The 53,376-nt window shown below is 60.3% G+C and carries 55 protein-coding genes, 2 tRNA genes and 1 pseudogene; 27 read left to right on the forward strand and 31 right to left on the reverse strand.

Going from position 1 to position 53,376, the window contains the following annotated elements; genetic code table 11:
• Positions 1 to 29: 29 nt before the first annotated feature.
• Genes NW806_RS02615 through NW806_RS02630 form a run of 4 tightly spaced genes read right to left on the reverse strand, consistent with a single transcriptional unit; the run spans position 30 to position 4,632 of the window.
• Positions 30 to 827 (reverse strand): MBL fold metallo-hydrolase, encoded by a 798-nt coding sequence (locus tag NW806_RS02615; RefSeq protein ID WP_414409902.1) that lies wholly within the window; start codon positions 825 to 827, stop codon positions 30 to 32.
• Positions 828 to 831: 4 nt separating this feature from the next.
• A complete protein-coding gene (locus tag NW806_RS02620) occupies positions 832 to 2,172 on the reverse strand; it encodes a TldD/PmbA family protein (protein WP_414409972.1) in 1,341 nt (446 codons plus the stop codon).
• Between the two features lie 27 nt (positions 2,173 to 2,199).
• Complete coding sequence (locus tag NW806_RS02625; RefSeq protein WP_414409903.1) at positions 2,200 to 3,156, reverse strand: DUF4351 domain-containing protein; 957 nt, start codon at positions 3,154 to 3,156, stop codon at positions 2,200 to 2,202.
• Positions 3,157 to 3,171: 15 nt separating this feature from the next.
• Positions 3,172 to 4,632, reverse strand: a complete 1,461-nt coding sequence (locus NW806_RS02630) for a TldD/PmbA family protein (protein WP_414394609.1) — start codon at positions 4,630 to 4,632, stop codon at positions 3,172 to 3,174.
• A gap of 262 nt (positions 4,633 to 4,894) precedes the next feature.
• Here NW806_RS02630 and NW806_RS02635 point away from each other — a divergent pair, with 262 nt between their 5' ends.
• Positions 4,895 to 5,500: a uracil-DNA glycosylase gene (locus tag NW806_RS02635; protein ID WP_414394814.1), complete on the forward strand. Its 606-nt coding sequence runs from the start codon at positions 4,895 to 4,897 to the stop codon at positions 5,498 to 5,500.
• Positions 5,501 to 5,550: 50 nt separating this feature from the next.
• The gene (locus tag NW806_RS02640) at positions 5,551 to 7,158 is read left to right on the forward strand and encodes a B12-binding domain-containing radical SAM protein (RefSeq protein ID WP_414409904.1); all 1,608 of its coding nucleotides are present in this window, start codon (positions 5,551 to 5,553) and stop codon (positions 7,156 to 7,158) included.
• Positions 7,159 to 7,173: 15 nt separating this feature from the next.
• Here the strand turns inward: NW806_RS02640 and rbsK are convergent, their stop codons facing one another.
• Positions 7,174 to 8,091 (reverse strand): ribokinase, encoded by a 918-nt coding sequence (gene rbsK, locus NW806_RS02645; RefSeq protein ID WP_414409905.1) that lies wholly within the window; start codon positions 8,089 to 8,091, stop codon positions 7,174 to 7,176.
• 120 nt (positions 8,092 to 8,211) lie between these two features.
• Here rbsK and NW806_RS02650 point away from each other — a divergent pair, with 120 nt between their 5' ends.
• A complete protein-coding gene (locus NW806_RS02650; protein ID WP_414409973.1) occupies positions 8,212 to 8,523 on the forward strand; it encodes a YbjQ family protein in 312 nt (103 codons plus the stop codon).
• A 5-nt stretch (positions 8,524 to 8,528) separates the two neighbouring features.
• On the opposite strand, the gene NW806_RS02655 is transcribed toward NW806_RS02650, so the two are convergent.
• Positions 8,529 to 9,278 (reverse strand): YebC/PmpR family DNA-binding transcriptional regulator, encoded by a 750-nt coding sequence (locus NW806_RS02655; protein WP_414409906.1) that lies wholly within the window; start codon positions 9,276 to 9,278, stop codon positions 8,529 to 8,531.
• A 95-nt stretch (positions 9,279 to 9,373) separates the two neighbouring features.
• Positions 9,374 to 10,021 carry a hypothetical protein gene (locus NW806_RS02660; protein ID WP_414409907.1) on the reverse strand — a complete coding sequence of 216 codons (648 nt, stop codon included), beginning with the start codon at positions 10,019 to 10,021 and terminating at the stop codon, positions 9,374 to 9,376.
• Between the two features lie 470 nt (positions 10,022 to 10,491).
• On the opposite strand from NW806_RS02660, the gene NW806_RS02665 reads away from it, so the two are divergent.
• Positions 10,492 to 11,085 carry a hypothetical protein gene (locus tag NW806_RS02665; RefSeq protein WP_414409908.1) on the forward strand — a complete coding sequence of 198 codons (594 nt, stop codon included), beginning with the start codon at positions 10,492 to 10,494 and terminating at the stop codon, positions 11,083 to 11,085.
• Here the strand turns inward: NW806_RS02665 and NW806_RS02670 are convergent.
• Entirely contained in the window at positions 11,082 to 13,217 is a 2,136-nt protein-coding gene (locus NW806_RS02670) for a serine/threonine protein kinase (RefSeq protein ID WP_414409909.1), read from the reverse strand. The two genes, NW806_RS02665 and NW806_RS02670, sit on opposite strands and share 4 nt — an antisense overlap.
• A gap of 345 nt (positions 13,218 to 13,562) precedes the next feature.
• Between NW806_RS02670 and NW806_RS02675 the strand changes: the two genes are divergently transcribed.
• The gene (locus tag NW806_RS02675; protein WP_414409910.1) at positions 13,563 to 14,522 is read left to right on the forward strand and encodes an NAD(+) kinase; all 960 of its coding nucleotides are present in this window, start codon (positions 13,563 to 13,565) and stop codon (positions 14,520 to 14,522) included.
• Positions 14,523 to 14,529: 7 nt separating this feature from the next.
• Here the strand turns inward: NW806_RS02675 and NW806_RS02680 are convergent, their stop codons facing one another.
• Positions 14,530 to 15,564 (reverse strand): DUF58 domain-containing protein, encoded by a 1,035-nt coding sequence (locus tag NW806_RS02680; protein WP_414409911.1) that lies wholly within the window; start codon positions 15,562 to 15,564, stop codon positions 14,530 to 14,532.
• A gap of 191 nt (positions 15,565 to 15,755) precedes the next feature.
• Complete coding sequence (locus NW806_RS02685) at positions 15,756 to 16,907, reverse strand: DegT/DnrJ/EryC1/StrS family aminotransferase (protein ID WP_414409912.1); 1,152 nt, start codon at positions 16,905 to 16,907, stop codon at positions 15,756 to 15,758.
• Positions 16,908 to 17,108: 201 nt separating this feature from the next.
• Between NW806_RS02685 and NW806_RS02690 the strand changes: the two genes are divergently transcribed.
• A complete protein-coding gene (locus NW806_RS02690; RefSeq protein ID WP_414406220.1) occupies positions 17,109 to 18,122 on the forward strand; it encodes a glycosyltransferase family 9 protein in 1,014 nt (337 codons plus the stop codon).
• Positions 18,123 to 18,137: 15 nt separating this feature from the next.
• Here NW806_RS02690 and NW806_RS02695 read toward each other — a convergent pair.
• The 5 genes from NW806_RS02695 to NW806_RS02715 all read right to left on the reverse strand — a co-directional run bounded on the left by NW806_RS02695 (position 18,138) and on the right by NW806_RS02715 (position 21,326).
• Positions 18,138 to 18,218 (reverse strand) — tRNA-Leu (locus tag NW806_RS02695).
• A 46-nt stretch (positions 18,219 to 18,264) separates the two neighbouring features.
• Positions 18,265 to 18,819: a M23 family metallopeptidase gene (locus NW806_RS02700; RefSeq protein WP_414409913.1), complete on the reverse strand. Its 555-nt coding sequence runs from the start codon at positions 18,817 to 18,819 to the stop codon at positions 18,265 to 18,267.
• A 318-nt stretch (positions 18,820 to 19,137) separates the two neighbouring features.
• Positions 19,138 to 19,947 (reverse strand): biotin--[acetyl-CoA-carboxylase] ligase, encoded by an 810-nt coding sequence (locus NW806_RS02705; RefSeq protein ID WP_414409914.1) that lies wholly within the window; start codon positions 19,945 to 19,947, stop codon positions 19,138 to 19,140.
• A 9-nt stretch (positions 19,948 to 19,956) separates the two neighbouring features.
• Entirely contained in the window at positions 19,957 to 20,598 is a 642-nt protein-coding gene (locus tag NW806_RS02710; protein WP_414409915.1) for a DUF3318 domain-containing protein, read from the reverse strand.
• The gene (locus tag NW806_RS02715; protein ID WP_414394588.1) at positions 20,595 to 21,326 is read right to left on the reverse strand and encodes a pyridoxine 5'-phosphate synthase; all 732 of its coding nucleotides are present in this window, start codon (positions 21,324 to 21,326) and stop codon (positions 20,595 to 20,597) included. The genes NW806_RS02710 and NW806_RS02715 overlap by 4 nt, the downstream gene beginning before the upstream one ends.
• 159 nt (positions 21,327 to 21,485) lie before the next feature.
• Here NW806_RS02715 and NW806_RS02720 point away from each other — a divergent pair, with 159 nt between their 5' ends.
• Positions 21,486 to 22,553, forward strand: a complete 1,068-nt coding sequence (locus tag NW806_RS02720; protein ID WP_414409916.1) for a hypothetical protein — start codon at positions 21,486 to 21,488, stop codon at positions 22,551 to 22,553.
• A 379-nt stretch (positions 22,554 to 22,932) separates the two neighbouring features.
• Positions 22,933 to 23,619, forward strand: coding sequence for a signal peptidase I (gene lepB / locus NW806_RS02725; RefSeq protein WP_414409917.1), 687 nt, complete (start codon positions 22,933 to 22,935; stop codon positions 23,617 to 23,619).
• A gap of 7 nt (positions 23,620 to 23,626) precedes the next feature.
• Here lepB and sds read toward each other — a convergent pair whose 3' ends face one another.
• Positions 23,627 to 24,598 carry a solanesyl diphosphate synthase gene (gene sds / locus NW806_RS02730; RefSeq protein ID WP_414394583.1) on the reverse strand — a complete coding sequence of 324 codons (972 nt, stop codon included), beginning with the start codon at positions 24,596 to 24,598 and terminating at the stop codon, positions 23,627 to 23,629.
• 114 nt (positions 24,599 to 24,712) lie between these two features.
• On the opposite strand from sds, the gene NW806_RS02735 reads away from it, so the two are divergent.
• On the forward strand, positions 24,713 to 25,108 hold the full coding sequence (locus NW806_RS02735) for a metal-sensing transcriptional repressor (RefSeq protein WP_414394582.1): 396 nt from the start codon (positions 24,713 to 24,715) through the stop codon (positions 25,106 to 25,108).
• A 28-nt stretch (positions 25,109 to 25,136) separates the two neighbouring features.
• Here NW806_RS02735 and NW806_RS02740 read toward each other — a convergent pair whose 3' ends face one another.
• A complete protein-coding gene (locus NW806_RS02740) occupies positions 25,137 to 25,580 on the reverse strand; it encodes a TerB family tellurite resistance protein (RefSeq protein ID WP_414409918.1) in 444 nt (147 codons plus the stop codon).
• Positions 25,581 to 25,797: 217 nt separating this feature from the next.
• Here NW806_RS02740 and rpsP point away from each other — a divergent pair.
• The 5 genes and pseudogenes from rpsP to cysQ form a co-directional block, all read left to right on the forward strand.
• A pseudogene (gene rpsP / locus NW806_RS02745) lies at positions 25,798 to 26,043 on the forward strand (30S ribosomal protein S16); the annotation flags it as partial.
• Between the two features lie 174 nt (positions 26,044 to 26,217).
• Complete coding sequence (locus NW806_RS02750) at positions 26,218 to 26,478, forward strand: KH domain-containing protein (RefSeq protein ID WP_414394578.1); 261 nt, start codon at positions 26,218 to 26,220, stop codon at positions 26,476 to 26,478.
• Positions 26,475 to 27,578, forward strand: coding sequence for an ArsA family ATPase (locus NW806_RS02755; RefSeq protein WP_414409919.1), 1,104 nt, complete (start codon positions 26,475 to 26,477; stop codon positions 27,576 to 27,578). The genes NW806_RS02750 and NW806_RS02755 overlap by 4 nt, the downstream gene beginning before the upstream one ends.
• Before the next feature lie 17 nt (positions 27,579 to 27,595).
• The gene (gene hisF, locus NW806_RS02760; protein WP_414409920.1) at positions 27,596 to 28,357 is read left to right on the forward strand and encodes an imidazole glycerol phosphate synthase subunit HisF; all 762 of its coding nucleotides are present in this window, start codon (positions 27,596 to 27,598) and stop codon (positions 28,355 to 28,357) included.
• A 15-nt stretch (positions 28,358 to 28,372) separates the two neighbouring features.
• Positions 28,373 to 29,176 (forward strand): 3'(2'),5'-bisphosphate nucleotidase CysQ, encoded by an 804-nt coding sequence (cysQ, locus tag NW806_RS02765; RefSeq protein WP_414409921.1) that lies wholly within the window; start codon positions 28,373 to 28,375, stop codon positions 29,174 to 29,176.
• A gap of 6 nt (positions 29,177 to 29,182) precedes the next feature.
• On the opposite strand, the gene NW806_RS02770 is transcribed toward cysQ, so the two are convergent.
• From NW806_RS02770 to NW806_RS02795, 6 genes are all read right to left on the reverse strand, one after another.
• Positions 29,183 to 29,647, reverse strand: a complete 465-nt coding sequence (locus tag NW806_RS02770) for a pentapeptide repeat-containing protein (protein ID WP_414409922.1) — start codon at positions 29,645 to 29,647, stop codon at positions 29,183 to 29,185.
• A 155-nt stretch (positions 29,648 to 29,802) separates the two neighbouring features.
• Complete coding sequence (locus tag NW806_RS02775) at positions 29,803 to 30,582, reverse strand: PspA/IM30 family protein (protein ID WP_414409923.1); 780 nt, start codon at positions 30,580 to 30,582, stop codon at positions 29,803 to 29,805.
• Between the two features lie 172 nt (positions 30,583 to 30,754).
• Positions 30,755 to 30,826 (reverse strand) — tRNA-Val (locus NW806_RS02780).
• A gap of 584 nt (positions 30,827 to 31,410) precedes the next feature.
• Positions 31,411 to 32,187, reverse strand: coding sequence for a hypothetical protein (locus NW806_RS02785; RefSeq protein ID WP_414409924.1), 777 nt, complete (start codon positions 32,185 to 32,187; stop codon positions 31,411 to 31,413).
• 169 nt (positions 32,188 to 32,356) lie between these two features.
• On the reverse strand, positions 32,357 to 33,556 hold the full coding sequence (locus NW806_RS02790; RefSeq protein WP_414409925.1) for an LL-diaminopimelate aminotransferase: 1,200 nt from the start codon (positions 33,554 to 33,556) through the stop codon (positions 32,357 to 32,359).
• Between the two features lie 18 nt (positions 33,557 to 33,574).
• Positions 33,575 to 34,156, reverse strand: a complete 582-nt coding sequence (locus NW806_RS02795; protein ID WP_414394562.1) for a TolB family protein — start codon at positions 34,154 to 34,156, stop codon at positions 33,575 to 33,577.
• A 137-nt stretch (positions 34,157 to 34,293) separates the two neighbouring features.
• On the opposite strand from NW806_RS02795, the gene NW806_RS02800 reads away from it, so the two are divergent.
• The 3 genes from NW806_RS02800 (at position 34,294) to NW806_RS02810 (ending at position 37,414) form a co-directional block, all read left to right on the forward strand.
• Positions 34,294 to 35,697, forward strand: a complete 1,404-nt coding sequence (locus NW806_RS02800; RefSeq protein WP_414394561.1) for a DUF697 domain-containing protein — start codon at positions 34,294 to 34,296, stop codon at positions 35,695 to 35,697.
• 88 nt (positions 35,698 to 35,785) lie between these two features.
• Positions 35,786 to 36,727 carry a glycine--tRNA ligase subunit alpha gene (gene glyQ, locus NW806_RS02805; RefSeq protein WP_414409974.1) on the forward strand — a complete coding sequence of 314 codons (942 nt, stop codon included), beginning with the start codon at positions 35,786 to 35,788 and terminating at the stop codon, positions 36,725 to 36,727.
• A gap of 162 nt (positions 36,728 to 36,889) precedes the next feature.
• Positions 36,890 to 37,414 (forward strand): NYN domain-containing protein, encoded by a 525-nt coding sequence (locus tag NW806_RS02810; protein WP_414394559.1) that lies wholly within the window; start codon positions 36,890 to 36,892, stop codon positions 37,412 to 37,414.
• 39 nt (positions 37,415 to 37,453) lie between these two features.
• Here the strand turns inward: NW806_RS02810 and NW806_RS02815 are convergent, their stop codons facing one another.
• Entirely contained in the window at positions 37,454 to 37,684 is a 231-nt protein-coding gene (locus tag NW806_RS02815) for a hypothetical protein (RefSeq protein ID WP_414394557.1), read from the reverse strand.
• Positions 37,685 to 38,159: 475 nt separating this feature from the next.
• A complete protein-coding gene (locus tag NW806_RS02820; protein WP_414409926.1) occupies positions 38,160 to 40,079 on the reverse strand; it encodes an FAD-dependent oxidoreductase in 1,920 nt (639 codons plus the stop codon).
• Here NW806_RS02820 and metG point away from each other — a divergent pair.
• Positions 40,078 to 41,634, forward strand: coding sequence for a methionine--tRNA ligase (gene metG / locus NW806_RS02825; protein WP_414409927.1), 1,557 nt, complete (start codon positions 40,078 to 40,080; stop codon positions 41,632 to 41,634). The genes NW806_RS02820 and metG overlap by 2 nt on opposite strands.
• Here metG and NW806_RS02830 read toward each other — a convergent pair.
• Positions 41,631 to 42,146: a hypothetical protein gene (locus NW806_RS02830; RefSeq protein ID WP_414406299.1), complete on the reverse strand. Its 516-nt coding sequence runs from the start codon at positions 42,144 to 42,146 to the stop codon at positions 41,631 to 41,633. The genes metG and NW806_RS02830 overlap by 4 nt on opposite strands.
• A complete protein-coding gene (locus NW806_RS02835) occupies positions 42,143 to 42,514 on the reverse strand; it encodes a YtxH domain-containing protein (RefSeq protein WP_414406298.1) in 372 nt (123 codons plus the stop codon). The genes NW806_RS02830 and NW806_RS02835 overlap by 4 nt, the downstream gene beginning before the upstream one ends.
• Before the next feature lie 148 nt (positions 42,515 to 42,662).
• On the opposite strand from NW806_RS02835, the gene deoC reads away from it, so the two are divergent.
• The 3 genes from deoC (at position 42,663) to rpaB (ending at position 45,779) form a co-directional block, all read left to right on the forward strand.
• Positions 42,663 to 43,364 (forward strand): deoxyribose-phosphate aldolase, encoded by a 702-nt coding sequence (deoC, locus tag NW806_RS02840; RefSeq protein ID WP_414409928.1) that lies wholly within the window; start codon positions 42,663 to 42,665, stop codon positions 43,362 to 43,364.
• Entirely contained in the window at positions 43,361 to 44,230 is an 870-nt protein-coding gene (gene recO / locus NW806_RS02845; protein ID WP_414409929.1) for a DNA repair protein RecO, read from the forward strand. Before deoC ends, recO begins: the two co-directional genes overlap by 4 nt.
• Positions 44,231 to 45,038: 808 nt before the next feature.
• Positions 45,039 to 45,779: a response regulator transcription factor RpaB gene (gene rpaB, locus NW806_RS02850; protein ID WP_414394542.1), complete on the forward strand. Its 741-nt coding sequence runs from the start codon at positions 45,039 to 45,041 to the stop codon at positions 45,777 to 45,779.
• Here rpaB and NW806_RS02855 read toward each other — a convergent pair.
• The 3 genes from NW806_RS02855 to NW806_RS02865 form a co-directional block, all read right to left on the reverse strand.
• Complete coding sequence (locus tag NW806_RS02855; protein WP_414409930.1) at positions 45,776 to 47,512, reverse strand: tetratricopeptide repeat protein; 1,737 nt, start codon at positions 47,510 to 47,512, stop codon at positions 45,776 to 45,778. The genes rpaB and NW806_RS02855 overlap by 4 nt on opposite strands.
• A 106-nt stretch (positions 47,513 to 47,618) precedes the next feature.
• Positions 47,619 to 47,819, reverse strand: coding sequence for a DUF2811 domain-containing protein (locus tag NW806_RS02860; RefSeq protein ID WP_414394537.1), 201 nt, complete (start codon positions 47,817 to 47,819; stop codon positions 47,619 to 47,621).
• 574 nt (positions 47,820 to 48,393) lie between these two features.
• Entirely contained in the window at positions 48,394 to 49,068 is a 675-nt protein-coding gene (locus NW806_RS02865) for a RibD family protein (protein WP_414409931.1), read from the reverse strand.
• Between the two features lie 73 nt (positions 49,069 to 49,141).
• Between NW806_RS02865 and NW806_RS02870 the strand changes: the two genes are divergently transcribed.
• A complete protein-coding gene (locus NW806_RS02870; protein ID WP_414409932.1) occupies positions 49,142 to 49,537 on the forward strand; it encodes a hypothetical protein in 396 nt (131 codons plus the stop codon).
• A 246-nt stretch (positions 49,538 to 49,783) separates the two neighbouring features.
• Positions 49,784 to 50,095, forward strand: a complete 312-nt coding sequence (gene clpS / locus NW806_RS02875) for an ATP-dependent Clp protease adapter ClpS (RefSeq protein WP_414409933.1) — start codon at positions 49,784 to 49,786, stop codon at positions 50,093 to 50,095.
• On the opposite strand, the gene cobT is transcribed toward clpS, so the two are convergent.
• A complete protein-coding gene (gene cobT, locus NW806_RS02880; RefSeq protein ID WP_414409934.1) occupies positions 50,044 to 51,171 on the reverse strand; it encodes a nicotinate mononucleotide-dependent phosphoribosyltransferase CobT in 1,128 nt (375 codons plus the stop codon). The genes clpS and cobT overlap by 52 nt on opposite strands.
• A 124-nt stretch (positions 51,172 to 51,295) precedes the next feature.
• Between cobT and NW806_RS02885 the strand changes: the two genes are divergently transcribed.
• The 4 genes from NW806_RS02885 to NW806_RS02900 all read left to right on the forward strand — a co-directional run bounded on the left by NW806_RS02885 (position 51,296) and on the right by NW806_RS02900 (position 53,365).
• Positions 51,296 to 51,619: a DUF1825 family protein gene (locus NW806_RS02885; RefSeq protein ID WP_414394812.1), complete on the forward strand. Its 324-nt coding sequence runs from the start codon at positions 51,296 to 51,298 to the stop codon at positions 51,617 to 51,619.
• A gap of 31 nt (positions 51,620 to 51,650) precedes the next feature.
• Positions 51,651 to 52,067: a Fur family transcriptional regulator gene (locus tag NW806_RS02890; protein ID WP_414409935.1), complete on the forward strand. Its 417-nt coding sequence runs from the start codon at positions 51,651 to 51,653 to the stop codon at positions 52,065 to 52,067.
• Between the two features lie 32 nt (positions 52,068 to 52,099).
• Entirely contained in the window at positions 52,100 to 52,600 is a 501-nt protein-coding gene (locus NW806_RS02895) for an AbrB family transcriptional regulator (protein ID WP_414394523.1), read from the forward strand.
• 171 nt (positions 52,601 to 52,771) lie between these two features.
• On the forward strand, positions 52,772 to 53,365 hold the full coding sequence (locus NW806_RS02900; protein WP_414409936.1) for a chorismate pyruvate-lyase family protein: 594 nt from the start codon (positions 52,772 to 52,774) through the stop codon (positions 53,363 to 53,365).
• Positions 53,366 to 53,376: the final 11 nt, after the last annotated feature.

Raw genomic sequence — 53,376 nt, forward strand, 5'->3', positions numbered from 1 at the left:
AGGGCCAGGCGGGGCTTGGGAAGGAATGCTTATGCCTTGGCCGCAACAGAAAGAGACACCGTTTCCCCAGGATCAGGGCAGCATAGTCGGATCGATTGGCCGGTGGCAGCGTTCAGGGATCCCAGCTTTTCCCGAAACTCCTCTAGGCTCCCCAGAGGGCGGATCTGGGCGGCAAACCAGCCCTGGTAGTTCACCTCTCCCATCGCCGTCGGGATCACCTGCTGCGGGCGCAGGGCTGCCACCACCTGCAGGGCTCGCTCCGGCCCCATGATGACCTCGCCCAAGAGGGGAAAGATTTGCCCCACCACCGGAATCAACAGAGTGTGGATGGGAGAAAACTCCTGCTGCAGCCGCGGGCGGACATCGGGTTGGGAAAGATGAGGCTCATAGTAAAGCCGCGTCTGGGTGGATAGCTCTTCCAGCAAAAAGCCCAGCTCCCGCACCGGCCCCAAAGGCGCGCCGGGAACTGCTGTGATGCGCAAATCCCCCCACTGTACCCCCTGCCAGGGATCTAGCGCCTGCACGGTGGTAAAGCCAAGGCCCCGCGCCACTCTGGCAGCCGTTGGCGAAGCCAAAACCGGGATCTGCTTGTCCAACCTTCGCAAGGTAGGCGGGTGGCAGTGATCCGGCTGGCCCTGGCTGAGGAGGATCCCGTCGATTCTGGGCAGAGTCTCCGGGGTAAAAGAGGGCGGCTGGCGGTGCTCCAGGCGGAGGAACCAGGGCAGGCCAAAGAAGACCAAAGGATCCACCAGCCACGGATCCAGGAGGAAGGTCTGCCTCTGGGTCTGGACGAGCCAACTGTTGAGGTCGAGGCGGGTGAGTTTCATGGAGCTATTGGCCGGTGATGGAGAGGTCAGCTACCCAAATGCGGGGACACAGGCCAGCGGGAGTGACCTGTGGCTCCGGCTCGACGTAGAAAATCGACTTCAACAGCTCCAGAAAGTCCCCGGCTACTGTGGCCGCCTCGATGCTGATGCGCTCTCCCTGGCGCACCCACCAGCCCTGAAAGGGCAGGGAGAAGGATCCCTGTAGAGGCTTAACTCCAGCATGGAGAGCCTGCAACTCGTCAATCCAGACCACGTTCTCAGCCGTGGCCAAGTCATAGGTGCTCTCCGGCGGTGCGCCAGCAAACACGTGATAGTAGTGGGCGGCAACCGTCACTTTGGCGCCGATGTTGGCATGGCCGGTGGGCTGGGCCCCCAGACGTTTGGCAGTGCCGGCGCTGTGCAAGAAGTGGGTTAGGACACCGTTGGTGATGAGGGGAACGCGGCGGGTGGGGGTGCCTTCGCCGTCAAAGCTAATTGCGCCTACGTTGGTGGGGTGTAGCGCGTCATCACACACGGAGAGCAGCGGCGAGGCAATCTGCTTGCCCAGCGAGTCGGGGGTGGAAAGGCTTTGGTTGTCGAGGATGTTCTGGGCGTTGAAGAGATTGGAGAAAGCTCCCAAGAGGCTTAGAAAAGCTTCCCCAGAAAAAACCACCGTGTATTTCCCCGAAGGGATCCGCTCGTACTCCAGGTGGCTGATGAGTTTCTCGGCAGCTTCTTTGGTGCAACCTTGAATATCCAGCTCCTCCAGGCTGCGAGCCACCCGCATGGCGCCGGCGCTGCGGGGTTTGCGGCCCTCTTGTTCTGCTTTGCCGTAGAGAAAAATTGAGGCCAGGGTGTGGCCCTCTTGGCGCAGGGCTTGGTCGCTGTTGAGGTAAAAGCGGTCGATCTGTCGCTGGGCCAAGCCGTTGTAGGGTACCCCTTGGATGGCGGGATGGGATCCCAGCAAAGCCTTCTCAGCAGCCACCAGTTGCTCTAGGAGCTCGCTAGCCAGCGCCAGGGGCCTTTTGTCGTTGCAGGGCTGGAGAATGGGCAGCTTGGCCTCTGGGCTAAATTGGGGCGCGTGTTCCCGCACACCGAAGTGGCTGGCCTCAAAGGCCGTCTGCAGGGCCAGTTCCAACCCCGACTCATCGACATCGGTGGTGGAGGTCACTCCCACCTGCCCTTGGTCGTTCCAGGCCCGCACCGTTACGCTGCAGCGGTGGGAAGCCTTGACCTGGCGAGGTTCCCCGTGATCCACCTGCACGCTGGTTTCGTCCACTTGAGCCCCGTAGAGATCAAACTGGGGGATCCCCAAACGTTTGGCACAGCTTTGCACCCGTTCGGCCAAGGCCTCAACTTGCAGTATCGCCACTCCTTCTCTCCCTTCTCTCCCCTACCGACGGGCCAGCCAGGCGGTCAAGTCCTCCACGCTGTTGAAATCCAGCAGCGCTTCCCCCAGCGCCTCCAGTTGCGACGTTGGCAAAGTCCAAATCCTGTTTTCCAGAGCCGGGTCAAGGGATCCCAGCTTCCGCCGCAAAAGCCGCAAAACCAGCGTTGCTTCTCCATGCTGCAATCCCTGTTGCAGTCCTTGTTGCAATCCTTGTTGCAGTCCTTGTTGCAGGCCCAGTTGCAGACCTTCTTTGCGCCCTGCTTCCAGGCCCTCGCGCAGAGCTTCTGCCCGCCACTCTTGGTAGATCACCGACTCCCTCATATCCAAAGACCTCATGATTTGTCGAATTAAGCACCGATCCAATGCTAGTCCTGCCAAAACGGCTGTTGCCGCTGCCAGTTCCCGTCGCTCGTTGAGGTCTGGCAAGCGCTCTAGCTCACTGACCACTCCCCGCAAGGTTTCTGTCGGATCCTCCACCTGACTCAGGACGCGAAAAGGGAGCAGGGCTTGCCAAACGTGCTCCGCACCGCTCACGCGAATGTGCTCCGCACTGCTCACGCGAACGGCTCCGGCCGGCAAGTTGCATTCCCACAAGCGAATGACCTCGAACTCATGGCTGAGCCTTTCCAGGCGGAAAAAGGTTTGGAAAACCCTCTCCGAGCGCGTTTTGCGAAGATAAATGACCACCTGCCGCACCGGTAGCTGGGGATATTTCCAATAGAGGCAAAGCCGGTAGTCAGCCATGCGAAAGGGGATTTCAGGATCTGGATCTGTTTGAAATTCCAGATGCAAAATGCTCTGCCGAAGCCCCAACAAAATCACGGAGTCTGCCCGAATGGGCTCCTCTGACAATTCCGTAGGCAGCATCTGCACCGGCGCAGCCACTTCTCCTACCAGCCAGCCGGCAAACTGCTCCGGGAAGCGCTCTGCCAGGTATTTGCAGACGTTGTCGTAGGCCATGGAGGATCCCTGGATCTAGCGCCCGCCCACGGTGATGGCGTCCACCTTGATGTGGGGCTGACCCACGGTGACGTAGATGTTGCCGCTGACAGAACCACAGAAGCCAGGGGCTAGGCGAAGATCCTTGGAGCACATGGAGATCTTGGTCAGGATGTCCTTGGCTTCCCCAATTAGGGTAGCCCCCTTGAGGGGCTTGGTAATTTTGCCGTTTTCGATGAGGTAGGCTTCTTCAACGGCAAAGTTGAATTGTCCTGTGGGGCCGACGCTACCTCCCCCCATGCGCTTGCAGTAGATGCCCTTGTCAATAGAAGCAAAAAGATCGTCCAATTCGGCATCGCCGGGAGCGATATAGGTGTTGCGCATGCGGCTGGCGGGGGCAAAGGTGTAGTTCTGGCGGCGACCGCTGCCGGTGCGAGGGTGGCCAGTGCGCATGGAGCCAGCGCGGTCGGCCAGGAAGTTCTTCAGAATGCCTTTTTCAATGAGCAGGGTGCGCTGAACCGGCATGCCCTCGTCGTCCACATCCAGGCTGCCAAAAGCCCCCTCAGAGAGCCCCTCATCCCAGGCGGTGAGGTTTTTGTGGGCAATTTTCTGGCCTTTTTTGTCAGCAAAGGGGGTGGTTTTGCGCTCAATCTGAGTGGTTTCCAAGAGATGCCCACAGGCTTCGTGGAAGATCACGCCGCCAAAGGCGTTGGACATGACGATGGGGTAAGTGCCCGACTCCACGTAGTCGGCGTAGAGCATCTGGCCGGCAGCCTCTGCCAGCTCCTGGCTGTGGGCTACAAGATCCCAGCGGCGCAAAAAGTCGGGATCCCCAGTGCCCCCCGCCCGTTGACTAACCGAAGCCCGGTGGTCGCCGTCGGCGCAGAGCAGGGTAGAACTGACCGACTGGGTGAGGCGAATGTCACGCACAAAGGTGCCATCGCTGCAGGCCACCAGGATCTCCTGCCAGTCGCGGAAGTAGTTGGTGCGGCGGGACTGGACGTGGCGAGCTTGCCGCTTCAGCTCTGCGTTGGCCCGCAGCAGGATCTCCCCCATTTCGCCGATAGGGCTGCATTCCTTGAGCCAGCCGTCTTTGCTGCGGCGCTCGGCGTAGTCTTGGAGCAGCCCTAGGTTGGCAGGAGAGACCAAAGCGGCAGGGCCAGGGGGGGTGAGGCCCATGAGCAGCAGGCCTTTTTCCAGAGCAGCTTTGAGGCCGGCAAAGGAGAGATCGTTGGTGCTGACGTAGCAGTCAGCCAGGCCGCGAAACACCCGCACCCCCGCGCCGGTGGAAAGCCGAGGGGTGATGCTGGTGATGGCGTCGTCTTCCGCGAGGCAGCTGATGGAGTTGACCCGCTCCAGGAAGATCTCCACCAAGTCGGCGCCGGCAGCCCGCCCCCAGCCCAAGAGAGTTGAAAGGGGATCCCGCCAGTCCTCGCCGAAGCGCTGCAGGGTGGGGCGGTAGTCGAGGTTGGGCAGGTCTTTGGATAGAAGCAGCATACAGGCTTAGGGGGCTGAGGCCGGTTTTTGTTTCCTCAGTTTAACAAGACGTAAAGGCTGCCTTTTGGGGGAAAGAGCCTCCCAGCTTGACAAGGGCAAAGGAGCAGCCGAAGATCGCTGCACAAGGAACCCCCAGCTTGCAATGGCTGCCAAGAAAAGAGGCTCGGAGCTTCAGCCCAGCCTGTTTGACGATCCCCTAGAGCCGCCTGCCCCCACTGCGGAGACTCTTCCCCAATGGGATCAGATCCCGCTCTCGGCCCAGGTGCCCATTCCCCCCGGTACCTATCGGGATCTGGAACAACTGGAGCAGCACTGCCGAGTCTGCCAGCGCTGCGAGTTGGCGGCCAACCGTACCCATGTGGTGGTGCACCGAGGCAACCCCAAGGCAAGGATTCTCATCATCGGCGAGGGGCCGGGGGAACAGGAAGATCTGCAAGGGCTGCCCTTCGTGGGCAAGTCGGGGCAGTTGCTCGATAAGATCTTGGCCTCCGTGGGGCTAGATTCCGAACGGGACACCTACATTTGCAATGTCGTCAAGTGCCGTCCCCCCAACAACCGCGTGCCCACCCAGGAGGAGATGGACGCCTGCCGGCCCTACTTGTTGGAGCAGATCCGCCTGGTGGATCCCTGGATCATTTTGTTGACCGGCGCCACCTCGGTGCGCTCCCTTCTGGGGGATAAGCGGGGCATTACCAAGATTCGCGGCGAGTGGATCCAGTGGCAGGGGCGCTGGTGCATGCCGATTTTTCACCCAGCCTATCTGCTGCGTAACCCCGACCGCACCCCCGGCAGTCCCAAGTGGCTGATGTGGCAAGATATTCAGGCGGTAAAGCAAAAGTACCTGGAGCTTGCCGGCGCAGCACGGTGAATCCTGCAAAACCCGACTAAGCTGGGAAAGGAGCTCCTTGCCGTCTTGCCTTGACCCCTTCGGAGTTTGCCCTCGAGCAGCTTCTTTTCACCCCGGCCACACCCGACCCGGACGCCGTGCGGGTCATCTACGCCTTTCCCAACACTTACTCAGTAGGAATCACCAGCCTTGGCTACCAGGTCATCTGGAGCCTGCTGGCCAGCCGTCAAGATGTGGTCGTCTCCCGCCTCTTTACAGATTTGGCCGAACCTCTGCCGCGGGATCCAGAGCTGATGGGCTTTTCCCTGTCTTGGGAGCTGGACTACGTCCATATCCTGGATCTGCTGGAGCGACAGGGGATCCCCCTCCAGGCCGAGGCGCGGGGGGAAGCGGATCCCTTGGTTTTCGGTGGTGGCCCGGTGTTGACGGCCAACCCTGAGCCCTTTGCTGCGTTCTTCGACTTCGTCCTGCTGGGAGACGGGGAAGGGCTGGTGGAACAGATGATCCAAGCCTACCGCCAGGTGCGGCAGGGCTCCCGAGCGGAAAAGCTGCAGGCGCTGGCCCAGGTGCCAGGGATCTACGTGCCCAGCCTCTACGAGGTGCATTACCGCGAGCCCGAGGGCCCGGTGGAGAAAGTCATTCCCAAGCTGGACGGGATCCCCAGCTCCATCCGCAAGCATACCTTCCGCGGCAACACCCTCTCGGTTTCCACCGTGGTTACCCCCAAGGCAGCCTGGGAGAACATCTACATGGTGGAGGTGGTGCGCAGTTGTCCGGAGATGTGCCGCTTTTGCCTGGCCAGCTACCTGACCCTGCCCTTCCGCGCTGCTGAGGTGGAGGGGCATCTGATCCCAGCAGTGGAGCGGGGGCTGCAGGTGACCCAGCGGATTGGCCTTTTGGGGGCCTCGGTAACCCAGCACCCCCAATTTGAGCAGCTGCTGGAGTACCTGGCCCAGGATCGCTTTGAGCGGGTGCGCCTCAGTCTGGCTTCGGTGCGCACGGGCACGGTCACGCCTCGCCTGGCGCAAGTTCTCTCCCGTCGCGGCAGCCAGTCCATCACCGTGGCCATTGAGAGTGGCTCGGAGCGGCTGCGCCGGGTCATTAACAAAAAGCTAGCCAACGAAGAGATCTTGGCGGCGGCAGCCCACGCCCAGGCCGGCGGCCTGAAGGGGATCAAGTTCTATGGCATGGTGGGGATCCCAGCAGAGACCCAGGCTGATCTGGAGGCCACAGTTGCCCTCTTCAAGGAGCTCAAGAAGGTGGCTCCCCGCCTGCGCTTGACCTTGGGCTGTAGCACCTTTGTGCCCAAAGCCCATACTCCCTTTCAGTGGCAGGGGGTAGATCCCCAGGCGGAGAAAAAGCTGCAGTGGTACCAAAAACACCTGCGTCCCTTGGGGATTGAGTTCCGCCCAGAAAGCTATAGTTGGTCGGTCATTCAGGCTCTGATTTCCAGAGGGGATCGACGAGTAGCGCAGGTTTTGCAGTTGGCGCGGGAGTTTGGCGACTCCCTGGGCAGCTACCGGCGCGCCTTCAAAGAGCTCAAAGGAAAGCTTCCGCCCTTGGACTACTACGTCCACAGCAACTGGGATCCGGCGGATCCCCTTCCCTGGCAACACCTTGAGGGCCCTCTCAGCCTGGAGCGGCTGCGGCAGCACCGCCAAGAGGCCTTTTCCGTGTAGCGCAGGAAGCTGTGCTTAAGGATGAGGGCCTGCAGCGGCCAGAAACGCCTCGATCTCAGCGCGGCGCGGCAAACTAGGCTGAGCCCCAGGGCGGGTTACGCACAAAGCCGCAGCGGCATTGGCAAACCGTAGAGCTTCCCTCAGGGGTTTGCCAGTAGCTAGGCAGGCGGCCAAAGCGCCGCAGAAGCTGTCGCCGGCAGCGGTGGTATCCACTACCGCCACAGGGTGGGCCGGCAGGTAGCCGCTTTCTCCGCCATCGGCCCAGACCAAGCCTGCTCCCCCCAACGTGACGATCACTGTCGGGATCCCCTGCCGTTGCAAGGCTTGGGCCACGTTTTCGGCTTGCGCGGGTGTCTCCACCGGCAACTGGGCAAGAGCAGCGGCTTCGCTTTCGTTGAGCACCAAGTAGCGCACCTGGCGCAACAGGGATCCCGGCAGAGGCACCACAGGGGCTGGATTGAGCAGGACGGGGATCCCTTGGGCAAAGGCTTGCTCTGCCACCGCCTGCACCGTGGCCAGGGGGATTTCCAGTTGCAGCAGAACCATCGCTGCCGGCGTCCAAGGAGGCAGCTGGGCGGGGGTGTAGCGACCGTTAGCGCCGGGGCTGACCACAATCCGGTTTTGCCCTGCTGGATCCACAGTGATCAGAGCGATGCCGCTGGGCCCTTCCAGCTCCCGCAGGTGGTGGGTATCGACGCCATTCTGCTCCAGGTTCTCCTTCAGCAGGCGGCCAAAGCCGTCGGATCCCACTGCCCCCCACATCTCCACCTGGGCTCCCGCCCGCGCCGCTGCCACCGCTTGGTTGGCCCCCTTGCCGCCAGGGTAGGTGGCGTAGTCGGATCCCAGCACCGTTTCCCCAGGCCCAGGATGGCGTGGTACCTGCACCACCAAGTCCAGATTCAAGCTCCCCACTACGCGAACTAGGGCTGTCATTGGCTAGCTGAAAAACGGTGCCCTAGAGGTAGCTCATTCTAGCTCCCACCACTTGGTTGGAGAGCTTTACACCTTGGAGAGGATTGGCTAGCTTGTGAGGGGGTGACGCGGAAACAAGCCATGCTGCTGACCACTACAGACGTGCCCCAAGGCAGAGAGGTTGAGCGTTACTTGGGCATTGTTACCGCCGAGGTAGTTTATGGCACCAATGTTCTACGGGACTTCCTTGCTGTCCTCCGCGACATCATTGGGGGACGCACAAGAGCCTATGAAGAAGTTCTCGAGAATGCCCAGAAAAAGGTTTTGGAAGAGTTGGAGCAGCGAGCCAAACGTTTGGGAGCAAATGGCATCCTAGGCGTTAGCATTCATACCAACATGAGCACGACCATGATCCTCGTTACCGCCGCCGGCACCGCCGTCAAGCTGCGCTAGAACCTTTAGGCCAGGCTCTCCATCAATGCCTCGTCGATCTCAAAGTTGGCGTAGACATTTTGCACATCATCCAAGTTGTCCAGCCGCTCCATGAGGGTCAGTACCAGCTTGGCTGTCTCGGGGTCCTCCACATGCACCTCCGTAGAGGGGATCCAGCGGATGGCCGCCTCTTGCACCTGGTAGCCTTCTTTTTTGAGGTAGGTGGCCACCTGCTCCAGCAGGGTGTAATCGCAGTAGACTTCTGCGTCGGTTCCCTCTACCTTGAGATCTTCCCCGCCTGCTTCGGCTACCGCTAGCAGCAGAGCTTCGGGATCTGTCACCCCCTCTAGGCTAATCACCCCTTTTTGCCGGAACAGCCAGCTCACGCAGCCGCTTTCCCCTAGGCTGCCGCCGACTTTGCTGAAGGCCTCCCGCACCCCGGCAGCCGTGCGGTTGCGGTTGTCGGTCATCGCCTCGATCAAGACAGCTACCCCCCCAGGGCCGTAGCCTTCATAGCGAATTTCCTCCAGGGGGCTGTCGTCGGTCCAGTTGCCGGATCCCTTGGCGATGGCCCGCTCGATGGTCTCAGCAGGCATGCCTGCCGCTTTGGCTTTCTCCACGGCCGAGCGCAGCCGAAAGTTGGCGTCAGGATCGGGCAGGCCGTTGCGCGCTGCCACGATGATGGCCCGGGAAAGTTTGGTAAATAGGCTGCCCTTTTTGGCATCTACACGGGCTTTTTGCCGCTTAATGTTGGCCCATTTGCTGTGTCCTGCCATGCTGTGCACACCAGTCAAGCAACCTAAGGGAAGGGATCCCCTAACTTTGAAGCCTAAATCACCACCTGCTTAGGTCTCAACCCCAGAGGTGCAGGTCAAGGCTGGATGGGTTGCCGCTCGATTACACCCCCTGGTGGCGGTGGAGCTTCTGGCGTTGCTTGAGGTGTAGGCGTTGGGGTCTCCATAGGAGGCGCAGGCGTTGGTGTCTCTGGCGTAGGCGTTGGTGTCTCTATAGGAGCTGGCGTGGGAGGCAGAGGAGGTACAGGCTCTTCAAGCACAGCCTCAGGCGGAGGGGTCGGGGTTGGCGGCTGAGTTAAAAAGGGCGTTACCTGTTCCAGCAGCTCGGCATAGAAGATTCCGTCCTGCTCCGGCCCAAAGCGGCCCACCGCCCAGCGGTGACGGGGCACAAACAGGGTTTGCAGCAGCACTTCCCGACTGGCGAAAGAGGGAGTGCCCACAAAGACATAGCCATCGACAATGACACGGTTCAAGTCAGGCCGAGTTTGAAACACCCGGTCCACCTCCCGCAGCATCTCCGCATCCAGCCGCTCCAGCAGAGTTTCCAGAGTATCTTCAGGCCTGACCAAAACCCGCACTGGAAAGCGATAGCTTTCGCATCGATTTTCTCCGCAGAGCTTAACCAGCTCGTTCCGAACTCGGATCTGCACTGCCGGATCGATATCTCTCACCGGTGGTGAGACTTCTGGCTCTGGCTTTTGTTCCGCTTCCTGGGCCCAAGTCAAGAGGTGGCCACCCCAAGCTCCCAATAGCAGCGATCCGCACAACAAGGCGAGTTCCCAACCTCCAAGGGGAAGGCTCCAGCCTGGGCTGCCTCGCTCAGGGCGTTGTGAAGGCAGGAGATTGGGATCCCGATTCTTACTCAGCGGGCTGTTCATAGGTTAACCACTACGGCGTCGATAGCTACCGCCAACTCTACCCGACATGGGCCTAGGAGGCACTAGGCTAAAACGGAGCCGCTCCTGCTGGATGTCGATGCTCAAAGGATCAGGGGGGGAGGGATTGCTGGATTACCAAATCCGTTCGCTGCAGCTTGCCGAAATGGCTGTAGTCTAATCTGGAGAAGCTAATGATCCTGCAAGAGGTATCTATGGCAGCGCCAACATCAAAGGTTTGGGGATCCCCTCTGAAGCTTTTTTGGGGCTTCCTAGCCTCGGCTGTCCTCCTGGCAGGCTGTGGGGGAGCTGGAGGGACGGTGCCACCTCCAGTCAATGTTTGCGCGCAAGCCTTTCCAGCGATTTTCGAGGCCAAGAGCTTGCGCCCAGGAGCAAGGCGCAGTGGAACCTTGGGGCCAAATAGCGACTTGGAGATCTACTTCGATGAGAGGGACAATGTCATAAATGCCCGGGAAGTCCCACCTCCCCCTGGCACGTTTACCTTTTATGTCGATGGATTCCTTTACTTTCCTTCTGCAGCCAATGTTACAGGAGTTACTATCCGCCTAACTAGTCCAGTCTTCGACCCTCTGCTGGCCATCTTTGGTCTTGATGTCAACAGGGAGACTGATCCGGAATTCTTCTTCATCAACGATGACGCAAAGCCTGGTGATTTCACCACCTCCGAGCTGACGATCCCAGTACGGCTAGACCGCTGTTACTTAGTGCTGGTGCAAAGCTACTGGGCCCAGAATGCCCGCACCGTTGCTCCGGGTAGCCCAGGCCGAGGTCCCTATACCCTCGAGGTGGTGGGGGAAACCTCTGCCGCGCCTCCTCCTCCCCCTCCCATCCAGCAGAAGCCTGACGACAGGGAAAACGGCGGTGGCGGTGACCGAGGCGGTGTGGGTATTTAGCTCTGGCGGGTAAGCCTAATGGCAAAGCTTGCGCTGCCACAGGTGGCTGTGCCGCGAATCAAGCGCCCGTCAGAGCTGACGGTACCGCTCCACGTGACAGTTGGAGTACCGCTACCCCCTATCCTGCCGCTAACAGAAAGTTGGTTGCCGATGAGCTGGCCACTGCGCTCAGAAAAGCTGGGTGAGGAAATGGTAATCTGATCGCCGTTTTGCTGAATGGAAACGGTTTCCTGGATGCCAGTTGCAACATTGATCTTACACAGCGATCCCTTCCAGATAAAGGATCCTCCCTCGTAGAGCCACTGGCCGCTCAAAGCAAGCTCTGGGGCAGGTGTTGGCGTTGCTGGGGTCGGTGTCGAGGTGGGCGTCGGGGCCAGAGTTGGAGTGGGGGCAGGGGTACGAGGGACAAGCGGCGTGAATCGGGGGATAGGGGTAAGCGTTGGTGTTGGCACTGGCGTGGGAGTGGGTGTTGGTGCTGGAGTTCGAGTAGGCGTTGGCACCGGAGCAGGAGTGGGTGTCCGTGCAGGGGTTCGTGTAGGCGTCGGCAGTGGAGCGGGAGTGGGCGTCGGTGCTGGAGTTCGAGTAGGTGTCGGCACGGGAGTGGGAGGGGGTGTCGGTGTTGGCGTCGGGGTGGGGGCCGGTGCTGGCGTTGGGGTGGGGGCGGGCTTGAGTGTAGGGGTTGGGGTGACTTCAGCAGTAGGGATCGGCTCCGGCTCTTTCTGGGTATCGCGGATAGTTGGGCGCGGCCAGAGCAAAAAGGCGGCTAGCAGAGCCACAGCGCCTCCCCCAACCCAGAGCCACTTCAGGCTGCTGGTGGAAAGCTGGCGAAGCGTTCGGGGAGCAGCTGGTGGCAGAGGAGTATCCGTTGGTGGGGGTGTGGCAAGGCGATCCTGGGGAGGGACAGCCGGGAGCGTGTCGCTAGCTTGGATGACTGTGGAGGGCGCTTTGGCCGTTTCGCCTTCGGTTTTGGTGGGGGAGAGCTCCGGTGCAGCTTCTGCTGAGGTAGCTTTCCGCTCAGCGATGTAGTAGGGGATCCCCGCACCTGGAGGAGGGATTGGCTCCTCTTCAATGAGCTCTAGATCCTCATCGCGGATATCCTCAAAGGTTCCTGAACCTGAGCTGGGGGGGGTGCGCAGTGGCGGGGAAGCAGTGTTGGGGAGGAGGACGGTGCTGGCTTGGCTGGGGGGAAGTTGGTTGGCCACCGTCAGCTCATAGGCTTGCAACAGCCGCTCTGCCAGCTCCTGCATGGTCTGCGGCCGCTCGTCCGGGTTTTTCTTCAGACAATCCATCACCACCGCTACTATGGCGGGTGGGATCGGCTGGGGGGCTGTCTCCGGGTTGATCTCAAGGGGGTTTTCATAGCAATGGGCGTGGATCCAACTGTGCAATGAGTCGGTTTCCAAGCGAAAGGGCATGGATCCCGTCAGCATCTCGTAGAGCACCACCCCTAGGGAGTAGATGTCTGAGCGGGCATCCAGAGATTTGCCGCGTACCTGTTCAGGAGAGGCGTAACGAGCCGTGCCGATAAATCCGCCCCCTTTTTGGGTGCCTAGACTAAGGGTGTGATCCGCCAGCGTTTTGGCCACGCCGAAGTCGAGGATCTTGAGCTGAGACGTAAGCTGGCCATCTTGAAAAACGCGCTCGACAAACAGGTTGCTGGGCTTGATGTCGCGGTGAATCACGCCCCGAATCTCGCGGCCTTCCACGTTAGCTCGGAAGGTGTGGGCAAAGTGCAGCCCTTCACAAGCCTGCAGGGCCAGCCGAATGGCCTGCCGAACTGGCAAGGCTCCTTTTTCTCGGATTAGCTTCCCCAGATCCTGTCCCTTGAGGTACTCCATCACCAAATAGGCGTGCTCCCCCTCTTGGCCGTGATCCAGGACTTTGACGATGCGAGGATGTTGGCCTAGAAGGGTGCTGACGCGGATCTCTTCGGCAAAGCGGCGGCGCAAATCATCGAGCTGGGCGTTCCCTCGGCTCAGCAGGGTAGGGGCATACAGGATCTTGACGGCCACCTCTTGGCCGTTGTTGTGTAAGTCCAAGGCCCGAAAGACGGATCCCATGCCGCCACCACCGATTTCCTGAATCAGCTGGTAGCGGCCGCCAAAAATGCGATTGGTGAGATCGGGGACCATAGGTTTGCAGGCACAAAGCAGCTTGGGCAGGGATGTCCATACGATAAACCAATTGCTGGAGTTTATACCCGCTCACTCAGGGATCCCGTTTGCTCCCTAAGGGGATAGTCATCCTCAGACCCTCTCTCTGGGAGCAAGAGGTAGGGGTAGTGCTCCGGGCCACTCGCGCGTTCGCAACAGCGCAGCAATAACGACGTAACAAGCTGGTTTCACTGCCATTCGTTAGATCAAAAAATTCCCAGTAAATTGTGAAAAAAAGCGGAAGAGAACGCTTGAGGAAATTTGTCTGGGCAACCCCCAGCTTGAAGAGGGATGATGGGAAAGGATCCCTGCGCGAGGTCAGCCATGGATCTGGGCTTGGTGGTGATTGCCTACAAGGAGGGGGATCGCCAGAGCAAGGCTACCTGCCAGCTGTGTGCGGAGCAGCTGCGTCGGCGCGGCGTTACGGTACTGACGGCTCCCACTGGCTTGCACCACAACCCCTACCCGGTCTTTTTGGAGGCCACCTCGGATCCCATCGATTTGGCGGTGGTGTTGGGAGGAGATGGCTCAGTGTTGGCGGCGGCCCGCCACCTTGCTCCCCATGGGATCCCCATTTTGCCCATCCAGTCGGGAGGCAGGCTGGGGTTCTTGGCCCAGTCAGAGCAGGTGCTGCACCAGGATCCCTGGGATCGCATCCAGGCGGGAGACTTTGTCCTCCAAGCCCGCATGATGTTGCAGGCCCAGATTTGGGAGCAGCCCCAACTGGGACAAGGGGCTGTCCCTGGAGAGGAAAAGCAGGAGGGCCGCCCGGTTAGCGAAGTGTACTACGCCCTCAACGAAATGTGCCTAAAGCCCATCAACCGGGAACGCCTGCCCGCCGCCATCATGGAAATCGAAGTCAATGGCGAGGTCTTGGATCAGTACCACGGAGATGGCGTGCTGGTGGCTACTCCAACGGGATCCACCTCCTACACCTTGGCAGCCAACGGCCCCATCCTCGAGCCTACCTTCGAGGCCATCATCATCACCCCCATCTGTCCCCTCAGCTTGTCCAGCCGGCCCATTGTTATCAGCGGCACGGCCACGGTGGAGATCTGGCCCCTTGCCGATCCAGAAGGGCTGACCCGCCTCTGGACGGATGGTGTCTTGGCTCAATCGGTCAACCCTGGCCAGTGGGTGCAAATTCGACGCGCTCCCCTGCCAGCCAAGCTGCTGATCTTAGAAAAAGACCTTTCCTACTTCCGCACCCTGCGAGAGAAACTGCAGTGGGCCGGCAGCCGCATCTACATTCCCACTACCAACCACTGCCCGCCAGGGAGATAGGGAGGCCTTACTCAATCGGAATAAATTGCAGCAGGGATCCTGGCTCAACGAGATGACCTGGCACCGCTTCCCCCTCCTGAGGAGGGTGAGCTAGGAGCAGGCAGCGATCTTGGGGAGTGAGGCTGAAGCCAGTAGGGGAGTTGGAGGGCCCTTGGGAGCCCAGCTGCGGATCCCCGACGAACGTCAGTTGGGCTAGGAGGGCCAACAGCCAGTCGAGATGGGCCAGATCGGCCCCGAAAGCAGTTCGCGTCTGCAAGGTGGCCAGAGCCACGGGGTAGCCTTCTCGAATCAAATCAGTGAGGATCCCAGCGCAGCGTTCTACAGCCCGCTCCAGCTTGTTGCGATGCGCTTCAGGGCTTTCTCCCCGCGGCTGCCAGCGATTTTCAAAGCAGAGGACAATGGCCTGGGAACGGGGGCGCTCCAGCTCCCGCACGACCAGTTGATCTCGCTTGGCCGAGATCTTCCAATGCACAGAGCGCACATCATCTTGGGGACGGTATGGCCGCAGGCCGAGGTAGTCCCCCTCCTGGCCGGGCTGAGGGCGCAACTGGCTGCTGCCGCCAAAGTGCTCCCACAGCAGCAGTCCCTGGACGGGGGCAGGCTGGGGAAATACAATCACCGCCTGCGGCTCCTCGATCGCCACTGCCTTGCGAAAGAGTTCAAAAGGAAAGCTGGTGGCAATCTCAAAACCCTGCAGCTGCCACACCCCTCGCCTTGGGAAGGTGTGCTGATAGAAGGTGTCCAGCTTGGCACCGGGATCCAACCGCAGCACATAGCTGGAAGGCCAATCCGTCCGCTTCAGTCCCTCGATGCGTTCCCTCACCTGGAGGGAAAAACTGGGCAGGCGGCGTTTGCGATTGACCAGTGTCAGCCCCACCAAGACCGGCTGGCCAGCAAAGATGCGGCTGGGCAACTGCCGGCTCACCTCCAGATCCTTGAGGGTAAGCTCGGAGAGGAGGCCGCTAAGAAGAATGAGGCTAAGCAGCATCCCCAGAACCAAGTAGAGAGGATTGTTGCCAGTGTTAAAGGCGGCAATACTCACTAGGAGCGTGATCCCAACAAACCAGCCCCCGATGCGAGTAAAGCGCAGGCGGCGTAGAAAACGAACGCGCTCTTTCGATGACAGCTTTGCAGGAACAGCTCCGAGTTGGGGAAACTGGTGCAACCACGGAAATAGTTGAAGTAATCTTCGGCTGAGCTTCGATAGCACCTGAGCTCCCTCCTCCAGGGCTGCTAGGGTTCTTCTGCCAAGATTTCAGCAATGGCCAGGGCCACCCGCTCCTGTTGCTGGAGGGTCAACTCAGGAAAACAGGGCAAAGACAACACCTGGGCAGCACAGAGCTCGGCATTGGGCAAGTCTCCAGGCTTATATCCCAGCTTGCGGTAGACGGGCTGGAGATGAAGGGGAGTAGGATAATAAACTCGGCTGGCAATGCCTCGCTTCTGCAACTGCCGCTGCAGTTGGTCGCGCCGCCGCGAGTCGGTTGGGTGGGAACCGGGCACCCGCACCGTGTACTGATGCCAAACGGAGTTTCCCCCCTTTGCCACCTTCGGCAGGATTAGGCCAGGGATCCCTTGCAACAGGCGGTGATAGCCCTCGGCAATGGCCCGCCGCCGCCAGTTCCACTCCCGCAGGTAGGGCAACTTGACCGACAGGATTACCGCCTGCAGCGCGTCCAGACGGCTGTTGAGGCCGATGTATTCGTGGTGGTATTGGCCAACTTGGCCATGTTCTTTGAGGATGCGCACCTTGCGGGCCAGTTGCGGATCCCGGGTCACCACTGCCCCACCATCCCCTGCGGCCCCCAAGTTTTTGGTGGGAAAAAAGCTAAAGCAGCCGATATCTCCCCAGGTGCCCACCGGCTTGCCTCCCCAGCAGGCTCCTATGGCCTGGGCGCAATCTTCCACCACTGCCAACCCATGGCGTCGCGCAATGGCCAAAATTTGGGTCATGTTGGCCGCCTGGCCAAACAAATGCACGGAGATTATGGCTTTGGTGCGCGGGGAGATGCTTCTTTCGAGAAGCTGGGGATCCAGGTTGAAGGTGCAGGGATCCACATCCACAAATACCGGCCGTGCCCCCACCAAATCGATGGCCTCGGCGGAGGCAAAAAAGCTAAAGGCAGTGGTGATGACCTCGTCGCCCGGTTGGATCCCCAGAGCGCGCAGGGCCAACACCAAAGCATCGGTGCCGGAGTTGCAACTGACGGTCTCCAGATCGCCGCCGCCGAGAAACTGCGAAAACAGCTCCTCGAACTGCCGCACTGCCTCTCCGCCAATGTACCGCCCAGAGGCCAGCAAAGCTTCCACCTGAGGCAAAAGGGTCCTAGCCAAAGCGCGGTATTGCAACGTCAAATCCAGCAGCGGGATCGGCTCATCCGTCATGGTGCTGCCTTTTGGGGTAGCGGCCACAGCCCATCATCGAGGATGAGAGTTCCAAAATTGGGCCTTTTTGTAGCTTAGTTGCTGAGAAGCCGCTGGGAGCCAGACCCGCTCCGAATTGAGCCCAACCTGAGCTAGAGTAAACGCGGTACATCCCTGGCCAGGGATCCCCTAGGCTGGATACAGCTATCGACAGGATGTTCTATGGAGATTGCTTCTCAAGCAGTTCTCGGCAAAGCCCCTTTGGCCCCCCGAATTCTCGCTTTGGTGCCGGGAGGGATTGGCGACCAAATTCTTTTCTTCCCCACCCTAGCGAGTTTGCGGCAGCGCTTTCCAGAAGCGGAGCTGGAGGTGTTGGTGGAGCCGCGGGCGGCAGCTGCCTACGAGGTCTGCCCCTCGGTGAATCGGGTGCTGACCTTCCCATTTAAGGAGCAACTTTCGCTAGGGGATATCAGCGATCTGCTGGGGCGAATCCGCGAGCGGCAGTACGACGCCGTGCTCAGCCTGGGCAGAAGCTTGGGGGTCAAGCTGTTGCTTTGGCTAACTGGGATCCCAAAGCGGGTTGGCTATGCCCCGCCAGGGCCTGGGCGACCTTGGCTGACCGACCCGGTGCCTCTAAAGCTGGCCCAATACGCCGCCAACATGTACCACGACCTGCTGCAGGGGTTCGGCATTGCCGCGCCGGCAGGCTTGCCCCAGCTTCGCCTCAAAAAGACAGCCCTGGAGTGGGCTGAGCAGGAACGCAAGCGTCTGCTGGGGGAGGGCAGCCAAGATTATGTGCTGTTGCACCCTGGCGCCAGCCAACTGTCCCAGGAGAAAGGCATCCAGAAGATCTATCCCCCAGAGAAGTGGGTTAGGGTGATCAAGGGTTTCCGGGAAAAGCGGCCGGAGCTGCCGCTCGTGCTGGTGTTGGGTCCAGAGGATGAGAAGCTGGCGGAGGGCTTTCTGTCGCAACTGCCGGATCTGCCGGTGAGCCGCCCGCCCCAGCTAGGCCAACTGGCGGCCTTGATTGCTGGCTCCACCCTGCTTTTGTGTACCGACAGTGCCCCCATGCACCTGGCGGTGGCCACGCAAACTCCCCTGGTGGCTCTGTTTGGCCCTACTGACCCAGAGCGGCTTTTGCCTTCCGAGGGGCCGTTCCGCGCCGTCAAGGCCGCCAATGGGGTGATTGACTCCATTGCCCCTGAGCAAATCCTAGAGGTGATCTTCCCCGGCTAGAAGTAGGGCTTGCCATGCGGACGAAGGGACTTGAACCCTTACGCCTTGCGGCACTAGATCCTAAGTCTAGCGCGTCTGCCATTCCGCCACGTCCGCAAGAGGTGGGATCCCGCTCACCTATGCTAACCCAAGCTGGCTCTGGCTAGCTCGGCAACTGGCTTGCGGCGACCTTCAGCTCTTCTGTGGCGTCCAAAACCATCCAGCTTTGCCCTGCCGTTTGCTGCCACAGCTCAAAGTGGAGATGCGGCCCAGTCACCGCTCCTGTTGCCCCCACATAGCCAATGAGGGATCCCTGCTTAACCCCTTCTCCTGGGGTGACAGCTACTTGAGACAGGTGACCATAGCGGGTGCGCCGGCCGCCAGCATGCTCTAGGACAACCGTGATCCCCAGATCTCCCAGGGAGCCGGCACTCACCACCTTGCCGCTCAAGGCAGCCAGGACTGGCGTGCCCAAGCTGGCCCCCAGATCCACGCCGGCGTGAAACTCCGGCTGACCCTTGAGGGGGTGAATCCGCAAGCCAAAGCCAGAGGTGATCGGCACAGGGTGGGGCAGCGGATAGAGCAGTCGCTCTTTGCCGGGGGACAAGGTGGGCAAGGTCAGCGGCGGCAGCTCAGGGGTTTCCTCAATGCGAAGCTCTCCCCCTGGCAGGAGAAGGAGGCGGCGGCCGGAGCTGCGCTCCACCAACACCACCGGCACCCCACTTTCCGGCTGGCTCTCGGTAACCTTTGCTCGGTTGAGAAGCCGAGCCCGGGGTTCTCAGGCTGTCTTGCGGCAGGGGAAGGGCACCATCTTGCAGAAGCGCCTTTGCGGCAGGGGTGTCCAGCGCTGGCCCCACAGGGGGAGTAGGGGGCAAGGGCGTCTGCGCCAACAGCGCTGTGGGAGAGGACCAGAGCAGGCTTAGCCCTACGCCTAGACTCAGCCCCAGCCGCCGCAGCTGCCGCCCTCTTGCTGCCGAGCTGCTGCACAGCCAAGAGGAAAGACGCTGCCCAAAAGAGGTGGCCACCAACGGATCCCTCACTCCAAGCCACTGGCAAGAGACATTTGATAGCTCAGGCGCACCTGGTCGGGAGAGAGGACGAGGATCTGCCCCCCCTGAGTTTGTACCCGCAGCCTGCCATCCTCGGCAAGGCCCAAAACCGTAGCCGACGCCTCACCTGGGAGCCATTGGATTTGCGGCTTCACTGTCCAGGTCTCGTACTCGCAGCAAACAGCAGCAAACCCCTCCTTGAGCCAGACCTGGAACCCCCGCTCCATCCCCTGCAAAACCCAGGCGGCAATGGCGGTGCTATCCTGCCGGCATCCCAAGATCTCAGCTAAATTGATTCCCTCGGCGGGCACGGGATTGTTGATATTCACACCTACGCCGGCCACCAGCCCCAGCAGTTGTCCCCTTTCCCCAAAGCGGCCTTGCACCAGGATCCCCCCCAGCTTGCGCAGAAAAGCCGGCCCCTGCCTGTCCACTATCACCAGGTCGTTGGGCCATTTCAGCCGCAGCGGGATCCCCAACCGATGGCGCAAACTGCCGGCAATGCCCCAGGCCAAGGTTAGGGTCAATTCCAGCAGGGAATGCCGCAGGGGAGGGGATCCCAGCCAGACCGACAGGTACAACCCCCCTGGCTGCGAGTGCCATACTCGCCCGTGCTGGCCCTGGCCTGCCCGCTGGCGAGTGCTGACCAGAACGGTGCCCAGGGGCAGAGGCTGAGGGAAACGGCGACCCCAGTCCAAGAGCAGCCGGTTGGTGGAATCGGTTACTGCCACCTGGAGGAGGTGATGCCCCCAGCCCCCTCGACCCACCAGGGATCCCAGCCGCGCGGGGGAAAGCATGGCTTGAAACTAGCTCAACACAATATCTTCTGCTGGGCGCTGGGCCAGCCGCTTCAGGTTTTGGTAGCGCAGCATGTCCAGTAGGTCGTTGCCAGAGCGACCCTCCAGGCGAGCCTCCAGGTGCAGCGCTTGCCCCAGGGCCTCCACTGCCTGCAACCGCGGAACTCCGCGCAACACCAGCCGGTCCACAGCGTAGGCATCAGCAGCCAAAAGGCGGCGGTCGTCGGTCTGGTCGCGGCGCAACTGCCAGAGAGCCAAGCCGCTTAAGCCACCGGAAACCGTTGCCCCCACCGGATCCTGCTGGACCACCTCGAAGATCAGGCTCAAGCCCCCCAAGGCGGCAATAGCCAGGTAAAAGTCGATCTGCCGCGAGGCTGCCCGGCTGTAGTAGCCTACTTTGTGCAAGAACAACCCCGCCCGCTGCAAGGGGGTAAACTGCCGCCACTCGTAGGGTTTAATAAAAAGCCGCAGCTGCCGCTCCCAGGGCAGTTGCCGCCGGCCTTTGATTACGACCGTCTGCCGCTCTGAGGCCGGCAAGATCTTGACGCTCTCTCGCATGCTGGCCGGCAGCAGATCCAGCAGGCGGTCAATCTCAGCCTGCTCGAGAACGTAATCGTAGCCGTTGTCGTAGCCGTAGTACTCCGAGTTCATGCCGGGCCCACTCCTAACCCCATTGCCTGACGCATCTCTCGCACCGCTCGCTCCAACCCCACCAGCACTGCCCGACTGATGATGCTGTGGCCAATGTTCAGCTCCTCTATGCCCGGGATCCGCGCCACCGGGCCCACATTCCAGTAGGTGAGGCCGTGCCCAGCATTGACCCGCAGCCCCAGTTGAATGGCCTGTTGGCTAGCCTTCTGCAGCTGGGCCAGCTCCGCCTCCCGTTGGGCTTCCGAGGAGGCCTCCGCATACCGCCCGGTGTGCAGCTCCACCCAGCGCGCCCCCACCTGAGCAGCAGCGGCAATCTGGATGGGATCTGGATCGACAAACAAGCTGACGGGAATGCCAGATCCCTGCAGTCGGTCCACCACTTCACCTAGGCGTGAAACCTGACTGGCCACATCCAGTCCCCCTTCGGTGGTAATCTCTTCCCGCCGCTCGGGAACCAGCGTGACGTAGTCAGGCTTGATCTCCAGGGCAATGGCCACCATCTCCTCTGTTGCCGCCATCTCCAAGTTGAGGTGGGTGCGTACCGTCTGCCGCAGCAGCCGCACATCCCGCTCCTGAATGTGGCGGCGATCCTCGCGCAGGTGCACCGTGATCCCATCTGCGCCTGCCAACTCGGCAATGACGGCAGCGGCCACCGGATCCGGCTCGACGGTGCGGCGGGCCTGGCGCAGCGTGGCCACGTGGTCGATGTTGACTCCAAGGCTGACCAAGGCTAACGTTCTCTCGTGGCAGAAGATCCAAAGGAATGCTCCTAGTATTAGATTATTCAATCTGGGCTGCTTAGGGACAGGCGAGGCAGAAACCCCGGAGGCCAAGGGCCTATGATCGAAGACGACGCTTTTCCCCTCCGGGATCCCTGCAGGCTTGCCATGACCAATCCAAATGCCTCTTTGGCGGTAGGACACCCTTCTCTAATTGACCGAGCGCGGGTGGCGGCCCTGATTGCCCAATACCTGCCGGTGGAGATTTGTATCTACTACCAGGTGGTGCCTTTGGCCCTGGATACGGACAGCTTGATCCTGGGCATGGTGGATCCCCAGGATTTGGCAGCCCTGGACTACGTGAGCAAAATGCTGGCTTACTCCCAGATCTCGGTCGAGCCAGTTCCGATTACGCTGGAGCAGCAGCAGGAGTTAATTGCCCACTACTTCAGCCATCCCCCCAGTCCAGCAGAGGTAGAGCGGCTCCGCCTGCGGGCCCAAGCCAGCCGCACCACCCCAGAAGTCCCCGCTCCCGTAGCCGGGCCGCCCAGCCACCCAACTCCCACCCAGCCGCTGCCGGCACGGCCAACTGCTCCGCCCTCTCCTAGTGACGAATCGGAAGAGACGGTGCAGCAGTTGCTGAACTCGATGCTGCGGAGGGCTTTAGACGAGAAAGCAGAGCAAATTTTTGTAGAGCCCCAGGAGGGAGTGCTGTGTCGGGTGCGCTACCGCCAGCAGGGGATTTTGCGGGATCTGTTCAAGGAACTCTCGGAACCCATCCGGGCTAGGCTAATCGCTGCCATGAAGCGGATGATGGCTCTCGATCCCAGCCTCATCGGGGAGCCGCAGCAGGCAGAAGCGGAGCGGCTGTACCGGGGGGAGCCGCTGGTGCTGCAGTTGCGCATTATCCCCCAGCCCTCCAAAAGCGGGCCAGGCTCTCCTCCCAGGGAAGGAGCCATCCTCAGCATTCTGCGAGGAGAAGCCCTCCAGAAGTACCAGCAAGGCCAAAACCGCCTCCGCGTCTCCGAGACCTTGGCTTTGGCCCAACAAACCCACCAACTGCTGCAGCAGCTGCAAGTGGCCCTCAGCAGCACCCTGGGGAAGCTTAAGCAGTATCCCACTCCCCCTGACAGCAACTGGCCCCTGATGGCAGAGACGTTAGCGGCCATCCAGGCCCAGGCCCAGATGCTTGCCATCCACCAGCAGGACTGGGAAAAACTCACCTCCGGCAGTTGATCCGCTAGGCCTTTGGCGGGATCCCCCTGCTTTTGCTAGCTCCCCACGTTTTTGCGAACCTAGCAGTTAAAATGACGCCGGCAATAACGGTCGCCCCAGCAATAAGGCCAAGACGTTCCAGCCGTCCTCCGCTGCTCTAAGCAATACCAGATCCCTGTATAGTTTCTCGACTCGCGCCAAGGGCTTTTCGGTATCCCCCGTCAGCCAATCAGTCCGCTGCAAAATTACTTCTCGACTAAGCGCTCAAGCTGTTCTTCTGTTGAAATCGCCATCAAGTTTTGCCAGACGTTTGCCTTTCTAGTGCCAGGAAAGGGGACGGTCTCCGCTCCTGCCGGGTGCGATAATCTGGAAATTGTGCAGTCATGCGCGTTTAGCCTCCATGCCCTCCACAGATCCGAGGTCTTTGCCCCAGCCCCAGTTGCCGCCCAGCAAAACCCCTGCCAATTCCCCATCTCGCACCTGGTGGCAGGCGCAGCGGGAAAACCTGCTGACGGTGCTGCTGGCGCTGCTACTGGCCCTTGGCATTCGCACCTTTGTGGCGGAGGCGCGCTGGATCCCCTCGGATTCCATGCTGCCCACCCTAGAAGAAGGGGATCGCTTGGTGGTAGAAAAGGTTAGCTACCGCTTCAGCGCCCCCAGACGCGGCGACATCATTGTCTTCTACCCGCCTGCCCACTTGAACTTCAACGGTGCTTACATCAAGCGGGTAATCGGCCTGCCAGGGGATCGCATCCGCATTGCTGAGGGCAAGGTAATCGTCAACGGCATTCCTCTGCAGGAGGACTACATCTACGCTCCCCCTGACTACTCCTGCCCTGGCGAGCGCTGTCCTGGAGTGCCCAACCAGGGATCGGAATTTGTTGTCCCTCCTAACTCCTATTTTGTAATGGGGGACAACCGCAATGACAGCCAGGACTCGCACATCTGGGGGTTTTTGCCCAAAGAAAACATTATCGGCAATACCATCTTTCGCTTTTGGCCACCCAATCGCCTGCGCTTTTTCACTCCACCCACCTACCCTGAGCTCTCGGCAGCGGCGACTCGAGCCTCGGGTCTATCTCCGTAAAAGCCTCCTAGCAAGGCCGCTCGAGGACGTAGTCTACCATCTGCAGCAGAGCCTGGCGCGCTTCAGAGTCCGGCAGAACTTGCAGGGCCTCGGCAGCCCGTTGGGCATAGTCGCGCGCCAACTGGCGGGAGCGCGGGATCCCCTCACTTTGGTAGACCCACTCTAGAACCTGCTGGAGATCCTGCGGTTCGGCCAACTCTCTGAGGATGAGCTCCCGCATCTGCGGAAACTCCTCTAGCGCAAACAAAACGGGTGCTGTCAGGTTGCCCTGGATGAGGTCGGATCCCACTGGCTTGCCCAGCGTCTCCGCCGACCCAGTAAAGTCGAGGAGATCATCGACAATCTGAAAAGCGATGCCCAGGTTGCAGCCAAAGTCGAAGAGGCGATCGGCTACTTCAGGACTTACCCCGCTCAGGAGACCTGCTGCCTTAGCACTGCCAGAAATAAGGGAGGCGGTTTTGTAGAAGCTTTTGGCGAGGTACTCTTCCAGGGAGACGTCGGGATCAAAGCGAGTGAGGCTCTGGCGCACCTCTCCCTCTGGCAGGTCCATGATGACCTTGGACAGCAGCTTCACCACCTCCAGGTTGTCCAGGTTGGCCAAATACCAGGCTGCCTGCCCAAACAGGTAATCCCCTGCCAGCACCGCCACCCGGTTATCAAAAAGGGTGTTGACTGTGCTGACGCCGCGCCGCACGGTAGCAGTGTCGATGACGTCGTCGTGCATCAGGCTGGCGGTGTGGATCATCTCGGTAATTTCCGCCAGGCGCCAATGCTGGGGGGTAATCTCCCCGTCGGGCGTAGTGGCCCGCGCAATCAGGAGCACGATTGCTGGTCGGATCCCTTTCCCCCCCACCGAGAACAGATGTTCGGCAGCCATGGCCAGGATGGGGTGTTTGGCGCTGACCAGCCGCGTCAAGTTCTGGCGTAAACGCTCTAGATCCGCTTCTACGGGGCCAAAGGGGGAGAGTACGGAGGTCATGAAGCCAAGCCAGGAGAGGATTTACAAAATTTCATATCCTTTCCTATTCTAGAGCACCTCAACCTGCTCGGAGAAAAGCAGGGGGTATCATGCAGACAGTCCTCGACTCCTCCTATGGCCGATCCTATTCCCCCGCTTCAGACTGGCTCCATTCCTCCACTTCCTGAAGAACCTGATTGGGAGGAAGAGTGGGAACTGGCGTTGGAGCGACCCCCTCTCTCGGGGCGGGCCCAACCTCACCGCCACGATCCGCAATCGCGGCGCAAGCTGATTCACCGCCTGGCTCGCATTGAGGGGCATGTGCGTGGGATCCGCTCCATGATCGAAGAGGATCAACCCTGTCCGGATGTGCTGCTCCAGATTGCCGCCGTCAAGGGGGCGCTAGATCGGCTGGCGCGGATTATCCTCAACGATCACATCCGCCACTGCATTCGCCACGCCGTTGAAAGCGGCAATATTGAGGTGGAACTGGAAGAGCTGCAGCGGGCTCTGGATCGCTACCTCAGCTAGCGCAGCCGTTGGCGGCGGCCCTGGGCTTCTAGCTGTTGCTGGCAGCGGGCTGGGCATACCGCTGCAGGAGAGCGGCACTTTTCAGCTGCCACTGCAGGCCCATGAAGGCCCAGTCTAGAAATTCGTCAATCTCCTCCCGACTAAACTGCATGGCCTTGCCAATTTCAAAAATCAGGGCCTCCTCTTTTTCTGTCAGCTTGTTGTTGACCACTGCCATCGCCGCCAAATCCCGCAGGATCAAGGCCCCGGCGGCGTTGTGCAGAGGCGGGATGGCGCTGAGCTCTAGGGTTGCAGTCGTGTCGTTGGCCAGATAGCTTTGAGCTACCTCTTTGTTAATGCCCATGCCTTCAGCAATTTGCAGGAAGAAGTCGGCTTCTTCTTCATCGAGCTGGCCGTCCACGCGGGCTACGGCAATGAGGGCTCTTAGGTAGAGCTGGCGCTGCTCTGCAGTCAAGTCGGTGTAGGTGATCATGTGAAGTTGTGCCTTGGGTTTCCTCTTCAACTTTGCCACGAAGATCCCCCCTTGGGGTTGAGTCGGCACTTTATCCAGGTAGGGGAAAATCGACTAGAATGAGAAGCCTGTGTTAGCGACTAGCCGGACCCAGCCTCCAGGAAGGGACGTGGAGGAGAGGCTAGGCGGCTGGTTTCCGTTTCCTAGACAACCCTACCCAGCTTGCGGAGCACCTCCAATGGTTAAGTTGCGGCTCAAGCGCTTTGGAAAGAAGCACCAACCCAGCTATCGCATCATCGCTATTGACAGTAGGGCTCGCCGGGAAGGTCGCCCGCTGGAGGAGTTAGGCTACTACAACCCGCGCACCAAGGAGACGGTTCTGGAGACAGCGGGCCTACTCAAGTGGCTGCGGCGCGGTGCCAAGCCCACCGATACGGTGGACAGCCTCCTCAGAAAAGCGGGCATCTATGAGATGTTGAAAGCCGGTGAGGGGGGTGTGGTGGCCTCGATTCGCATTCCGGCCATTGCCAAACCTGAAGCCGGGGAGGAGCAGAAGGTTCCCGAGGGATCAGAGCAGGGGGAGGAGAAGTCCCAGCCCGAGGCAGCCACTGAGGCCTAGGCTCAGCTACGCTTGCGGTTAGGTTGCGTTTTGCCTCCCATGCCGGACTACGAGACCCTTGCTCATCTTTTGATTGAACCGCTCCTTACCAGCGGCCCCCTGCAAACAGATGTGGAAACCACCTGTGGAGGACGCAAGGTCTGGCTGCGGCTAGCCTTTGACCCCAAGGATCGCGGTCGGGTGTTGGGGCGAGGTGGGCGTACCTTGCAGGCAATTCGTCAGGTGATGACAGCAGCAGCCCAGTTGGCAGGGCAATCGCTGTACATCGACATCTACGGAGAATCAGGAGAGCGAGAATGAGCCAGATCCTGACCTTCTTGGGGAAGGGGGGCACGGGCCGGAGCACTCTAGCTGTAGCAGTGGCGCGGGCAGCAGCGCAGCAGGGGCGGCGAGTGCTGCTAGTGGGCCATCAGGCGGGGCCGGGGTTGGAGATGCTTCTGGGTGGGATCCCGCTTTCCGGCGAGCCGGTAACCATTGCCGCCAACTTAAGCGTGGTGCAGCTACGGACAACCCAGCTTCTGGAGCAGTACTGGACGGCAACCAGGGAGCTGGAAGCCCAATACGTGCGCACTCCCTTTTTCCGGGAAATCTATGGGCAGGAGCTAGGGGTGCTGCCAGGGATGGACCAGGCCCTGGCTCTGGAAGCCCTGCGCCGCTACGATGCCAGCGGTCAATACGACTGCATTCTCTACGATGGCCCAGGGGACTTGACCACCTTGCGGGCGTTTGGGATCCCAGAGGTGGCCAGTTGGTACTGGCGGCGAGCTTCTCAGGCTTTCCTCCAATCCGATCTGGCCAAAACTCTCCTTCCCTTTCTTGAACCGCTGCTGCGGTCGGTGACGACCCTGGAGTTTTCCTCGGTGGAGGAGCTCCTAGCTCGCCTGGGGGGGATGGCTAACCTTTTCGAGCAGGGGCGCTCTGCCATTGCCGATCCGCGGCGGGTGGTAGCGCATTTGGTAACGACTCCGGATCCCATGGCAATCCAGGTTGCCCGCTACCTCTGGGGCAGTGCCCAGATGGTGGGGCTGACCGTGGGTGGCCTCTGGGTCATGCCGCTAGTTCCCGGGGAGGTGTCGGCGGCTGAGTTTTCTCCTCTGCCAGTGCGCACCCTGCCACGGCGCCAGGGATCGGATTGGTCGGCGTTGGAAGAGGCAGTAAGTGGGATCTTTGCCATGCCTGAGGTGCCGCCGCCCGTAGCCATTGACGAGGGCTCCCGCAGCGTGAAGCTGTTTCTTCCTGGCTTTAGCAAGACCCAAATCGAGCTGAGCCAATCCGGGCCAGAGTTGACCATCACCGCTGGGGATCAGCGGCGCAATTTGTTCTTGCCGCCCAGCTTGGCAGGCCGGCAGGTAACCGGGGCCAAGTTTCAGGAGCCCTTTCTGATTATCAGCTTTGCCTAGCAATCCCGGGAGGGGGCATGTTGGCCAAGCGGATCATTCCCTGTCTGGATGTGGCAGGGGGGCGGGTGGTCAAAGGGATCCAGTTTGGGAACTTGCGGGAGGCTGGGGACCCGGTAGAGCTGGCGCGGGCCTATGATCGGGCAGGGGCGGATGAGCTGGTCTTTCTGGACATCACCGCCACCCACGAGGAGCGGGAGATTTTGCTGGAGGTGGTGCGGCGCACAGCAGAGCAGGTATTCATTCCTCTCACCGTAGGCGGTGGGATCCGCGATCTGGAGGGGATCCGGCAACTGCTGCGGGCTGGCGCCGACAAGGTCAGCCTTAACTCGGCAGCGGTTCGGGATCCGGATCTGGTTACCCAAGCCAGCCGCCGCTTTGGCTCCCAGTGCATCGTCGTGGCCATTGACGCCCGCGCCAAACCTCAAGGCGGGGGGTGGGAGGTGTACGTGCGCGGTGGGCGGGAGCCGACAGGCCTGGATGCGGTGGAGTGGGCCAAAACCGTGACCGAGCGGGGGGCAGGGGAAATCCTGCTGACCAGCATGGACGCTGATGGCACCCAGGCCGGCTACGACCTGGAGCTGACCCGGCGGGTGGCCGAGGCAGTGGCGGTGCCGGTGATTGCCTCCGGAGGAGCAGGGGAATGTGCCCACATCCGCCAAGCTCTCCAGGAGGGGGGGGCAGAAGCAGCTCTACTGGCCTCGCTGCTCCACTACGGCCGGCTGACGATTGAGCAGATCAAGGCCGACTTGGCCGCCCACGGCATTCCCGTGCGTCGCTAGCTGGGGGAAGAATCTGTGCAGGTTTCTAACCTAGCCGCTCTCTTGCCCGAGGTGTGCCGCCTAGCAGAAGCGGCAGGGCGGGCCATCTTGCCCTTCTATCGGCAAGAATCGCTGCAGGTCGAACTCAAAGCAGATGCCTCTCCCTTGACCGAGGCGGATCTGGCTGCCCACCGCCTGCTCCTCGAGGGACTGCAGGATCTTACCCCCACGATTCCCGTCCTCTCAGAAGAAGCCAGCGGGATCCCCTACTGGGAGCGGCAACAGTGGCAGCAGTTTTGGTTGGTGGATCCCTTAGATGGCACGCGCGAGTTCCTCGAGGGCAACGGCCAGTTTACCGTCAACATTGCCCTTGTCGAGGCAGGGATCCCCATCTTGGGCGTCGTCCATGCCCCGGCGTTGGGCCTCACCTACAGGGCTGCCCAAAAGCTAGGAGCCTACAGGGGCGACGAGCCCATCTGGTCCCGCCCGCCTGCCCAGCCCCCTCTACAGGTAGTGGCCAGCCGCTCCCACAAAGACACGGAAACAGAGCAGTTCTTAAAGCGGCTGCAGCGCCGCTACGGCTCCCTTGAGGTGAAGTCGGTGGGCAGTGCCCTCAAGTTTTGCCTAGTGGCCGAGGGATCCGCTCACCTCTACCCCCGCTTTGGCCCAACCCTGGAGTGGGATACTGCCGCCGCCCAGTGCCTTGTCGAGCAGGCGGGGGGCAGCGTCACGGACTTGCAAGGGGATCCCTTGCGCTACAACAAGCCAGACTTGCGCAACCCCCCCTTTATCGTGACGGCTGCAGGCGCAGCCTACCTCTGGCAAGGCCTGATCCCCTGAGGGAAGCTACATTCCCATTTCAACCGGGTTGAACCCCTCTGGAAACTTGGTGTACTCGTCGTAGAGGGCGCCGCGAAAGTGGGTGTTGGTGATGGTGGCTCCGCGCAGGTCGGCGCCAAAACGCAGATCGGCTCGGCTGAGATCGGCCTCGCTGAGATCGGCCCTGAGCAGCTTGGCCCGGTAGAGGTTGGCCCCCCGTAGATCCGCCTTCACTAGCTTAGCCCCGATGAGATTGACCCTCCGCAACTTGGCGCCGCGTAGGCTGGCTCCAGTTAGATCTGCCCCCGACAAATCTGCTTCGCGCAAGTCTGCCCCGCTTAAGTCAGCATCCCGCAGGATAATCCCCCTCAAGCTTGCGCCGCTCAACTGGGCCCCACTCAGGTTAGAGCCAGAAAAATCTCGCTGGCCAGAGGCATAAGCCTGCAACAGTTGCTTGGGATCCAAAAGAGGCTTGAGACTCACCGTTGCCATTGCTCGTGATTTCTTGCCGAAATGCCAGAAGGCGACCTTGCTCCCCTCTATCCAGAGAGAGCTCCTTTGCGCAGCTTACCACCTCTTGGCTCTCTTTTAGAGCAGCCCCACGTCCCTAGGCGAAGAAGATGGATCCCCCGCACTAACTCCTGGCATTAGAGTTGATCAATTTCGCGGCGCAGCTCTTCCAATTCTGCATCTACATCTACTTTGCCCCCAGTTGGGGCTCCAGCTTGACCTTGCTGCACAGCTTTCGTCTCACCGGCAGGCAACTGGGCCTGGATGGCTGCCTTGAGCAACCTCAGCTCCTGATCCACATCCGCTCCGCCTGCTTCTAGAGCGGCAAACTGCTGCTCCAGGCTGTCGGCTGCCAGCTCGGCCACTGCTGCGGATTGGGCCTCCAGAGCGTTTACCTTCTCTTCCATGCGCTCAAAGGCGGCAAAGGCGCTGCTGGGATCCACCCGGCCGATAACCTGATTGATCTGCTGGGAAGCCTTGGCGGCGCGGGCTCGGGCGATGAGCATGTCCTTTTTGGTTTTGGCCTCGGCAATCTTGCTTTCCAGCTTGGTCATGTTGGTTTTGAGCATCTCCACTTGCCTGGTCTGCTCGTCTAGCTGCTGCTTTAGGCTTTGGGCAGTCTCGGCAAAGGTTTTCTTGCGCACCAGGGCTTCCCGGGCCAGCGCCTCGTTGTTGTTGCGTAGGGCCAACTCAGCCCGTCTGTGCCACTCCTCCACGCTTTGCTGGGCCTGCTCGTACTGCCGCTCCAGGCGCTTCTGGGCAGCAATGGCTTGGGCGACGGCCTGCCGCATTTGGTAGTGATCCTCAGCCATGTCCTGAATGGTTTGGTTCAGGATCTTCTCTGGATCCTCGGCACTGCTGATGAGCGCGTTGAGGTTGGCTCTAATGATTCGGCTGACCCGCTCAAACAATCCCATTGGTCTTTCCCCCTCTCGCAGTTTGACCTAATGCTACCCTCGCCCCCCCGGCGCCTTCCAGGGCCTCTACTCCAGTATAGGGATCCCTGAGGCGAGCCAGAGGGGATCCCGCCTCTTTTTGCATGGGGGTGGGTTGCGTGGCAGCTTTGGCTCTTTTTTGGCTTGCTTGCGCTGGGCTGTGCTGGAATCGAACCAGCGGCTCCCACCGTGTCAAGGTGGTACTCTACCTCTGAGTTAACAGCCCCAATGAATAGGCGTGCCTCTACTGAGAGTCAGTAGTTGATCGTATCACCGAAAAACGCGGCGCGGAAGCCCCCCTCTTGAGCCGTGGGAAGGAAACGGGAAAGGAGGCTTCCGAGTAGCGCAAACGGTGTGTTACTCCAGCCTGGGGCGGAAGGGGGAGGTGGATCCCAACGCGACCAACGGAATTGCCCTATTGAACCAGCCCAGAGGTTCAGGGTTGACTTGCTAGCTGTAGGGCTACAAGGAGCCCCTGGCTGCCGCTTCGCGGAAGCAAGCTATGGCTGTGGGCTCTCCTCTATCCTTGATTCACCCGACAATCGGCCGCTTTGTGGCATAACCAACCTCTCTTGTAGGCACTTTGCCTAGGCTAAAGTTGGCTCCGTCTTTTGCCTGGGTGCTCATCAAGAGCCAAGGAGCAACTACCGTCAGCTCGACGGGAAGTGACGCCTGTGGAGATCCCTCTAGTGGGGTAGTGGAGGTGAACTCTGCTGCTAGCTATGGGTCGTGGAAGCAGGAAGAAAGCGTCAACCTGGAGCAAAAGTTCGCTTTTGTCCGAGGTTGTATGAGTCTTTCAGAGCGGGTAGCTTACAGGCGCCATTCGGCAGACTTAATCAAATTGCGAAAGTCGCGGATCACTGCTTCGCAGCGGTGAAAAAAAGCCAGCACCCAGTCCCGTAGCACTTTTTGCTGAGACTCGTCCAGTTCCTTGAGGAGGCCTTTGTAGTGAATTTGGCCACTGCGCTCGATCTCAAACTCGTTGAGCCACTCGGCTAGGGATCCCTGCTGCTCCAGCACTTCCTGTCGGGCTGCCTTCCAGTAGTTGACAATCACCGCCTTGCCCAGATAGCCACTAGCCATCTGGCAGATATGGTTGAGCGATTGCACGAAAACCTCCACCTTCCTGGGGCTGGCCGTCGCCATAGGCTGAGTTGCCTTGGGCTGGCCCCCTGTCAAAGTAGCGTTGGGCTGGGTGGGGTTGCGAGCAGCCCCTGCCGGGTTGGTCAAAAGGCGAAAGGTAGCCAGGCCCTTCGACGCATCCTGTTGCAGCTCGGCTCGCAGGCGGTTGACGGCCAAGGTGTAAACCGGCATCACCACCTCGTCATTGACTGCCACCAGCAACACCCATTCCGGCCCCAGGGGGTAGACAAAAACCCGCTGCTCGGCAAACTGAAAGTCAAAGTAGTCCAGTCCTGGGGGCATGGTTTGCAAAACCTGAAACAGCCCTTCGGTGAGGGCCTGCTGCTGTCGGCTGTCCAAGTTCTGAAAAGAGCGGTAGAAAAAAGGGCGACCTGTTCGACTCAGGAGCGCTACCCCCATCACCCCGCGGATGGACAAAAAACTCTCGAGCGTCTCTTTTTCCATGCCCCTTGGGAGCCAACTGGGCCAACACAACTCCTATCCTGGCTCAGATTAGCCGACGCTGGCTGCAGCTAATACTGGCAGCCTAAAAGGCCAGGACGGGGACAACAACCGGCCTCAGAGGGGCACCTGTAGCCTGCCCCCTTGCTGCTTCTAAGCTGGCTCTATGCGACTAGGCCTGCCGGAGACCGGAAGTGCCTTTGCCTAAGAATTCCCCAATTCGTTCTATCGCCTCCTCCAGCCGGGATCCCTCTGCCACCAGCGCAAAGCGGACATAGCCTTCGCCGCCGGGGCCAAAGCCTGAGCCTGGCGACAGAGCCACCCCGGTAGCCCGTACCAAGTCTAGACAAAACTGGGCTGAAGAGCCGCGATAGAACTCGGGCAAAGGTGCCCACAGGTACATGGTGGCCTCCGGCAGGGGCACGGGCCAGCCGATGCGGTGCAGAGCGGCCACCGCAAGATCCCGTCGCTTGCGGTATACCTGCCGCCAGTGATCCAAAAAGCTATCGGGAGCCGCCAAGGCCGCTGCTGCTCCCCGCAAGATGCCCTGGTAGGGGTGGAAGTCAATGGTGGACTTCACCAACCGCAAGGCTCGGATCAGCTCGCGGCTACCGATGGCATACGCCACCCGGAACCCCCCCATGTGGTAGGACTTGGAGAGGGAAAAGAACTCGATAGTGCGGGTCTTGTCGGGATCCGCCTGCAGCGCCGAAGGAGCCACCTGGCCGTCGAAACGCCAGTCCACGTAGGGAAAGTCGTGCGCCAGCACGATGTTGTACCGCTGGCAAAATTGCAGCGTTTCCTGCCAAAACTCCGGGGTAACGGTGGCAGTAGTGGGGTTGTGGGGATAGCTCAGCACCAATAGCCGCGCCTGGCGGCAGATCTCCTTTGGGATCTCATCCCACTGGGGTAGGAAGCGGTTTTCTGCCCGCAGGGGCAAGTAGTAAGGGATCCCGCCCGCTAGATGGATCCCCCCCACATGGGAAGGATACCCAGGGTCGGTAACCAAGGCAACCTCGCCGGGGTTAAGCAGAGCTAGCGGCAGGAGGGCCGTCCCCTGCTGGGATCCAATCAGCGGCAGCACCTCCGTTTCTGGATCGATGACTAGGCCAAACTTCCTCTGGTACCACTGGGCACAGGCGGCGCGAAACTCAGCCGTGTCGTGGAAGAGGGTGTAGCCGTAGGTGGAGGGATCCGCCAAAGCCGCTTGCATGGCTGCCAGCGCTTCCGGAGGTGGGGGCAGATCCGAGGATCCCAGAGACAGGTCGATGACATCCACGCCGGAGCGGCGCGCCTCCCACTTGGCCTGGTCTAGCTGGTCAAAGACATTAGAGCGCAGGGGCTCAAGTCGTTGGGCAAAGGCAGCAAGCATGCAGCAAGTCCAAAGGGGCTAGGGGTTCCTGCCGGCGTTGGAAGAGTTGGCTGCAGGCGGTTGCGTGGCCGCCGGGCCGCGGTCGAAGATCTCGATGTTCCACTGTCCCCGACCGTTACTCTCAAAGGCGATAAAGCGCCCATCGCCGCTGATGGTGGGGTTGCGCACATCCCCTGGCACCCGGCTGCTGATGTTCTCAACCCGGCGGGTTTCGCGGTCGTAGAGAAAGATCTCCGATTTGCCCAGCGCGTTGGACACATAGACGATGTAGCGCCCATCAGCGCTGATATCGGGCGAACTGGCGGCCACGTCGCTGGAATTGAGCCCAGGCAAGTCTACCAGCCGCTGTTCCACCAGGTCGTAGAGAAAAATGGCCTGACTGCCGCCGCGGGCTGAGGAAAACACCAGGTAGCGACCATCGCCACTGAAAGCGGGCTCCCCATCGGGGAAAATGCTGTTGAGGCCGCTGTTGGTCAAGCTAGAAGGTGGGGTACGAAAACCTGCGGGGCTGCAGCCCAGCAGCCCTAAGCTCAAGCCGGCCAAGCACAACTTCCCCACCCACCCGACTGGGCTGAACAGAATCCGGCCCTTGGTTAGCATGGCATTGCCTTTCCAACCCCTTTCTCCCATCCATCATAGCCAGTTGACAAACTCGGCTTAGGCTAGGGGCCACTCTTTGCCGTTGCTATTGTTATTGTTGAATCTGCCTCCCCGAGGCTGTTTTCCTGCTACTGGCTATGGCTTGCCGCAGCACTCTGCAAGAGGATCTCCATTACCAACAAGCCAAGCGCAGCCTGCGCCAGTGGGTGGCCCAACTGGATCTGCGCCCCCAGGAGATTGCCGGCCTGGAAGGGGAGCTGGAAAACTTGCAAGCCCTGCTGGACAAACTGGAAGCCGAGATCATCCACATTGCTGCCTTCGGCCTGGTGGGGCGGGGCAAGTCTTCCCTGCTCAATGCTCTCCTGGGGGAGCCGGTTTTTGCCACGGGGCCTACCCACGGGACCACCCGCACCCAGCAAGTAGCTGCCTGGAACATCTGCTGGGGAACTCGTCCCCCCTGCTCTTTCCTATCCTCGGCCTCGGTGCAGTCGGTTCAGGTCAGCCACTGGCAGGGATCCCGGCTGGAGCTAATCGACACTCCTGGCCTGGATGAAGTAGACGGCGAGGAGCGGGCGCGACTGGCCCAGGAGGTGGCCCAGCGGGCAGATCTCATCCTCTTCGTGGTCTGCGGAGATCTGACGCGGGTGGAGTTTGAGGCTCTAGCGACGCTGCGGGAGGCGGGCAAGCCCATGCTGCTGGTGTTCAACAAGATCGACCAGTACCCCGAGGCGGATCGCCAGGCCATCTACGACAAGATCCGCAACGAACGGGTGCGGCAGCTTCTTTCCCCTGACGAGGTTGTCATGGTGGCCGCCTCGCCGCGCGTGCCGCGCCTGGTGCAGAAGCCAGATGGCAGCTTTGGCGTGGAGATGGAAAGCGGCCCCCCCCAAGTGGACGCGCTGCGCCTAAAAATCCTAGAAGTCTTGCAGCGGGAAGGGCGCTCCCTGCTAGCCCTCAACGCCCTCCTCTTTGCCGATCGCCTCAACCAGCAGGTCATCGAGCGCAAGTTGCAAAGCCGCGCCCAGCAAGCCCAAGATCTCATCGCCGCCGCCGCCCGCACCAAAGCCCTGGCCGTTGCCCTCAACCCCGTTACTCTGCTTGACACCCTGGGGGGGTTGGCTTTGGATGTGGCCCTCATCTTGCGCATGGCCCGCCTCTACGGCTGGCCCCTGACCACCGCCGGTGCCATGCAACTGCTGCAGAAGATTGTCCTCAGCATGCTCAGCCTGGGGGCGGGAGAATGGGTAGCGCTGTTGGGATTGGGATCCCTGAAAACCTTGCTGGGGGGATCCCTGCCCTTTGCCGGCGGACTTTCGCTAGGAGCCTACGGGTCAGTGGCCCTGACGCAGGCAGTGATGGCTGGCTTTTCCTGCTACGCCATTGGCGAGGCAGCCCGCCGCTACCTGGCCCAAGGAGCCAGTTGGGGGCCGGAGGGACCCAAAGCCGCCATAGCCCAGATTTTGGCCGATTTGGACGAAGCCTCAATCACCGCCCGCCTTCGCGAGGAGATCCGCACCAAAATTGGCTTGGCCCCCACCTAAACCTCCGCCCTTGACAAGAAGCGCTGAACGACTGGGCAAGGGAGAGGTGTTGGTAGGATAGGGAGTGCTCTCTCTGCCGCCCTTTGCCATGGCAGCTCACACCTTTCAAGATCTAATCCTTCGCTTGCAGCAGTTTTGGGGAGAGCAGGGTTGCCTGATCCTGCAGCCCTACGACTTGGAAAAGGGGGCCGGCACCATGAGCCCCCACACCTTCCTACGCGCCCTAGGGCCGGATCCCTGGCGGGTGGCCTACGTGGAGCCCTGTCGCCGCCCCACTGACGGGCGCTATGGCCAAAACCCTAACCGCTTGCAGCACTACTTTCAGTACCAAGTCCTCCTCAAGCCCTCCCCCGACGACATCCAAGAGGTGTACCTGGAGAGCCTGCGGGCCTTGGGCATCGACCCGGCAGAGCACGACATTCGCTTTGTGGAAGACGACTGGGAATCCCCCACCCTGGGCGCCTGGGGCGTGGGCTGGGAAGTGTGGCTAGATGGCATGGAAATAACCCAGTTCACCTACTTCCAACAAGTGGGCAGCCAGGATTGCCACCCCGTTTCTGTGGAGATTACCTACGGTCTGGAGCGCCTAGCCATGTACCTGCAGGGGGTGGACTCCGTTTTTGACCTCTGCTGGAGTGAGCACCCTTCTCTGGGACGGATTACCTATGGGCAAATCTACTTCCAAAATGAGGTGGAGCAATCCTACTACAACTTTGAGTATTCGAATCCCGAGATGCTGTTGGAGCTGTTTCGGCTCTACGAAGCCGAGGCCAAGCGGCTAATCGAAACCACGCGGCAGAAGCTCCAAGAACAGGTCTTGAGCGATCGGCTACCGGTGTCGCTGCTTCTGCCTGCCTACGACTACGTGCTCAAGTGCTCCCACACCTTCAACCTGCTCGATGCCCGCGGCGTCATTGCCGTGGCTGAGCGCACTCTCTACATCGGGCGCATCCGCAACCTGGCTCGCCAACTGGCAGAGCTCTACCTCAGCCAGACAGGCCGCTCCCCCTCCAGCCATACTCTGCCCTAGCTGGAACCTAACTCTTTGCCGGGCTAGGGATCGAAGCCAGGGAGCCCTCTTTTGGCTATGATAGGAGATTGACACTAGCCAGCTCTGTTCTGGTGCAACCCTTTTTGCGTTAAGCTAATCAACGCTCTTAACCAGTCCACCTGACTATTTTCCGGAAAATTTATGTTTCGATACCCCGTCACACGGGTTTCCATCTTTATCGATGGAAACAATATGTTTTATGCTCAACAAAAAATCGGCTGGTTCTTTGATCCCCGCCGGGTCTTGGATTACTTTGTCAGGTCCCAACCCAACGTCGAGCTAGTCAATGCATTTTGGTACACCGGCATCAAGGATCCCAACGACCAAAGGGCCTTCCGAGACGCCCTGATCAACTTGGGCTATACGGTTCGCACCAAGCTTCTCAAGGAGTATCGGGACGAAGATTCGGGCCGTTACTCCCAGAGGGCCAACCTAGATATCGAAATTGTTATCGATATGTTCAACACGGTCGGTCAATACGACCGGCTCATCCTGTTTAGCGGCGACGGTGATTTCGAGCGGGCCATTGAGTTGTTGCGCTCCAAAAACACTACGATTACAGTTGTCTCCACCGAAGGGATGATTGCCCGCGAGCTGCGCAACGCCACCGACCGCTACATCGACCTCAACGACATTCGCCCCTACATTGAAAAGTTGGACAAGTAGTCTTTGAGAATGGGGGCAGACAGGGCAAGGAGCTAGAGGTCAGCGAGCATTGCCCCGCCGGCCCAGCTCGCAGAGGCCACCGCCAACACAGGCGATAAGACCCCAGGAGACGGCCCAGCTTTTGCCCAAAGAGATCTCGGTTAAAGCCACCACCACCGCTGCTGCCAGCAAGAAAGGGACGACGCTGAGCAAAGAGGCCAGAGCTCCGCTGGGATCCCAGGGCAATTGCTTTTCCCAGTGCTCCTGCAGCTTTTGATGCAGTGGCGACAATCCGCTCTGAAAGACTTATACAACGCTGGACAAAAGCGGACTTTTGCTCCAGGTTGACGCTTTCTTCCTGCTTCCACGACCCGTAGCTAGTGGCAGAGTTTACCCCTACCACCCCGCCAGAGGAATCTCCACAGGCGTAACTTCCCCGCGAGCTGCAGGTAGTTGCTCCTTGCTATACCGGGCACACAGGCTAAAGACGGAGCCAACTTTAGCCTAGGCAAAACGCCTACTCAAGATGTACTGGCTAGCCTACTAGCTCAGCCCATCTACGTCAAGGCAGAAGGTTGGTTATGCAACAAAGTGGCCAATTGTACGGACTCCGTCCCGCTTACGCGAACGGTGAATCAAGGACTAGAGCAGAGCCCTATGCTCCATAGAGCCGTGGCTGCCCACAGCGAAGGGCGGATCGTCTCCAGTCCCCAAAGTTCAACCCCAATGGCATCCATCGGCCAGCTTCCAACCCTGCCTTTCTAAGCTAGCGGGACTGGGCCCAGTCGGTGGCAGTGATGGTGGTGCCAGGAAATTGAATGGGGTTGCCCAGGCTCTGGATCTGGGCCTGGAGGGCGGGCAACAGCTGCAGGTTCGAGAGCGGTTCCCGCAGGATCTCCGCCGGGACTAGATCCCGTGCCAGGGCAAAGTGAGCTGTGTGGCCGGCTGCCGTGCCGATGGCCCATTCCACGGGGTGCACTCGATAGGAGGCGCTGGCGATGCGGCTGGTGGCGATGTTTTTGCTGCCGGCCAAGAGGTTGTCGATGCGCTGTGGGATCAGGGCGCGCAGCGGGATCTGGTAGGGGTAGCTGGGGGCCTGGGCGTCTTGGTTGTGGCTGGGGGGCAGCGAAAAATCCGGCAGTAGACACTCGTGAAAGTCGATGGGGTACTGGCCCACCCCCACCGAGTCGTAGAAGATGAAGGGGCGACCGCGATTCAACGCCGATTCCCGCGTGGTGATATCCGACTCGTAGACGGTGAACCCCCCTGGGTAGGAAAAACTCGGCCGCCCGATGATGCGCCGCGACTCGCGAATATAGGGGTACTTGGAAAGACCACTGGCAGTTCCCATGGGGCTGTTGGGCCCTTTGAGGTAGCGATAGCGCAAGTAAAAGTCTTTTTGAAAGTTGGGATCCGCCTGCTGCAACAGAAAGTCCGTCCTCCCCGCCACCAGCCAGTAGAAGAAGCCCTTGGCATGCTGCTCGGCCCGACGCAGGGCTTCCACCCGCAAGCCCCCCATCCAGCCACCCGGCTGCAGTTGGCCCGAGGCCTGCAGTTGCTCGTGGGTGAGGATGAGGTTCATCTCTGGCCCGGTGATGCGCCAGTCGTTGCCCCAGGTCCAGTTCTGCATGGATTGATCCCCCACGCGGATGGCCTCTTCCCCAAAGCCAAACACCTGTCCGCGAATGCGGCGATAGGTAAAGACCCTCCCGAAGTTAAAGCGCGGGTGTTCAAAGCTGTAGTAGGGGCCGTGCAGGGGATCGTCGTAGAACTCTGGCTTGATGGGCACCTGCGGCACAGCGGAGCGCTCTATGACAAAGGTGTAGGTAAACCCCTGGGTGCAATAGGGATCCCTGTAGGGCTTGGAGCTGGGCTCCCAGCGGCTTTCCCCATCCGTGCCGAGACGGTAGGGCACTCGCGCCAGGGGCAGCAGCTCGCCGGTTTCGGTAGCATCAATCACTATCCAAGGCAGGGTTTTTCCCTGCCGCTCGGGAGGCGGCTCAAAGTGCAGGATCTCCTTATCCCAGTCCTTCGTGGGCTCCCAGCGGTAGAAGTCCAAAAAATAGCTAGAGAGATCCCCCCGCTGCTCCGGCGCGACGCCAGCGTGCTTGGGGAGGTTGCGGATAGCCACTACCCTGCGGATCTGGTAGCCCTCAATCTCCAAGTCCTTCACCACTGTCTCCGTAAACAGCCGCAACTGCCCCGACTGCAGATAGGGATCCAACATCTCCCGGAGTACCTGATGTCCCACCTGGGGAGAAAAACAGAGCACGCTTGCCCAGCACTTGCCGGGGTTGGGATCCCCGCCATACTTTTCCCGCACCCGGCGGCGAAACTCTCTGTAGCCTCGCGGGAAGATCTCGTTTTCCCGCTGTAGGGGCCGCTCGTCCAAAGCCGAGACCCCTTGGGCGCTCACCTGGCCGCCAATCCAGTCGGTAATTTCGGTCATGCACACCTGTCGCCCCAGTTGCAGGGCCTCGTAGGCCGCTGCCACGCCTCCCAGCCCGCCCCCAGCGATGAAAATCTCACAGGGGATGCGGGTTGCCGACACGGGCTGAGCTAGGGCCGCCCCGGCGCCCAAGATCCCAGCCCCCAGGATGCCGCAGCTCCATCCCTTGAGGGTGAACATAGCCTGTCGGACTTTCCGGCAACTTTTATCATGGGGGAAAGCGCTGCGAGGGCTCATGCCGGGTTCCACTTTCGTCATCACCACGCCGATCTACTACGTCAACGCTGCCCCCCACATCGGCAGTGCCTACACCACCATGGCGGCGGATGCCATCGCCCGTTACCACCGCCTGCAGGGTAGGGAGGTGCTGATGGTAACGGGAACCGATGAGCACGGCCAGAAGATCCAGCGCGCCGCTGAAGAGCGCGGCCTTCCCCCGCAGCAGCACTGTGACGAGATCGCGGCCCAGTTTGCCCAGCTTTGGCAGTTGCTGGATATCCGCTATGACCGCTTCATCCGCACCACTGACCCTCGCCACAAAGCCATTGTGCGGGAGTTTTTCCAGCGGGTTTGGGATCGGGGAGATATCTTTGTTGGGCGGCAGCAGGGGTGGTATTGTGTTGCCTGCGAAGAGTTTAAGGACGAGTCAGAGCTCTTGGAAGGCGGGTTTTGCCCGATCCATCCCAACAAAAAAGTAGAGTGGAAAGACGAAGAAAACTACTTTTTTCGCCTCTCTCGCTACCAGGAAAAACTAGAAGCTCTCTACGCGGAGCATCCAGAGTTCATTCAACCAGAAAGCCGCCGCAACGAGGTCATTAACTTTGTCAAGCAGGGCCTGCGGGACTTCTCCATCTCTCGCCCTAGCGTCTCCTGGGGGATCCCCTTCCCGGCGGATCCCAGCCAAACCCTTTACGTCTGGTTTGACGCCCTCATCAACTACATCAGCGCCGCTCTAGATCCCGAGGACGAGCCGACGCTGGAGAATGCTCTGCGCCGCTACTGGCCTGCCGACGTGCACCTGGTGGGCAAAGATATCGTCCGCTTCCACGCCATCTACTGGCCGGCCATGCTCATGTCGGCGGGGTTGCCTTTGCCTAGGCAAATCTTTGGCCACGGCTTTCTCACCAAAGATGGCCTCAAGATGGGCAAAAGCCTGGGGAACACGCTGGATCCCTTTGAGCTGGTGCAGCGATACGGCGCCGATGCCGTGCGCTACTATTTCTTGACCGAAATTGAGCTGGGCAAAGATGGAGACTTTAGCGAGGGCCGCTTCGTCGAGGTACTCAATGCCGACCTAGCCAACGACCTGGGGAACCTGCTCAACCGCACCCTCGCCATGCTCAAAAAATACCAACCTGACTACCGCATTCCCGCCGTCGAGATCCCTCCGGATCATCCCCTCAAAACCTTGGCTGAGCGCCTAGCCCCGACAGTGGCTGACGCCTACGAGCGGCTGGATCTCAGCTCGGCTGCCCGCAAGGCCCTCAGCCTGGCCCAGGCCAGCAACAAATACCTAGATGAGCAAGCTCCCTGGACGTTGCATAAACAGGGGCAAAGCCAACGGGTAGCGGAGATTCTCTATGCCGTTCTAGAAAGCGTGCGCTGGGTGGCGGTGGCCCTTTCGCCCATCATTCCCAACCTCAGCCTCAAGATCCTGCAGCAACTGGGGTTCCCCCTCACCGACATTACCCAACTGCGCTGGGATCCCGATGCTCGCTGGGGCCAGCTTCCCCCTGGTCAAGAGCCTCAGCCCCCTGTGCCTGTCTTTCAGAAAATCCTCAGGAACGCCTAGGACTTGGCAGCATTTGCTTGGGAAGGTTGGGCAGCCGCTTGTCCTCCCTTTGGTCTTAGCCGCTCGGCCAAAGGAGGGGCATCCCTTCGGGAGAGAGGAGGAGCTGCACCCGAGCGCAAGCGAGGGTTGCTCACCTCAGCAGGAGGAGCTCCATGGGCAAGAGTCTGCCAGGCCGCTCGTACTCCCGCCCAAAAGCTGCGAACATTGACTTGGGCATCCCGGGCTTGGGTACGGGCTCCTTCCAGGGAGCGGCTGACCTGCTTCACCACCTGACCCGCCCCTTTCACCCCCTCGTCAAGGCTGTCGGCAATCTCGCTCACTTCCAGGCTCGTCAGGCGCAGAGCCTCTAGAGTGGGCGGCAGCTCCCGCAGCAGCGTATCGAAGAAGCGCTCCACACTCTGGGCGGCTCGACCCAGTTGAATGACGGCAGGCAGCAGGGTCAGGATCACCGCCAAAATGGCCACTGCCACCAGGCCTACCGAGAGGCCAAGCCAAAAGACCGGATCGCTCATCCCGCCGTCTCCTCTCCATCGCCGGCTTCCAAATCAGCTTCTTCCCCCCCAAGGGAACGCGAGTTTTGGGCTTGGAGCAGCTCCTTTCGCTTCTGCAACATGGCCTCCTTCCCCACCACCACTGCCTGCTGTAGCCGCAGCAGGGCCTCATCCAAACTGCGTTGAGCAGCGTCGAACAGTTTCTCTGACTGATACTGCAAGCTGCTGGCTACATCCTCTGCCACTTCTGGCAGCGCCTCTGCCGATTTTTTCAACAGTCGCCGCGTCTCCCGTCCGCTGCGGGGGGCTAGAAGCAGGCCAATGAGCGTGCCCACCGCCGTTCCCAACAGCAGCCCACCAATAAACGCGCCAGTCCGGTTTTCCGCCATGCCTTGCCAGAGTTGGTGGATACAAGTGGCCCCCCAACCAGACTATCAAAAAAAATCTGCTACCCTGCTCTGCCCGAAAAGGCCAAGTCGCGGCTGGGCTGCTGGGGGCTAGAGTAGAAATGGCGCTGTGGAAACTACCCAACAACCCATGGTCTCTTTAGAGCCCAAAGGCCTGGCGGAAAGGCCAATCAACTTGGCAGAGTACATTGACCACACGCTGCTGCTGCCTATGGTTACCCCGGAGGAAATTGAGGAGGGGTGCGAAATTGCCCTGCGCTACGGCTTCCCCACCTTTTGCGTACCTCCCTGCTATGTGCCGCGGGTGGTTGAGCGGCTACACGGGTCGCCAGTACGGGTGAGCACGGTGGTGGGGTTTCCCCTGGGTACCAACACAGCGGAGGCCAAACTCTACGAAGCTCAACTGGCTGTGGAGCAGGGATGCCAGGAACTGGATGTTCGCATTAACCTAGCCTGGCTCAAGGCACGGGAGTTGGATAGGCTCCATGCCGAGATTGCCCAAATTGTGGAGGAGACGGGAGTTTGCGTCAAAGCCATTTTGGAGACGGCCCAGCTCGATGAGGAGGAAAAAAAGCTGGCTGCGGAGATCTGCATGGATGCGGGAGCTGCCTTTTTGATGACCTCCACCGGCTGGATGGGAGGGGCAACCTTGGCGGATGTGCAACTGCTGACGCAGCTTAGCCGGGGCCGAGTGGGGGTGAAAGCTTCAGGCGGCATTCGCACTCTGGCTCAGGCGGAGGCAATGATTGCCGCAGGAGCCACCCGGATCGGCACCTCTTGGGGGTTGGAGCTAATGCAAGAGCTGCAGGCTAAGGAAGCTGGCAGAGCATGAGCGGGCGAACCTACCGGGTTACCGGCATCACTCTCAAGGGCATCCCCTTGGGGGAGTCGGATCGGGTCGTTACCATCCTAACTCGCGAGCAGGGGTTGGTGCGGGCAGTAGCCAAGGGATCCCGCAAGCCGTCTTCCAAGTGGGGAGGGCGACTGGAGCCCTTTGTCATTAACGACCTGCTGCTTGTCCGGGGGCGGTGGTCAGATCAAGCCAATGCCTCCCAGCGTCTGCAGCGCATTGTCCAGGCAGAAACCCTGCAGAGTTTTCCCCGTCTGGGCCGCAGCTTGGCCCACCTCACAGCCGCCCAGTACCTGGCAGAGGTGGCTTTGCTATTGGCCCTGCCAGATCAGGCTCAGGAAGAGCTGTTTGTGCTTTTGGTAGAACACTTGCAGCGCATCGAGCAGGCCCCTACACAAGAGGCAGTTCTGCCACTCCTTGTCCATGGGCTCTACCACCTTTTGGTGGTGGGGGGGGTTGCCCCCTCGCTACAAGCCTGTTGCTCCTGTGGGTGGGAGTTGGCGGACGAGGTCTTCTTCTGTCCCAACCTGGGCGGCCTGATCTGCGAGCCCTGTCAGAGAGCCCAGCAGCCCACCTCCCTTGCCCGGCTCTCCAGTGCCGTCCTGCAGGCCCTGGGATCCCTGCCCAACCCCACCTTGCCACCGCTGGCCGACAGAACGTTGCCTTTGACCGCTTGGCTAGGGGCAGAGCGCTTGCTGCGCCAAATTTTGGAGCAGCATGCCGAGCGAGAAATCCGGTCTGCTCGCCTGCTAGCTGGCTGTTACCGCTCTGAAAGACTTACACAACCCCGGACAAAAGCGGACTTTTGCTCCAGGTTGAGGCTTTCTTCCTGCTTCCACGACCCATAGCTAGTAGTAGAGCTCACCTCCACTACCCCGCTAGAGGGATCTCCACAGGAGTGACTTCCCCGCAAGCTACAGGTAGTTGCTCCTTGCCCTCAGAGGGCCCACAGGCTAAAGACGGAGTCAACTGTAGCCTAGGCAAAGTGCCTACCAGAAAAGATGTACTTGCAAGCCTACTAGCTCGGCTCATCCACGTCAAGGCAGAAGGTTCGTTGTGCCACAAAGTGGCGCTTGCGTCAGCAGGACGGAGTCTTGATTGTCCGGTGAATCAAGGACTAGAAGAGAGCCCTACTGCCGGCGCTGCAGTTGTCTTCCCCACTGCAAACGAGCAGGGATCCCCCCTTGCCCCAACCTTTTCTGAGGGCAATTCCAAAAGAATTGGCGGCCAGCTGAAGAAGTTGTGAAGACATGTATCAAGCTGAGCCGAATGGCGGCAGAATAGAGCTCTGGGGTGGATTAAGTAGCCGCCTCCAGATGATACATTAGGTTCCATGAGGTAAATTCTTAACAAGGGCTTCTCAGCTTTGGCCGCGGTCAGCCGCGAGGGTTTGCAGAGAAAGCAACAGCTAAAGGGAAGGGAAGCCGGTGTCTTTCCAACCTATTGCCAAACAGGCCTTCTGGGTTCCTTAGTGGGGGGTGTCCTGGGCTGCAGTTTCTGTTTCTAAGCATGGGTTTGGCAGCTTTCCGTGGGGAGGCCGAGTCTGCTTGTCCAGAAACATCCCTCAGCCACCTGCTCGCCGGTGGCAGGAGGTAGCCTTCATCCTAACTTTTCCAAGTCAAGTTATTAGAGGTGAAGTACAGGAGTTGCAGCACTGTGGAAGCCCAGCGTAAAGAACGAATTCTCGTGGTTGATGATGAGGCTAGCATCCGCCGCATTTTGGAAACTCGCCTCTCGATGATCGGCTACGAGGTGGTTACTGCAGCCGACGGCGAAGAGGCCCTGCAGGTCTTCCGCAAGCAGCATCCCGACCTGGTGGTGCTGGATGTCATGATGCCAAAGCTGGATGGCTATGGGGTCTGTCAAGAGTTGCGCAAAGAGTCCGACATCCCCATCATCATGCTCACGGCTCTGGGGGATGTGGCCGACCGCATTACTGGGTTGGAACTGGGGGCGGATGACTACGTGGTCAAGCCTTTTTCACCCAAGGAGCTGGAGGCCCGCATTCGCTCGGTGCTGCGGCGGGTGGCTCGGTCTAGCCATGAGGGGATCCCTAGCTCTGGGGTTATCCAGGTTGGGGATCTTTGCATTGATACCAACAAGCGCCAAGTTTACAAGCGGGGCGAGCGCATCCGCCTGACGGGAATGGAGTTTAGTTTGCTGGAGCTGTTGGTCAGCCGCTCGGGGGAGCCGTTTTCCCGCGCCCAGATCCTGCAAGAGGTATGGGGCTATACCCCAGAGCGCCATGTGGATACGCGGGTGGTGGATGTCCACATCTCGCGGCTGCGGGCTAAGTTGGAGGATGACCCAAGCAACCCTGAGCTTATCCTGACAGCCCGCGGTACTGGCTATCTGTTTCAGCGCATCGTGCCAAAGGGAGAAAAAGGAGAGGGCTAAGAAGGGATCCCCGTCAAGTGCTCCTGCAGGGCCCTTCGCATCTGCTGCAGCGGTTCAACCCAGTTGCCGCGGGCTTCTTGGCGAAATAGGCGCATTACGCCGGGGTACCAGGGGCTATCTTGTCGCTGCAGCAGCCAGCGCCAATCGGCTGCAAAGGGCAGTAGAACCCACACGGGCTTGCCCAGCGCCCCAGCTAGGTGGGCAACGGCGGTATCGACGCTAATCACCAGATCCAACTGGGCAACTGCCCTAGCAGTATCAACAAAATTCTGGAAACGGGATCCCAGCTCCACCACCTGGTGCTGCTTGAGGAGGGGTTCTACCTGGCTTAGATCTTCACCCACCTGCAGGCTAACCCACTGCACCTGGGGCAGATCAAGGTACTCGAGAAAGAGGCTGAGGGGACAGCTTTTTAACCTCTGCACCCGGTTGAGGGCAAGATCGGCGCGGCGGCCACTGGCCCACACCAGCCCTACCTTTATCCCCTTCTGAGGAACCTCAGGCCATTCTTCTGGCCAGGCGGAGCTCTCCGGGGGACAGACCAGGTAGGGAAGACAGGCAGGGATCGTCTCCAGAGTGGTGCCCAAGCGGTGGGGCAGGCTGAGCAAGGGCAGGTGCCAGTCGAAGGGAGGCAGGGGATCCGTCTCGGAAATAATCTGAACCTGAGGAAAGGAGGCCCGCAGCAGCTCGACTAGAGATGGCGGGCAGCGAAAGTAGAGGGAGGCCTGCGGATGGGCTGCAGCCAAAAGTGGCAGGTAGCGCACAAACTGGATGGTGTCCCCCAAACCTTGTTCGGCGTAGATGAGCAGAGTCTGCTGGCCCAAGGGGGATCCCGTCCACAGAGGCTGGGGAAAGCGGGGGTAGGCCGCCCCCTGGCGCTGCAGCCGCCATTCGTACTCCCGCCACCCCTCCTTGTAGCGGCCTAGGGTGAGCAGGGCAGTGGCCAGGTTGTAGTGGATCTCCGGCGAATCAGGGGCCAGTTGCAAGCCCCGCCGATAGGACTCAAGGGCGGCCTCGAGGCAGTTTTGCTCTTGCAGGACCGTGCCCAAGTTGTTGTGGGGCTGAGCATCCTTGGGCAGCAGCGGGATGGCCTGTTGCAGGCAGTCGGCTGCTTCCTCCAGACGATCCTGCAGGTGGAGGCAGTGGGCGAGGTTGACGAGGATCCGCCCCTCCTGGGGCAGCAGGGCAAGGGCTTGGCGAAACCAGCCTTCAGCTTCCTCAAGCTGGTTCTCGAACATCAGCGCATTGCCTAAGGCGGCTAGAGCATAGGGCTGGGGAGGATGCGCTGCCGCAGCCTGGCGCAGGACTGCAATTGCCCGCTGCCGCTGCCCCAAGGCCAGCCAACAACTGCCCAGCCGGAATAGCAGTTGCCCATTGCCGGGAGCAAAGGCCAATCCCTCCTGATAGGCGCGCGCTGCCTCCGCCGGGTTGCCCAGCAGCATCCAAGCATCGCCCAGCTCCTGCCAGGCAGGCACCCAGTCCTTCTGCAGGTGCACAGCCAACTGTAGGGGGGTCAAGGCTTGACGGGGATCTCCCATTTGCAGATAGAGGGATCCCAGCAGCGCTTGGGCAGCAGCCAGGTGCGGATGGGCGCGGGTAAGCTGTCGACAAAGGCGCAGCGCCGCCCCCAGATCCCCTGCTTGTCGGTGGCGCTCGACCAAAGCCAGAGCCGCCTCTGGGGAGGGGAAAGAGGGCAGGCTGGCTCCTTGTCCTGAGTTCTGAGGCCCAGCCACCTGCCGCTTGCCTTTCCCTCGACCAAAGCCCTGTGGCACGGTTTGACCTACCGGGGTTAACAGGACGTTCCCAATAGCCCTAAGTTGGGATTCCGACAGCCTTAGCCTAGTTGCGGCGAAAGAGGCTGTCTAGGTAGATGCGCGCAGCGCGCCGATCGGCATCTCCGCTTTGGAGCAAGAACAGCGAGAGGGCTGCTGTTACAACCCGATCTTGATCCCAGTCGGGATGACGAGAGAGGTAGTTTTTGAGGGTCTCGTGGAGCTCCTTGGGAATTTCGCTCGAAATGCTGACGGTAGGAGAATCCATAGCTCAACCACCTACCTAAAGTCAACACTCAAACAGTCGCAGCAAAAAGAGGCTCTACCCTGGGCCACAGCTAAGCCGGCCTAGGAAGGAATTGAACAAGCTAAGCCAGTCCTCTAACTTGGGTACCTCAAAGACCGCACGGGCTCCTCAAGAAACGGGGTAAAAGGGCTTGCCCATTGGCCGCCTGCAAGCGGCTGGGGAGGTCCTAGCCGCCCCCTGGTCTCTCTAGGCATCCGAGGAGAGCTGCCGGGGAAGCCTCCTCCTCACCTCGGGTGGGGCTATTCTGCCCTCTGCCCTAGGGGGGATGTCAATCCTAGGCGGGAGTATCCAACAGAACCAGAGCTCTCCCGTGGCCTTGATGGGATCGGAAAAAGCGGCGCGATCCCGTTACGTTTCTCAAGGTGTAATCGCGTGAACCTTAGCAAGGGCAACTTTTCCACAGAACCCTTCGAGGCGGCTTCTAGAGCGAAAGACGTTGTGGAAAACAACCCGCCTGCCTGTGGAAAGTCTGGGGAAAACCTGTGGATTTTCGGGAAATCTCAATGTGTCCAAAAAAATTTTCTCGACTGCTCCCTCAGCTCCACTCAACTCGATAGTGCAAAAACAGCTCTTGGGAACCGCGGCGGCACTCAAGCAACTCCAGGCGGGGCGGGGATCCCTGCAGTTGCCAGCCCTCGATGCTAGCCGGGGCATCAGCGTAGCCACTCAGCAGCACTGGCGCCAGCGTCACCCACAGCTCATCCAAGGCTTGCGCCTGCAAAAACGCCCCCAAGAGCCGCCCCCCGCCCAGGAGGCCCACCCGTTCGATCCCCCGCTGCCGCAGGCGGGCTAGGCGAGCGGTCAAATCCCAATCCGCGGCCACCCAGATCTCGGCAAAACCGGGCCGTCCCTGCCACTGGCGGGAGCCCGCCGGCGTCGTCCACAGCCAGCGAGTGAGGGGCTGGCGAAAAAACGGCAACTCTTCCGGAATCTCGCCGCTGCCGGAACAGATGATCGTCAGGGGCTGAGGGGGGAGACCCTGTGCAATTCGGCGTTGGATGAGCTCCGGATCCCGCAGGCGGAGAGCGGTGCCGTAGGCCCGCAGCGTGGCTGCCCCCATGATTAAAGCCTGTTGCCGAGCAGCTTGGGTTTCCAGGTGCCGATAGTCTTCAGGGCTAGGGAAATGGGGCCTTTGCTCGCGGTGGGCGGCGAGCTTGCCATCCAGACTTTGGGCCAAGATGGCCACCAGGTGGGGACGAGGGGCTTTCAAAGGCAGATCTTTGGCAATCGACCAGGATAGACTCAGGAGTATTGACCGGCCTATGCCCTGGCTCCAGGGTTATATGCTAGGAACGCTCCAGTCCTCCACTATCCGCATCGCTGTCGAGGCCAGCTCCTCGACTCTGCAGCGCTGTCTAACGGAGGTGGAACTTCTGCAGCAGTGGATTTGGCCGCAGCAACTGCAGGGATCCCTTCCCCCCAAGCTAGAGCAAGGCAGCACCTTTGCCGCCCAGTGGGGCCCTATCTCCATCCTGCACCAGGTGGAAATCCTGCTGCCCCAACGGCTGCGGCTGGTGATGTGGGGTGGTGCCGATGGCTACTGCGACTGGCGGTGGGGGAACGGCTGGGTGCAGTTGCGGGTAGAGGCCGTCTCACTTCTGCCCTTGGGCTTAGGCCAACTGCTAATGCTGCGGCAGCTGCAACAGTTTGCCCAAAGTCAAGAACGACGGCCCTCTTAGGGCTTGATGTGCTGCCAGAATCCGCGTGATATTTAGCGCTTCCGCAAGAGCCCTAGCTGCAAACTGGTGCGGGAATCCGCAGGCAGGCGCAGGCTGACCATAGCTACAAAACTGGCTAAAAATAGCTAGTAGTAGTAATCACAAGCGGGCGGCTTTCACAGCTTGGCTTGAGTGGTCAAGAGGCCGCTGCCGGAAGCTGGGTCATTAGTTCCAAGCACCTAGAGGTTGTCTCACTCCTGAGCTGCCATGACCGCAATCACGGAAACTCCAACCCGTACCATGCAGCAGTTGTCTTCGGTTACAACACGGGTTCGCAAACCCTACCCCAACTTCAAAGTGATCGTCCTAGACGACGACATCAACACCTTCCAGCACGTTACCGAATGCTTGCTCAAGTACATCCCCGGCATGACTTTGCCCTTGGCGCGGCAACTGACAATGCAGGTGGACAGGGAAGGGCAGGCCGTTGTCTGGGTCGGTCCGCAGGAGCAAGCGGAGCTCTACCATCAGCAGTTGCTGCGGGAGGGTCTGACGATGGCTCCGCTGGAGCCGGCCTGAAGCAGCAGGTGCTCGTAGCTGCGCTCAACGGCAGCCAATAGCTCTGCCTGACCCCAGCTAGCATACAGGCTACTGGCAATCGCTAGGCCGCCAGCCCCCACCCCCTCTTTGACATAGCCTCGCTCATAGGCTTGAAGAGAGGAGTAGCGACTCTGGGCAAAGCTTAGTTGGGTGGCCAAGAGGCAGACATTGCCCAACAGCTCCGCCAGAGCCACGGTGTTGCCAGAGGGATCCTCCGCCACCCAGCGGGTGGTGCCTACCACCACGTTTTCAGGGAGCCAGGGGATCCCTTCCTCTTCTCCCCAGCGCCGCATTAGGGCCAGCACTGCCAGCATTTGCGTTCCTCCCGCCAGCAGCACCGGCCCCCGCTGGGCGGCTGCCATGGCTAGCCCGGCGATGAAGGGTTGCACAGGATCCCCCACGGCAGCCACTACCTCTGGCGCAGGGGCAGTGGGGGAGAGATTGGCTAGACCCCGCTGGGCCAAGGCCAGCTTTTGGGCGTGGTTACAAACTGGATGGCTGCTGTTGACCATGCCGTTTGCCTGCCAGCCCAGCCCTAGCAGCACCGCCAGCGCTGTTGCAGTACCGCCGGCCACGCACTCTCCGACGACGCAGTAGCTGGCTTCCAGTTGGGATCCCCGCTCATACCCCTCCTGCCACAGGGATCTCACCTGCTCCGAGGACAAAGCCTGGCCGGTGCTCAGACAGCGGGCTGGCCCTCCCGAAGGCACCTTCTCTGCACCTGGCAAAGGCTCTAGCAGACCACAGTCGAACACGCGGCAGGGGATCCCTAGCTCGCTCAAGACAGCGCGGCTGATGACCACTGGCGAAGGATAGCCCTCGGGCGAGGTGGGCAAGCGGCAAGAACGGCCAGTCAGCAGCACCTCCCCATCAGCCAGGGCGGTGTAGCGCCGCAGAGAGGGCGTGGCGCCAGCAGCAGAGATGCCTGGAATAAGGGCTGTTTCCGTAAACCCCAGGCAGGCCAAAAACAGAGGTCGGGATCCCTGTACCCGTTGGCACCACTGCTGGGCCAAAGCCGGCTGAGTGTAAGCCTTAACACAGGGAAGGAGGAGCATAGCCAATAATTACCTACAGGACGGGATCCCGCACTGGCCAGAAGATAGCAACGCCTGCATTCCCCAAGGCAATCGGATAGGATAGGTATATCGAATGTCGTTTGTTGGGGGCAAGGGGAAAGCCATGGGCTTCTTCGACTCGGAGATTGTTCAGGAAGAAGCTAAGCAACTGTTTCGGGATTTCCAAAACCTGATGCGACTTGGCGAGCGCTACGGTCAATTTGACCGGGAAGGCAAAAAAATCTTTATCCAGCACATGGAAGAGTTGCTGGAGCGCCAGCGCATTTTCATGAAGCGGCTGGAGCTTTCCGACGATTTTATGGCCCAACTGACCATTAAGCAATTGCAAACCCAACTGGGGGGGTTAGGGCTCTCTCTTAGCCAAATGTTTGACCAAATGCACCAAACCCTGGAGCGCATGAAAGCTGAAGCCGACGCTGAGCGCTGACTCTCCCAGTAACCCCCAAGGGAAAAGGCTCATGTCCTCCTCCCGCCAGACCCGCAACCGCAAATTGATCCTGGAGGTGTTGGAGCAAAGCGAGCGGCCCCTCTCGGCCCAAGAGATTTTCCTGAAGCTGCGCAATGCCAACCACACGGTGGGCTTGGCCACTGTCTATCGGGTCTTGGAGGCGCTGCGCAACGAGGGCAAGCTGCAGGCCGTCCACTTGGGGGATCAGCAAACCTACTACCAGCTTCTGCCCAGCAACGGCCACAGTCGCCATCACCTGATCTGCACCGAATGTCGGCGGGTGGTGCCTCTGCCAGATTGTCCCGTGGGGGATCTGGAGGAGCAGCTTGCTAGCCGTTACCAATTTGTTATCGAGTACCATGTGCTTGACTTCTACGGCATCTGCGCCGAATGCCGTGGAGGGAGCAGGCCCAACCCCGATTGCTAGTCATCTTCTTGCCTTGAGGCCAAGCCACAATGATGAGCTATCTCTGGACGGTGTTGATTGGGTTGGCAGGCGCCTTGATTGCAGTCAAGCTGAGGCTGCCAGCAGGAGCTCTAGTAGGCTCGATGGTGGCAGTCGGCTTGGTCAATGTCTGGGGGGCCATCCCAATTCCCACTCCTCCACCTGGAATCCGCTTTGTCCTGCAGGTGATACTGGGTATTCTCTTGGGCAGTAAGCTTACCGCCGAGACATTGCTCGCCCTCAAGGATCTGTGGCGGCCAGCCCTAGTGTGTACCGTGATTGCGGTGAGCACCGGCGTTCTATCGGGGTTTTTGATCTCCCGCTGGTTGGGGATCGAGCGCCTTACTGCCATCTTGGGCACGGCCCCAGGGGGTATCTCTGATATGAGCTTAATTGCCCTGGACATGGGGGCCCAGGCCAGCACGGTGGTAGTTATGCACCTAGCTCGTCTAATTAGCGTCATCGTGGTCGTCCCCTGGGTGGTGCGGCTGCTGATTCAGCCAGGTACGAGCTAGGAAAGTCCTCGGAGGGGAGAGGGGGAGTGGGCTAGACTAGGGGTCGATACAGAACTTCACAACCGCACCGCCATCTTGGAACTTTTTCCCCCTCTCTCCATCGACCATGCCTCTGGGGCAGTATCCCCTTGGCCCTCGGCTGGCTCTGCCAAGGAGACTTTCCTAGGCAACATGGGTCAAGCCGAGTGGTGGCCGCTGCGGTTGCAGTGGCAGGGAGAGGCTGACCCCCTTCAGCCGGAGCTGCTAGGGGTGGATCCCTTGTTGCGGGTGTTGCTGCTGGGGGATGGCTTGACCACTCGCAATCTGGCCACTCTGACCCTGGAACCAATTCAGGCCCATCTGTTAGATACGGCCCAGGTCGAGCTACTGGCCGAGCAAAGCGCTGTCCCCAAGTCCATGCCACAACTGGCTAAGGATCTGGCGCGGCTGGGATCTCCCTTGATGCGGCGGCGGGTTTGGCTGGGCGGAGCGGCCTCGCAACAGCCCTTGCTCTATGCCACCTCTTGGTGGAACGCGGAACATCTGGCTCAATACTTGCCCCATCCCGATTTGCCCATCGGCCAGAATCTAATCCAAGAAAAACTGGAGACCTTTCGCGAGGTGCGTCGCCTCTACTACGGCGAAGCCGAGCCCATTGCCCGGCTGCTCAACTGTCCTGGCCCTTTCTGGGCTAGGCATTATCTTTTGCTGCACCGAGGCCAACCTTTGACGGTTATTTACGAAGTTTTCTCCTCGCGCCTAGGGGCCAAGTTTTTGACTGGCTAGGGCAAATCCAA

The sequence above is a fragment of the Synechococcus sp. W65.1 genome, from assembly GCF_047461615.1.
GTDB lineage: Bacteria > Cyanobacteriota > Cyanobacteriia > Thermostichales > Thermostichaceae > Thermostichus.

Bases quoted from the DNA above. Each gene is read 5' to 3' on its own strand.
- NW806_RS02615 (WP_414409902.1), bottom strand. From the start codon at position 827: ATGAAACTCACCCGCCTCGACCTCAACAGTTGGCTCGTCCAGACCCAG.
- NW806_RS02625 (WP_414409903.1), bottom strand. From the start codon at position 3,156: ATGGCCTACGACAACGTCTGCAAATACCTGGCAGAGCGCTTCCCGGAG.
- NW806_RS02630 (WP_414394609.1), bottom strand. From the start codon at position 4,632: ATGCTGCTTCTATCCAAAGACCTGCCCAACCTCGACTACCGCCCCACC.
- rbsK (WP_414409905.1), bottom strand. From the start codon at position 8,091: ATGACAGCCCTAGTTCGCGTAGTGGGGAGCTTGAATCTGGACTTGGTG.
- NW806_RS02650 (WP_414409973.1), top strand. From the start codon at position 8,212: ATGCTGCTGACCACTACAGACGTGCCCCAAGGCAGAGAGGTTGAGCGT.
- NW806_RS02655 (WP_414409906.1), bottom strand. From the start codon at position 9,278: ATGGCAGGACACAGCAAATGGGCCAACATTAAGCGGCAAAAAGCCCGT.
- NW806_RS02670 (WP_414409909.1), bottom strand. From the start codon at position 13,217: ATGGTCCCCGATCTCACCAATCGCATTTTTGGCGGCCGCTACCAGCTG.
- NW806_RS02675 (WP_414409910.1), top strand. From the start codon at position 13,563: ATGGATCTGGGCTTGGTGGTGATTGCCTACAAGGAGGGGGATCGCCAG.
- NW806_RS02685 (WP_414409912.1), bottom strand. From the start codon at position 16,907: ATGACGGATGAGCCGATCCCGCTGCTGGATTTGACGTTGCAATACCGC.
- NW806_RS02690 (WP_414406220.1), top strand. From the start codon at position 17,109: ATGGAGATTGCTTCTCAAGCAGTTCTCGGCAAAGCCCCTTTGGCCCCC.
- NW806_RS02705 (WP_414409914.1), bottom strand. From the start codon at position 19,947: ATGCTTTCCCCCGCGCGGCTGGGATCCCTGGTGGGTCGAGGGGGCTGG.
- NW806_RS02710 (WP_414409915.1), bottom strand. From the start codon at position 20,598: ATGAACTCGGAGTACTACGGCTACGACAACGGCTACGATTACGTTCTC.
- NW806_RS02720 (WP_414409916.1), top strand. From the start codon at position 21,486: ATGACCAATCCAAATGCCTCTTTGGCGGTAGGACACCCTTCTCTAATT.
- lepB (WP_414409917.1), top strand. From the start codon at position 22,933: ATGCCCTCCACAGATCCGAGGTCTTTGCCCCAGCCCCAGTTGCCGCCC.
- sds (WP_414394583.1), bottom strand. From the start codon at position 24,598: ATGACCTCCGTACTCTCCCCCTTTGGCCCCGTAGAAGCGGATCTAGAG.
- NW806_RS02735 (WP_414394582.1), top strand. From the start codon at position 24,713: ATGGCCGATCCTATTCCCCCGCTTCAGACTGGCTCCATTCCTCCACTT.
- NW806_RS02740 (WP_414409918.1), bottom strand. From the start codon at position 25,580: ATGATCACCTACACCGACTTGACTGCAGAGCAGCGCCAGCTCTACCTA.
- NW806_RS02750 (WP_414394578.1), top strand. From the start codon at position 26,218: ATGCCGGACTACGAGACCCTTGCTCATCTTTTGATTGAACCGCTCCTT.
- NW806_RS02755 (WP_414409919.1), top strand. From the start codon at position 26,475: ATGAGCCAGATCCTGACCTTCTTGGGGAAGGGGGGCACGGGCCGGAGC.
- hisF (WP_414409920.1), top strand. From the start codon at position 27,596: ATGTTGGCCAAGCGGATCATTCCCTGTCTGGATGTGGCAGGGGGGCGG.
- NW806_RS02770 (WP_414409922.1), bottom strand. From the start codon at position 29,647: ATGGCAACGGTGAGTCTCAAGCCTCTTTTGGATCCCAAGCAACTGTTG.
- NW806_RS02775 (WP_414409923.1), bottom strand. From the start codon at position 30,582: ATGGGATTGTTTGAGCGGGTCAGCCGAATCATTAGAGCCAACCTCAAC.
- NW806_RS02785 (WP_414409924.1), bottom strand. From the start codon at position 32,187: ATGGAAAAAGAGACGCTCGAGAGTTTTTTGTCCATCCGCGGGGTGATG.
- NW806_RS02790 (WP_414409925.1), bottom strand. From the start codon at position 33,556: ATGCTTGCTGCCTTTGCCCAACGACTTGAGCCCCTGCGCTCTAATGTC.
- NW806_RS02795 (WP_414394562.1), bottom strand. From the start codon at position 34,156: ATGCTAACCAAGGGCCGGATTCTGTTCAGCCCAGTCGGGTGGGTGGGG.
- NW806_RS02800 (WP_414394561.1), top strand. From the start codon at position 34,294: ATGGCTTGCCGCAGCACTCTGCAAGAGGATCTCCATTACCAACAAGCC.
- glyQ (WP_414409974.1), top strand. From the start codon at position 35,786: ATGGCAGCTCACACCTTTCAAGATCTAATCCTTCGCTTGCAGCAGTTT.
- NW806_RS02810 (WP_414394559.1), top strand. From the start codon at position 36,890: ATGTTTCGATACCCCGTCACACGGGTTTCCATCTTTATCGATGGAAAC.
- metG (WP_414409927.1), top strand. From the start codon at position 40,078: ATGCCGGGTTCCACTTTCGTCATCACCACGCCGATCTACTACGTCAAC.
- NW806_RS02820 (WP_414409926.1), bottom strand. From the start codon at position 40,079: ATGAGCCCTCGCAGCGCTTTCCCCCATGATAAAAGTTGCCGGAAAGTC.
- NW806_RS02830 (WP_414406299.1), bottom strand. From the start codon at position 42,146: ATGAGCGATCCGGTCTTTTGGCTTGGCCTCTCGGTAGGCCTGGTGGCA.
- NW806_RS02835 (WP_414406298.1), bottom strand. From the start codon at position 42,514: ATGGCGGAAAACCGGACTGGCGCGTTTATTGGTGGGCTGCTGTTGGGA.
- deoC (WP_414409928.1), top strand. From the start codon at position 42,663: ATGGTCTCTTTAGAGCCCAAAGGCCTGGCGGAAAGGCCAATCAACTTG.
- recO (WP_414409929.1), top strand. From the start codon at position 43,361: ATGAGCGGGCGAACCTACCGGGTTACCGGCATCACTCTCAAGGGCATC.
- NW806_RS02860 (WP_414394537.1), bottom strand. From the start codon at position 47,819: ATGGATTCTCCTACCGTCAGCATTTCGAGCGAAATTCCCAAGGAGCTC.
- NW806_RS02870 (WP_414409932.1), top strand. From the start codon at position 49,142: ATGCTAGGAACGCTCCAGTCCTCCACTATCCGCATCGCTGTCGAGGCC.
- clpS (WP_414409933.1), top strand. From the start codon at position 49,784: ATGACCGCAATCACGGAAACTCCAACCCGTACCATGCAGCAGTTGTCT.
- cobT (WP_414409934.1), bottom strand. From the start codon at position 51,171: ATGCTCCTCCTTCCCTGTGTTAAGGCTTACACTCAGCCGGCTTTGGCC.
- NW806_RS02885 (WP_414394812.1), top strand. From the start codon at position 51,296: ATGGGCTTCTTCGACTCGGAGATTGTTCAGGAAGAAGCTAAGCAACTG.
- NW806_RS02890 (WP_414409935.1), top strand. From the start codon at position 51,651: ATGTCCTCCTCCCGCCAGACCCGCAACCGCAAATTGATCCTGGAGGTG.
- NW806_RS02895 (WP_414394523.1), top strand. From the start codon at position 52,100: ATGAGCTATCTCTGGACGGTGTTGATTGGGTTGGCAGGCGCCTTGATT.
- NW806_RS02900 (WP_414409936.1), top strand. From the start codon at position 52,772: ATGGGTCAAGCCGAGTGGTGGCCGCTGCGGTTGCAGTGGCAGGGAGAG.